43 protein-coding genes, 1 tRNA gene and 1 pseudogene (2 of these 45 only partly in view) are annotated in these 57671 nt (G+C 71.0%); 16 read left to right on the forward strand and 29 right to left on the reverse strand.

Annotated features, from left to right (window positions below; all coding sequences use genetic code 11):
• From EWH70_RS12185 to EWH70_RS12195, 3 genes are all read right to left on the reverse strand, one after another.
• Positions 1-862 carry the 5' portion of an alpha/beta fold hydrolase gene (locus tag EWH70_RS12185; RefSeq protein ID WP_130475425.1) on the reverse strand. Its footprint begins 14 nt before the window's first position, so 862 of the gene's 876 nt are visible here — the first part of the coding sequence; its start codon is at positions 860-862; its stop codon lies beyond the left edge, outside the window.
• Complete coding sequence (locus EWH70_RS12190; RefSeq protein WP_130475426.1) at positions 859-1911, reverse strand: tartrate dehydrogenase; 1053 nt, start codon at positions 1909-1911, stop codon at positions 859-861. The genes EWH70_RS12185 and EWH70_RS12190 overlap by 4 nt, the downstream gene beginning before the upstream one ends.
• Positions 1912-1982: 71 nt before the next feature.
• Positions 1983-2855 carry a LysR family transcriptional regulator gene (locus tag EWH70_RS12195; RefSeq protein WP_130475427.1) on the reverse strand — a complete coding sequence of 291 codons (873 nt, stop codon included), beginning with the start codon at positions 2853-2855 and terminating at the stop codon, positions 1983-1985.
• Positions 2856-2992: 137 nt separating this feature from the next.
• Between EWH70_RS12195 and EWH70_RS36600 the strand changes: the two are divergent.
• A pseudogene (locus EWH70_RS36600) lies at positions 2993-3598 on the forward strand (aldo/keto reductase); the annotation flags it as partial.
• Complete coding sequence (locus EWH70_RS36605) at positions 3501-3935, forward strand: aldo/keto reductase (protein WP_338078571.1); 435 nt, start codon at positions 3501-3503, stop codon at positions 3933-3935. The pseudogene EWH70_RS36600 and the gene EWH70_RS36605, both read left to right, overlap by 98 nt.
• A gap of 22 nt (positions 3936-3957) precedes the next feature.
• Here EWH70_RS36605 and EWH70_RS12205 read toward each other — a convergent pair.
• From EWH70_RS12205 to EWH70_RS12215, 3 genes are all read right to left on the reverse strand, one after another.
• Positions 3958-4031 (reverse strand) — tRNA-Pro (locus EWH70_RS12205).
• Between the two features lie 183 nt (positions 4032-4214).
• Complete coding sequence (locus tag EWH70_RS12210) at positions 4215-4859, reverse strand: DUF7019 family protein (RefSeq protein ID WP_130475428.1); 645 nt, start codon at positions 4857-4859, stop codon at positions 4215-4217.
• Between the two features lie 156 nt (positions 4860-5015).
• A complete protein-coding gene (locus EWH70_RS12215; protein WP_165436246.1) occupies positions 5016-6248 on the reverse strand; it encodes a lipase family protein in 1233 nt (410 codons plus the stop codon).
• Between the two features lie 334 nt (positions 6249-6582).
• On the opposite strand from EWH70_RS12215, the gene EWH70_RS12220 reads away from it, so the two are divergent.
• Together EWH70_RS12220 and EWH70_RS12225 are read left to right on the forward strand one after the other, a co-directional pair.
• A complete protein-coding gene (locus EWH70_RS12220; RefSeq protein WP_130475430.1) occupies positions 6583-7509 on the forward strand; it encodes an acyl-CoA dehydrogenase family protein in 927 nt (308 codons plus the stop codon).
• An 80-nt stretch (positions 7510-7589) separates the two neighbouring features.
• A complete protein-coding gene (locus EWH70_RS12225; RefSeq protein WP_130475431.1) occupies positions 7590-9356 on the forward strand; it encodes an AMP-dependent synthetase/ligase in 1767 nt (588 codons plus the stop codon).
• 41 nt (positions 9357-9397) lie between these two features.
• On the opposite strand, the gene EWH70_RS12230 is transcribed toward EWH70_RS12225, so the two are convergent.
• Together EWH70_RS12230 and EWH70_RS12235 are read right to left on the reverse strand one after the other, a co-directional pair.
• Positions 9398-10366, reverse strand: coding sequence for an NADPH:quinone oxidoreductase family protein (locus EWH70_RS12230; RefSeq protein ID WP_130475432.1), 969 nt, complete (start codon positions 10364-10366; stop codon positions 9398-9400).
• Between the two features lie 163 nt (positions 10367-10529).
• Entirely contained in the window at positions 10530-11525 is a 996-nt protein-coding gene (locus EWH70_RS12235) for an AraC family transcriptional regulator (protein WP_130475433.1), read from the reverse strand.
• A 90-nt stretch (positions 11526-11615) separates the two neighbouring features.
• Between EWH70_RS12235 and EWH70_RS12240 the strand changes: the two genes are divergently transcribed.
• The 4 genes from EWH70_RS12240 to EWH70_RS12255 are packed head-to-tail and all read left to right on the forward strand — an operon-like array spanning position 11616 to position 15751.
• A complete protein-coding gene (locus EWH70_RS12240; RefSeq protein WP_130475434.1) occupies positions 11616-12827 on the forward strand; it encodes an acetyl-CoA C-acetyltransferase in 1212 nt (403 codons plus the stop codon).
• Positions 12828-12829: 2 nt separating this feature from the next.
• Positions 12830-14989 (forward strand): 3-hydroxyacyl-CoA dehydrogenase NAD-binding domain-containing protein, encoded by a 2160-nt coding sequence (locus EWH70_RS12245; RefSeq protein WP_276320557.1) that lies wholly within the window; start codon positions 12830-12832, stop codon positions 14987-14989.
• Positions 14990-15040: 51 nt separating this feature from the next.
• Positions 15041-15442, forward strand: a complete 402-nt coding sequence (locus EWH70_RS12250; protein WP_130475435.1) for a hypothetical protein — start codon at positions 15041-15043, stop codon at positions 15440-15442.
• Between the two features lie 39 nt (positions 15443-15481).
• Positions 15482-15751, forward strand: a complete 270-nt coding sequence (locus EWH70_RS12255) for a hypothetical protein (RefSeq protein WP_130475436.1) — start codon at positions 15482-15484, stop codon at positions 15749-15751.
• Here EWH70_RS12255 and EWH70_RS12260 read toward each other — a convergent pair.
• The 4 genes from EWH70_RS12260 to EWH70_RS12275 form a co-directional block, all read right to left on the reverse strand.
• Positions 15744-17609, reverse strand: coding sequence for a heavy metal translocating P-type ATPase (locus EWH70_RS12260; RefSeq protein WP_130475437.1), 1866 nt, complete (start codon positions 17607-17609; stop codon positions 15744-15746). The genes EWH70_RS12255 and EWH70_RS12260 overlap by 8 nt on opposite strands.
• A complete protein-coding gene (locus tag EWH70_RS12265) occupies positions 17602-17964 on the reverse strand; it encodes an ArsR/SmtB family transcription factor (protein ID WP_205669099.1) in 363 nt (120 codons plus the stop codon). Before EWH70_RS12265 ends, EWH70_RS12260 begins: the two co-directional genes overlap by 8 nt.
• A 16-nt stretch (positions 17965-17980) precedes the next feature.
• Positions 17981-18952, reverse strand: a complete 972-nt coding sequence (locus EWH70_RS12270) for an alpha/beta hydrolase (protein WP_130475439.1) — start codon at positions 18950-18952, stop codon at positions 17981-17983.
• 71 nt (positions 18953-19023) lie between these two features.
• Positions 19024-19677, reverse strand: coding sequence for a response regulator (locus tag EWH70_RS12275; RefSeq protein WP_130475440.1), 654 nt, complete (start codon positions 19675-19677; stop codon positions 19024-19026).
• 100 nt (positions 19678-19777) lie between these two features.
• Here EWH70_RS12275 and EWH70_RS12280 point away from each other — a divergent pair, with 100 nt between their 5' ends.
• The 3 genes from EWH70_RS12280 to EWH70_RS12290 are packed head-to-tail and all read left to right on the forward strand — an operon-like array spanning position 19778 to position 25163.
• Positions 19778-20644, forward strand: a complete 867-nt coding sequence (locus EWH70_RS12280) for an endonuclease/exonuclease/phosphatase family protein (protein WP_130475441.1) — start codon at positions 19778-19780, stop codon at positions 20642-20644.
• Positions 20641-22425 (forward strand): glycoside hydrolase family 76 protein, encoded by a 1785-nt coding sequence (locus tag EWH70_RS12285; RefSeq protein WP_130475442.1) that lies wholly within the window; start codon positions 20641-20643, stop codon positions 22423-22425. The genes EWH70_RS12280 and EWH70_RS12285 overlap by 4 nt, the downstream gene beginning before the upstream one ends.
• An 11-nt stretch (positions 22426-22436) precedes the next feature.
• Complete coding sequence (locus EWH70_RS12290; RefSeq protein WP_130475443.1) at positions 22437-25163, forward strand: AbfB domain-containing protein; 2727 nt, start codon at positions 22437-22439, stop codon at positions 25161-25163.
• Between the two features lie 43 nt (positions 25164-25206).
• On the opposite strand, the gene EWH70_RS12295 is transcribed toward EWH70_RS12290, so the two are convergent.
• The 3 genes from EWH70_RS12295 to EWH70_RS12305 are packed head-to-tail and all read right to left on the reverse strand — an operon-like array spanning position 25207 to position 31515.
• Positions 25207-28347, reverse strand: coding sequence for a S8 family peptidase (locus tag EWH70_RS12295; RefSeq protein WP_130475444.1), 3141 nt, complete (start codon positions 28345-28347; stop codon positions 25207-25209).
• Between the two features lie 54 nt (positions 28348-28401).
• On the reverse strand, positions 28402-29208 hold the full coding sequence (locus EWH70_RS12300) for a glycoside hydrolase family protein (RefSeq protein WP_130475445.1): 807 nt from the start codon (positions 29206-29208) through the stop codon (positions 28402-28404).
• A gap of 15 nt (positions 29209-29223) precedes the next feature.
• On the reverse strand, positions 29224-31515 hold the full coding sequence (locus EWH70_RS12305; protein ID WP_130475446.1) for a helix-turn-helix domain-containing protein: 2292 nt from the start codon (positions 31513-31515) through the stop codon (positions 29224-29226).
• A gap of 290 nt (positions 31516-31805) precedes the next feature.
• Here EWH70_RS12305 and EWH70_RS12310 point away from each other — a divergent pair, with 290 nt between their 5' ends.
• The gene (locus tag EWH70_RS12310) at positions 31806-32558 is read left to right on the forward strand and encodes a thaumatin family protein (RefSeq protein WP_130475447.1); all 753 of its coding nucleotides are present in this window, start codon (positions 31806-31808) and stop codon (positions 32556-32558) included.
• A gap of 20 nt (positions 32559-32578) precedes the next feature.
• Here EWH70_RS12310 and EWH70_RS12315 read toward each other — a convergent pair whose 3' ends face one another.
• The 3 genes from EWH70_RS12315 to EWH70_RS12325 are packed head-to-tail and all read right to left on the reverse strand — an operon-like array spanning position 32579 to position 35199.
• Positions 32579-33325 (reverse strand): phosphotransferase family protein, encoded by a 747-nt coding sequence (locus tag EWH70_RS12315; RefSeq protein WP_130475448.1) that lies wholly within the window; start codon positions 33323-33325, stop codon positions 32579-32581.
• A 21-nt stretch (positions 33326-33346) separates the two neighbouring features.
• A complete protein-coding gene (locus EWH70_RS12320; protein WP_240686947.1) occupies positions 33347-34705 on the reverse strand; it encodes a GntT/GntP/DsdX family permease in 1359 nt (452 codons plus the stop codon).
• A complete protein-coding gene (locus tag EWH70_RS12325; RefSeq protein WP_130475450.1) occupies positions 34702-35199 on the reverse strand; it encodes a gluconokinase in 498 nt (165 codons plus the stop codon). Before EWH70_RS12325 ends, EWH70_RS12320 begins: the two co-directional genes overlap by 4 nt.
• A gap of 120 nt (positions 35200-35319) precedes the next feature.
• Here EWH70_RS12325 and EWH70_RS12330 point away from each other — a divergent pair, with 120 nt between their 5' ends.
• Both EWH70_RS12330 and EWH70_RS12335 read left to right on the forward strand, forming a co-directional pair.
• Positions 35320-35988: a FadR/GntR family transcriptional regulator gene (locus tag EWH70_RS12330; protein WP_165436253.1), complete on the forward strand. Its 669-nt coding sequence runs from the start codon at positions 35320-35322 to the stop codon at positions 35986-35988.
• A gap of 71 nt (positions 35989-36059) precedes the next feature.
• The gene (locus tag EWH70_RS12335) at positions 36060-37949 is read left to right on the forward strand and encodes an acyl-CoA dehydrogenase family protein (protein WP_240686948.1); all 1890 of its coding nucleotides are present in this window, start codon (positions 36060-36062) and stop codon (positions 37947-37949) included.
• Positions 37950-37998: 49 nt separating this feature from the next.
• Here EWH70_RS12335 and EWH70_RS35445 read toward each other — a convergent pair whose 3' ends face one another.
• Both EWH70_RS35445 and EWH70_RS12340 read right to left on the reverse strand, forming a co-directional pair.
• Positions 37999-38175, reverse strand: a complete 177-nt coding sequence (locus EWH70_RS35445; protein WP_165436247.1) for a hypothetical protein — start codon at positions 38173-38175, stop codon at positions 37999-38001.
• Positions 38176-38914: 739 nt separating this feature from the next.
• Positions 38915-40873, reverse strand: a complete 1959-nt coding sequence (locus tag EWH70_RS12340; RefSeq protein WP_130475452.1) for an SDR family oxidoreductase — start codon at positions 40871-40873, stop codon at positions 38915-38917.
• A 227-nt stretch (positions 40874-41100) separates the two neighbouring features.
• Between EWH70_RS12340 and EWH70_RS12345 the strand changes: the two genes are divergently transcribed.
• Positions 41101-41355, forward strand: a complete 255-nt coding sequence (locus EWH70_RS12345) for a hypothetical protein (protein ID WP_130475453.1) — start codon at positions 41101-41103, stop codon at positions 41353-41355.
• A 7-nt stretch (positions 41356-41362) separates the two neighbouring features.
• Here EWH70_RS12345 and EWH70_RS12350 read toward each other — a convergent pair whose 3' ends face one another.
• From EWH70_RS12350 to EWH70_RS12360, 3 genes are all read right to left on the reverse strand, one after another.
• Entirely contained in the window at positions 41363-43993 is a 2631-nt protein-coding gene (locus tag EWH70_RS12350; RefSeq protein WP_205669100.1) for a glycosyl hydrolase 2 galactose-binding domain-containing protein, read from the reverse strand.
• Positions 43994-44118: 125 nt separating this feature from the next.
• Positions 44119-45333, reverse strand: a complete 1215-nt coding sequence (locus EWH70_RS12355) for a metal-dependent hydrolase family protein (protein ID WP_130475455.1) — start codon at positions 45331-45333, stop codon at positions 44119-44121.
• 94 nt (positions 45334-45427) lie between these two features.
• Positions 45428-46093 (reverse strand): class I SAM-dependent methyltransferase, encoded by a 666-nt coding sequence (locus EWH70_RS12360; RefSeq protein WP_130475456.1) that lies wholly within the window; start codon positions 46091-46093, stop codon positions 45428-45430.
• Between the two features lie 120 nt (positions 46094-46213).
• Here EWH70_RS12360 and EWH70_RS12365 point away from each other — a divergent pair, with 120 nt between their 5' ends.
• The gene (locus tag EWH70_RS12365) at positions 46214-47488 is read left to right on the forward strand and encodes an FAD-dependent oxidoreductase (protein WP_165436248.1); all 1275 of its coding nucleotides are present in this window, start codon (positions 46214-46216) and stop codon (positions 47486-47488) included.
• Positions 47489-47493: 5 nt separating this feature from the next.
• On the opposite strand, the gene EWH70_RS12370 is transcribed toward EWH70_RS12365, so the two are convergent.
• The 6 genes in view from EWH70_RS12370 to EWH70_RS12395 are tightly spaced (at most 19 nt apart) and all read right to left on the reverse strand, a layout consistent with a single transcriptional unit that may run on beyond the window.
• On the reverse strand, positions 47494-49041 hold the full coding sequence (locus EWH70_RS12370; RefSeq protein WP_130475458.1) for a SagB family peptide dehydrogenase: 1548 nt from the start codon (positions 49039-49041) through the stop codon (positions 47494-47496).
• Positions 49038-50015, reverse strand: coding sequence for a thiopeptide-type bacteriocin biosynthesis protein (locus tag EWH70_RS12375; RefSeq protein WP_130475459.1), 978 nt, complete (start codon positions 50013-50015; stop codon positions 49038-49040). Before EWH70_RS12375 ends, EWH70_RS12370 begins: the two co-directional genes overlap by 4 nt.
• A complete protein-coding gene (locus EWH70_RS12380; RefSeq protein ID WP_165436249.1) occupies positions 50012-52603 on the reverse strand; it encodes a lantibiotic dehydratase in 2592 nt (863 codons plus the stop codon). The genes EWH70_RS12375 and EWH70_RS12380 overlap by 4 nt, the downstream gene beginning before the upstream one ends.
• Before the next feature lie 10 nt (positions 52604-52613).
• Positions 52614-54203 (reverse strand): SagB family peptide dehydrogenase, encoded by a 1590-nt coding sequence (locus tag EWH70_RS12385; protein WP_130475461.1) that lies wholly within the window; start codon positions 54201-54203, stop codon positions 52614-52616.
• 19 nt (positions 54204-54222) lie between these two features.
• Positions 54223-56211, reverse strand: a complete 1989-nt coding sequence (locus tag EWH70_RS12390; protein WP_130475462.1) for a TOMM precursor leader peptide-binding protein — start codon at positions 56209-56211, stop codon at positions 54223-54225.
• A gap of 1 nt (position 56212) precedes the next feature.
• Positions 56213-57671 carry the 3' portion of a TOMM precursor leader peptide-binding protein gene (locus EWH70_RS12395; protein ID WP_130475463.1) on the reverse strand. It continues 524 nt past the right edge of the window, so the window shows 1459 of its 1983 coding nt (coding positions 525-1983); the start codon falls outside the window, past its right edge — the gene reads right to left on this strand; the stop codon is at positions 56213-56215.

Raw genomic sequence — 57671 nt, forward strand, 5'->3', positions numbered from 1 at the left:
CCCGCAGCCGTGCCGTGACGTCCTCCGGTGCCTCCTCGGGCAGGTAGTGGTCCGCCGGCACGGCGGCCCCGCGCAGGTCCGGCGCGTAGTCCCGCCACGCGGCGAGCACGTCGTAGTGCCTGCAGACGAAACTGTGCTCGCCCCACAGCGCCAGCACCGGGCAGTCCACCGTGTTCCCCGCGGCGGCGTCGGCGTCGTCGTGCAGCAGGTCGACCGAGGCCGCCGCCCGGTAGTCCGCGCAGGACGCGGCGATCGCCGCGGGGTCGGAGAAGCAGCGGACGTACTCGGCGACCGCGTCCTCGTCGAACGGCGTGCCTCCGTGGTGGCGGTTCATCCTGGCCCGCACCCAGAACTCGGGGTCGGCACCGATCAGGCGTTCCGGGACACCGGCCGGGCCGGCGAGGAAGAACCAGTGGTAGTAGCCGAGGCCGAACGCGGCGTCGGCGTGGGCGAAGGCGTGGCGGGTGGGCACGATGTCGAGTACCGCCAGTGCGCGGACCGCCTCGCGGTGGTCCAGTGCCATGCGGTGCGCCACCCGGCCGCCGCGGTCGTGCCCGGCGACCGCGAACCGGGGAAAACCCAGCTCCCGCATGAGGGTCACCTGGTCGATCGCCATCAGCCGTTTCGAGTAGGTCAGGTGCTCGGGGTCCGGTTCGGGCTTGTCGCTGTCGCCGTAGCCGCGCAGGTCGGCGACGACGACCGTGAACTCGCCCGCCAGCGCGGGCGCGACGTGATGCCAGATCCGGTGGGTCTGCGGGTAGCCGTGCAGCAGCAGGACCGGCGGGCCCTCGCCCGCCACGGCGCAGTTGATGCGGACGCCGTCGGCGTCGACACGGCGGTAGGTGAACGAGGACAGCGTCACGACACCAGCTCCAGCAGCGCACGGGTGAACGACACGGTGGTGCCGGTGCCGCCGAGGTCGGGCGTGCGCGGCCCGCCGGCAGCCAGCAGCGTGGCGATCGCGCCCTCCACCTCCGCGGCGGCTTCCGGGTGCCCCAGGTGGTCCAGCATCATCGCCGCGCACCAGATGGCGCCGATCGGGTTGGCCACGCCCTTGCCCGCGATGTCCGGGGCGGAACCGTGCACGGGCTCGAACATCGAAGGGAACTCCCGCTCCGGGTTGAGGTTCGCGGCCGGGGCGATGCCGATCCCGCCTGCCACGGCCGCGGCCAGGTCGCTGAGGATGTCACCGAACAGGTTGGAGCCGACGATCACGTCGAACCGCCCCGGCTCGAGCACCATTTTCGCGCACAGGGCGTCGATGTGCTCGGAGTCCCAGCCGACGTCGGGATACCGGGCGGCCCACTCGGTCACCAGCTCGTCCCAGAACGGCAGCGTGTGCACGATGCCGTTGGACTTGGTGGCCGATGTCAGCCGCCCGCGCCTGCGTGCGGCGAGTTCGAAGGCGTAGTCGAGCACCCTGGTGACGCCGGCGCGGGTGAAGACGGCTTCCTGCACGGCCATTTCCGTCGGGAACCCGCGGTTGAGCCGCCCGCCGATCTCGCTGTACTCGCCCTCGACGTTCTCCCTGACCACGACCAGGTCGACCGTGCCGGCGCCGCGCAGCGGGCTGTCGAGCCCCTCGAACACCCGGATCGGCCGCAGGTTCACGTACTGGGCGAAGCCGCGGCGCAGCGGGATCAGCAGGCCCCACAGCGACACGTGGTCGGGTACCCCCGGTTCGCCGACCGCGCCGAGCAGGATCGCGTCGTGCCCGCGGACGCGGTCGAGCCCGTCGGCGGGCATCATGGCGCCCTGGTCCAGGTAGCGCGCACAGGACCAGTCGAACTCGTCGTAACCGAACCGGACGCCGTGCCGGGCGCCGACGGCGTCCAGCACGGCACGGGCGGCGGGCAGCACCTCCCTGCCGATGCCGTCGCCGGGGATGAGCGCGATGCGATGGGTCGTCATGGCTGTCGATGCCACCAGCCGCTCGCGGGCGGTGTCCAAGACCAATACCCTGCCGGACCGATAGGCGACGGCTATAGGTCGCGTGCGGCGGCCAGGAAGGCGGCGGCAGCCGGGGTCGGTTCGGTGAGGCGGCTGGCCAGCGCCAGATGCAGGTGAGCGGGCGGTTCCAGGTCCAGCACCCGCGCACCCGCGCGCCGGGCCAGCGGCGCCCACGAGTCGGCGAGGATCGCCACCCCGACGCCGCCGAGGACCAGCGGCAGGATGGCCTCCCGGTGCTCGGACTCGACGACGTCGAACAGCTCCACCCCGTCGGCCCGCAGCCGGTCGACGACCCGGCGCATCCCGGTGCCCGGCTGGCCCGCGATGACCCGCTGCCCGGCGAGGTCGGCGGGCCCTGCCGCGGGCCCGGCGACCGGCCAGTCCGGCGGCGCCACGACGACGAACCGCTGGGTGCCGATCGGCTCCAGCAGCAGGCCGGCCTGCTTCACCGGCTCGCTGCTCGCCAGCAGCCCGACCTCGGTCACGCCCGTGCGGACCAGCTCCACCACGGTCTCCGCCGTCGCCGCCGCGCGGATGCCGACCGACAGCCCGGGATGGCGGGTGGTGAAACGGCGCACCATCGCCCCCAGCGGCTCGACGGCCTGCGAGGGCATGGCGGCGACTTCCACCCGTCCCCGCTCGAGCCCCGCGGCGGACTCCACGCTGGCCCGCGCCGCCGCCATCCCGCGCACCACCTGCCGCGCCGGTTCGACCAGCGCCTGACCGGCCTGCGTCAGCACCACCCGCCGGCCCGCCCGGTGGAACAGCTCGCTGCCGAGGTCGCGTTCGAGCACCCGGATGGCCTGCGACAGCGACGGCTGGGCGATGTAGAGCGCCTGTGCGGCACGGTTCATGCCGCCGTGGTCGACTACGGCGAGGAAGTACTCAAGCTGCCTGGCGTCCATGCGCGGGCACTGTAGCCGCCTTTTGCCTGCTCAGCGGACCGGTGGCGCGAGTCCCACCGTCGCGCACGCGGGCAGGCAGAGAACGCCGATCTCCAGGGTTGCGCTCAAGTCAGCTTGAGCATCCAGGGTATGGGCGCATGACCCACCAGCGGACATCGTCTTCCCCCGTACCGCGACGTGAGCGACCACCCGCGCACCTTGCTGGGACCGTTGATCTCGGCGATCTGCGTGTGCATCGGCTCGGGTACGGAGCCATCCGGTTGACCGGGCCGGGAACGTGGGGCAACCCCACCGACCGCGAGGCCGCGATCGCGGTGCTGCGGCGCGCGGTGGACCTCGGCGTGGACTTCATCGACACCGCCGAGGCGTACGGACCACACACCAACGAGGAGTTGATCAAGCAGGCACTGCACCCGTATGAGGGAATCGTGATCGCCACCAAGGGCGGAGGCGTCCGGCCTGGGCCCGGAGAGTGGGAGGCCCTGGGCCGCCCGGGGTTCATCCGCCAGGGCGTCGAGACCAGCCTGCGCCGGCTTGGCGTCGACTGCCTAGACCTGTACCAGTTGCACCGCATCGATCCGCAGGTGCCGCTGGCCGACACGCTGGGCGCGGTCAACGAGTTGCAGGAGGCGGGGAAGATTCGCCATGTCGGTCTGTCCGAGGTCGATATCGGCGACATCGAGGCGGCGCGCGAGATCGTCGAGATCGTGTCCGTGCAGAACCAGTACTACCTCTCGGCACGCCAGTGGGAGCACGTGCTGGACTACTGCGAGCGTGAGGGCGTCGCCTTCATCCCCCTGGGGGCCACTCGCCCATGGCGACCTCGACGCCCTCGGCTCCTTCGCACACATCGACGGGCTCGCCGGCCTCCCTGCGGCGCAGATCGCCCTCGCGTGGCTGCTGCGCCGCTCCCCGGTGATGCCTCGCCTCCCCGGCACCGCGACACACCGCCTCGAGGAGAACGTCCACGCGGCGGCTGCCGGGTTGACCGACGAGCAGTACCAGCGGATCACCGTGGCGGCCGGCCCGCCACCGCGGACCACACCGAGAACAGCAAAAAGCGGGTTTCCACAGCTCTGAGCTGCGAAAACCCGCTTGCCGGTCGGGCTGACAGGATTTGAACCTGCGACCCCTTGACCCCCAGTCAAGTGCGCTACCAAACTGCGCCACAGCCCGGCCGTTGCCACTCGCTCGCAACGACGGATAGCTTAGCGTGCCCGTCCCGGGGCCTTGGCAGCAGGGCTCACAAGCCTGCTGACCAGGCGAAAGACTGAGAAGCCGACGGAACAGCGCTGGGTCGGCGACTACGGGGCGCTCGCGTGCACGAGGGTGGGACTCGCGCGACCGGGGCCCCTCTTCTCAGTCGGCCAAGGCCACGTAGATCGGCGTGGCCACAATAACGTCGGACTTGCTGTACAGAGTCCTGGCCAGAAACTCTACCCGAGAAGTCACTGGAGGCAGCGCTCGCAGAGCGATGTCCACTGCCTCAGAATAAGAACAATAAGGAGGACCACCGGACACATTGCCGTCGAACTGAGCGAGGCCATTCAGAAATTTCAGAGTGTAGTAGTAGGGAGCATGGTTGGCCTCACTACTGGAAACGCTACCAACCAGGCTGCTCGATGCACCGATCAGTCCAAGCTTCACCCCGTTGACGTAGCCTCCAAAGAAGGCGATATCCGACGCATACTCCGCAACGACGCCGTACTGGAGTGACGCTACGTCCTTGATATATCTATCCGGCAGCGCAATCGACCCGATCCGTTCTTCCCTTTCCAGATATGCGCTCAGCAGTCCGACTTTTTTGGAAATTTCTGCTTGCTCACCGGCCGGTTTCTCCCTGACCGTAGCTGACAACATTCCGGCATTGACCTTGATCTCGGTCTCGAAGGACTTGACGAACTTTGCCGGTATCTGCGGCAGGAGGTTGTCGACTTTCGTCGACGAGATGTACAAGTAGTACTTCGGCAGATGATGTTTCCCGCGCCCGCTCTGCTTCGCCACCCGATCTCCCACACTGTGTTGTGACTATGGTCACTTTCCGAACCAGTGTCGCACCCCAACCAGCACGGACAGGGTCAAGGGGTCGCAGGTTCACATCCGGTCAACCCGACCGGCAACCGGTGGCGAGCCGTCGTGGTTGACGACTCGCCGAGCCGGTCAGAAGCTGCCGCAGTTGTTGGGGGCTGGGCGTCCGGCGACGCGGTCGTCGAGCCAGGGCAGCATCCGGCCGAAGGACTCGAAGAACCCGCCGCCGTGGCCGGGCGCGGCGAGCGGCTGGAAGTTCACGGTGGCTCCGAGGTCACACCAGTCGCGGGCCAGCTGCCGGGTCCGTTCGAACGGGATCCCTTCGTCAGTGACGGAGTTGGTCACCATGACCGGAGCCGCCGGGCGGTGGCGGCCGACGGTTTGCTCCGCCACCCGCGCCGCGATACGGCCCTCTCTGGCGTGGTCGCCGAGTGACCTGCCGTCCACGGTGAGGTCGGCGGTGCGGGTGAAGGCGTGCAGGGCGATCGTTTCGGCCGCGCATTCGTTCTGAACCTGTGCCAGCAGGCGGCGGCCGCGGTCGTTCAGGAACGCGGGGATGTCCAGCTCCGGGTAGGCGGCGGCAAGGCCGGCGGCGGCATAGACGACGAAACCGACGGTGTAGCTACCCTCCATCCGGTCCGCGACCACGGCCAGGTCGGCTGGCGGTGCTCCGGCATACCCGCCGACGACGTCGAGGTCGGGCGCGTAGTCCGGGGCCAGCTCGGTCGCGGCCCCCGCGGCGCCGCCCCCTTGGGAGTAGCCGACGATGGCGACCGGACCGTCGTCGGGCAGGTTCGCGACAGGGAGCCGCTGCGCGGCCCGCACGACGTCGAGCACGGCATGGGCCTCCGCGAGCCGGTTGACGTAGGTGTGCGTGCCAGGGGTGCCGAGGCCCTGGTAGTCAGTCAGTGCGACGGCGTACCCCAGGGTGAGCAGCTTGGTCATGAACGCTGCCTCGAACTCGGTGCCCGTGCTCAGGTTGCGGCTCGGTGCGCAGCGGTCTGCCAAACCGTGGGTGCCGATCGCGTAGCTGACGATCGGCCGTTCCCCGGGGCCGGGCCACGGCGTGTTCGGTGTCAGCACCGCGCCGGTGACGGCGATCCGACGGCCGAGAGCATCCCGGCTGAGGTACATGATGCGCTGTGCGGACGCGGGTAGCGGGATGAGCGGGGCTGAGTAGAAGCGCGCCGGCTCGCTTCTGATGACGTCGCCGTCCTGGCCGTCAGGCAACGGTGACGGCGGCTGGTAGAACGACCAGTCGTCGGCCGGCGCCGCCGACGCCGCCGCCGGCGCGGTGAGCGCGCCCACGGTGACGACCACGGCGGCGAGGAAGACCGCCGACCGGCGAGGAACGAATTGGGACATGGTGCTCCTTATGGTGAGTAGGCGTGATCTCCGGGCGTCGTCGGCCGGGATTCCGAGGTCGCCGTCGCCCTCCCCGTGCAGCGTGGTCCCGTCTCGGTTCACCACCGAGCTGCCCACCGTTGCTCCGTTCACGTCACTGTGACTGAAGCAACTCAGCATCGTCCGGAACGCGGATGAAGGGCCATGACAGCTGCGCGCGTGGCATGTGACCGTGCCGCGCATAGGGGTCGGCCGCGCGTCTCGGTCACGGAGCCGGCGCGCGGCGGTCATGGTTCGCCGCCGCGGGAGTTCGCACCCTTGAGGCGACGAGCGAGAAGTACGAACGGAGCCCGACATGTCCCGCTGGATGACCGACGAGCACAGGGCGTTGGCCGGGCTCGCGTACGAGTTCTTCAGCAAGGAGTGCGAGCCCAACGAGAAGCGCTGGGGTCAGCAGCAGCACGTCGACCGCGAGGTGTGGCGCAAGGCGGGATCGCTCGGCCTGCTGTGCGCGTCGATTCCCGAGGAGTACGGCGGCGGTGGCGGCGACTTCGGCCACGAGGCGGTCATCTTCGACGCGCAGATGAAGGCGCTGGCGCCGAGTTTCGGCGGCTCCGTCCACTCGGCGATCATCGCTCACTACATCAATGCCTACGGCACCCACGACCCCGCGCAGGGCGGGGCCGGCGTTTCGCTGATCGTCGTGGAGACCACCCGTGACGGCTTCTCGCGTGGTCGCAATCTGCAGAAGGTCGGCCAGCATGGCCAGGACACCTGCGAGCTGTTCTTCGACAACGTCCGGGTGCCCGCGAGCAACCTGCTCGGCGAGGAAGGCAAGGGATTCCAGTACCTGATGGAGCAGCTGCCGCAGGAACGGCTGGCGCTCTCGGTGCCCGCGGTCGCCTCGGTCGAATGCGCCGTCGACCTCACGGTCGCCTACACCAAGGAGCGCGAGGCGTTCGGCAAGCCGATTCTGGCGTTCCAGAACACCCGGTTCGAGCTGGCCGAATGTTCAACGATAGCCAGTGTCGCGCGCAGCTTCCTCGACGACTGCATCGTGAAGCACCTCGCGGGCGACCTGACCGTCGCCGACGCCGCCAAGGCCAAATGGTGGCTCACCGAGCAGCAGAACGTCGTCGCGGACCGGTGCCTGCAGCTGTTCGGCGGCTACGGCTACGTGGTCGAGTACCCGATCGCTCGCATCTGGGCCGACTCGCGCATCCAGAAGATCTACGGCGGCACCAACGAGATCATGAAAGAGATCATCGGCCGCTTCCTGTGACGTTGTGCGAGGCCGGCGATCTGCTCGTCCTGCCGGGCGCCCGACAACGGACTGGTCAACCGCCTGACGAAGGAGTTGCCATGCACACGCTGACCGATCCCGCACGTGCGCGTGCCGCTCGCAGCATGTGTCAGCTGTTCCAGGACAGCGTCACGGCTGTGCCCGAACGGGTCGCGCTGCGCTCATCGGACGGCGCGGTGTCGATCACCTGGCGCGAGTACGGCGACCGGGTGCGCCACATCGCCTCCGGCCTCGCCGCTGTGGGGGTCGGGCACGGCGACACGGTCGGCATCATGCTGACCAACCGACCGGAATTCCACCTGGTCGACACAGCGGCGTTCCACCTCGGCGCCACGCCGTTCTCGATCTACAACACCAGCGCACCCGGGCAGATCGAGTACCTGCTGGGCAACGCCGGCTGCCGGGTGTTCATCACCGAGCAGCAGTTCCTCGACAAGGTCCGCGAGGCAAGCGCGGGCAGCGCTGTCGAACGCGTCGTCGTGGTCGAGGACGACGTCGACGGCACCATGTCGCTGACGGACCTCGAAACACGCGGAAACCCGGACTTCGACTTCGACGCCGCCTGGCGCGCCGTCCAGCCCGACGACATCCTGACGCTGATCTACACCTCGGGCACCACCGGGCCACCGAAAGGGGTGGAGATGACGCACGGCGGAATGGTCTTCGCCGTCGCCAACTCCGCCGAACAGTTCGCCGGGCGCCCGGTGGAGCGCCTGGTCTCGTACCTGCCCGACGCCCATGCGGCCAACCGGGGCTACGCGCACTACGCGTCGATGCTGAGCGGCGCGACGATCACCACGGTGACCGACGCCAAACAGCTGGTCGCTGTGCTGCCCCGGGTGCGGCCGTCGCTGTTCCTCGGCGTTCCGACGCTGTGGTACAAGCTCAAGGCCGCGATCGAGAGCGCCATCGACGCCCAAGCCGGACCGAGGAAGAAACTCGCCACCTGGGCCATCGACCAAGGCAAACGCCGGGTCCGGACCGGCAGCGCGGGGTGGCGGCACGCCCTCGCCGACCGCCTCGTGCTGAGCGAGCTGCGCAAGAGGATCGGTATGGACGACCTCGTCCTCGCCTTCACGGCCGCCGCGCCGATCACCGAGGACGCACTGGAGTTCGTACTCGCACTGGGCATCCCGTGCAGCGAGATGTGGGGCATGACCGAGATCACCATCGCCACCGCCAACCCGATCGACGACCTGCGTGTCGGCACCGTCGGCAAGGCACTGCCCGGAGTCGAGCTCAAGCTCGCCGACGACGGTGAAATCCTGGTCCGCACACCCGGTGTGATGCGCGGCTACCGCGGCGAGCCGGACAAGACCGCCGAGACAATCGACCCGGACGGCTGGGTACACACCGGCGACATCGCCACCATCGACGACGACGGCTGGGTTCGCATCGTCGACCGCAAGAAAGAGCTCATCATCAACGCGGCGGGCAAGAACATGTCCCCGAGCAACATCGAGGGAGCGGTGAAGGCCGCCAGCCCGCTCATCGGCAACGTCGCCGCGATCGGTGACCGCAGGCCGTACGTCGTCGCGTTGATCACCCTGGAGCCGGACGCCGCCGCGGCGTTCGCCGGCAAGCACGGCCTTGCCGCCGACCCAGCCGTGCTGGCCAGGGATTCGCGCGTGAACGAGGAGATCAAGCACGCGGTGCTGACTGCCAACGCGAAGTTGTCCCGAGCCGAGCAGATCAAGGACTTCACCGTTCTGCCCACCTACTGGGAGCCGGGCAGTGAGGTCCTCACACCCACGATGAAGCTACGTCGCAAGCCGATCACCGAGGCCTACGCCGCCGAGATCGACGCGCTCTACCGGGGGCGATGACGCCTGGCGCCGGGCGGTACCTCCCTCCCGGCCGGCAGGTGTCAGGACACCCGCAAGACGATCTTGCCGATGGCGCGGCGCTCGTCGACATCTCGCAGCGCCCGGGATGCGTCGGAAAGTGGGTACGTCTGCCCGACGAGCGTACTCAGACGTCCGGATTCAAAATGCGGCAGCAAGCGATCCCACTGGACTCCGAGGTAATCCATGTCGAGCCACCACGGCCGACCGAAGGCGACTCCGCGGACGTCGATGTCCCGATTGAGCAAGCGATTCACCTTGACAGTCGGGATCTCGCCGCCGGTGAAACCGAGCACCAGCAACCGCCCTTCGAACTTCAACGACCGAAGCGAATCGGTGAATCGGTCACCGCCAACAGGGTCGAACACCATATCCACGCCCACGTTGTCGGTCAATGTCGCGACGGCCTGACGGAAATCATCAAGAAATATCACCTCGTCGGCGCCCGCAGCCGCCGCGATCTCGGCCTTCTCCGGAGAGGACACGACGGCGAAAACCCGCGCCTTCAACGCTTTCGCAAGCTGGACCGCGGCGGTGCCAAGCCCGCCGGCGCCACCGTGCACCAGCACGGTCTCGCCCGGCCGTAACGCGCCACGACGGACAAGCGCGTAGTCGGCGGTGAGGTAGTTCAGCGGGAGTCCCGCACCGCAGGTGAAGGACACCGAACTCGGCAACGGGAACACCAGCCGATGATTGGTGGCAACCTGTTCGGCATACCCGCCGAAATGAGGGATCGCCGCGACCCGGTCTCCTACCGTGAACCGCGTCCCCTTCGGCGCGGACCGCACGATGCCCGCGACTTCGTATCCCGGGGTGAACGGCAGATCCGGCTTGAACTGATGTTGCCCGCGAGTCACCAGGACATCCGGGAACGTGACACCCGCGGCATGCACGTCGATCAGAACGTCTTCCGGCCCCGGCCGAGGCGGTTCGGCTTCGACGCAGTGGGCGGCGTCGGGTCCGGTGAGTGCGCTGATCCGAACGGCGCGCATCAAACTCCCTTTCATTCGACCATCACCACCAGGCGTCCCATGGCGTCGCCATGACGTCGGCCCATGCGGCACGGCTTCCAGCTTCACCGGTCGGGCCGCAGACCTCCATGACCCGTGCGCTCCGGCCGGATGACCGAGCCGCGCACCTGGTCAACCCTGACGCCTACGCACCGCCCGCGCGGTAGGCGCCGGGCGGGGAGCCAGTCCAGCGGCGGAAGGCCCGGCGGAAGGCCGAGGCTTCGGAAAACCCGAGCCGCGCGGCGAGGTCGTTGACGGATTCCTCGCCGCGCACCAGGCTGGCGATCGCGGCGTCACGCAGGATCTCCTCCTTGATCTCGCTCACCGAGGTCTCCTGGTCCCGCAGCAGCCTGCGCAGGTGCTGCACGCTCACGTTCATCCGGGCGGCGATCTCGGCAGGCGTCGGCCACTGCCCACGCAGGCCGTATTCGACGATCCTGCGCACCTGGTCAGCGGTGGTGGAGCCGTAGTCGCGGGTGGCGTACCAGACCCCAGGCTGGTCCTTGAGGAACGCGGCCAGGTCGCACTCGTCGCGGATCACCGGGGACTCCAGCAGGGCGCTCCCGAAAGCGAAGGCGGCGCGACCCGCGTCGAAGGTGGCCATGCGACCGAAGATCTTGTCGTAGTCGGAGGCATGCCGGGGCGCGGGATACGGCAGTTCCAGCGCCCGCAACGGGATCCGCTTGCCGATGAGCCAGCCCATCAGCCGGTGCGCGAGCGCGAGCAGCAACTCGGTACCCAGGTGCTCGGGGTCGTCGAGTTCGCTGACATCCATCGTCAGCCGGCTGGTGTCCGCCCCGTACTCCACCCGGATCCGCGGCACACCGGTCACCTTCGTCGCGCCGCTGGCGCGGATCCCCACCTCGCGCAGGTCCGGTGCGTGGACGAGCGACAGCGCGACGTACTTCAGGGTGCCCAGCGGCATCGGCGGGCCGAGGCCGAACAGCTCGTCCTGGGTCAGTGTCCACAGTTCCCTGGTCACCTCGGACATCTGCTCCACGGTGACTCGGGTCTTCGGCCGATAGGCGATGTCGGCCGGAATGCCCGCGTCACGCAGGATCGGCAGGACGTCGAAGCCGCGCCGCTCGGCCACTCGCAGCAACCGATGCACGAAGCTGATCGGCACTGTCTGCGCGGACATGCGAGCAACCTATACCGCGCGCGTCGCGGTCACGAACCCCGCGAGGCGCGGTCATACGAATCGGGGTTACCGCTCCGTAACGTCGTGGGCATGAGCGAGGCGTACCTCTACGAGGCCATCCGCACCCCCCGCGGCAAGGGCAAGCAGTCCGGCGCGCTCCACGGCGTCAAGCCGGTCGACCTGGTCGTCGGCCTGATTCAGGAACTGCGTGTGCGCTTCCCCGATCTGGACGAGGACCGCATCTGCGATGTCGTGCTCGGCTGCGTCACCCCGGTCGGCGACCAGGGGATGGACATCGCCCGCACGGCGGTGAACGTGGCAGGCCTGCCCGACACCGTCGGCGGCGTGCAGCTCAACCGATTCTGCGGATCGGGCCTGGAGGCGGTCAACACCGCTGCCAAGGCCGTACGCTCGGGCTTCGACGAGCTGGTCATCGCGGGCGGCGTGGAGTCGATGTCGCGCGTGCGGATGGGCAGCGACGGCGGGGCGATGGCCTTCGACCCGGCGACGGCCTACGACAACTACTTCATCCCGCAGGGCATCGCCTGCGACCTGCTCGCCACCATCGAGGGCTATACCCGCGACGACGTCGACGCCTACGCTGTCCGCTCCCAGCGGCGGGCCGCGGCGGCCTGGTCTGGCGGCTACTTCGCCAAGTCCGTGGTGCCGGTGCGCGACATCAACGGGCTGACCATCCTCGAACAGGACGAGCACGTGCGTCCTGACGTCACCGTTGAGGACCTGGCCAAGCTGCGGCCCGCCTTCGCCGGAATCGGGGAACTCGGCGGCTTCGACGCGGTGGCCAGGCAGAGGTTCCCGTTCGTGGAACGGATCGACCACGTGCACACCGCGGGCAACAGCTCCGGCATCGTCGACGGAGCCGCACTGGTGCTGGTGGGCTCCGAGGAGGCCGGGCGGGCCTCGGGGCTGACCCCGCGCGGGCGGATCGTGGCCGCCTCGACCAGCGGGGCCGACCCCGTGCTGATGTTCAAGGGGCCGATCCCGGCGGTGAACAACGTGCTGGCTCTGGCCGGGCTGACGGCAGACGACATCGACGTGTTCGAGATGAACGAGGCGTTCGCCGCCGTCGCGCTCGACGTGCAGCGGCAGTTCCGCGTCCCGGACGAGAAGTACAACGTCAACGGCGGCGCGATCGCGATGGGACATCCACTGGGTGCGACCGGCGCCATGCTGCTCGGGACCGTGCTGGACGAGCTGGAGCGCACGGGCGGCCGCCACGGCCTGATCACCCTGTGCGTGGCAGGCGGCATGGGCGTCGCGACGATCATCGAAAAGGTCTGAGCATGACCAGTATCCAGTGGAGCCGCGATGCCGACGGCATCGTCACCCTCGTCATGGACGACCCGGCAGGCAGCGCGAACACGTTCACCGAGGCGTTCGTCGCGGAGATGGGTTCGACCATCGACCGGCTGCACGCCGAGGTCGACGACATCACCGGTGTCGTGATCACCTCCGCCAAGAAGACCTTCTTCGCCGGCGCCGACCTGACCCGGATCCGGACGTTCGGGCCGGACAACAAGCAGGATCTGTTCGACGCCTTCACCCGGGTCAAGCACGACCTGCGTCGGCTGGAGACCCTCGGCAGGCCGGTCGTCGCCGCGGTCAACGGCGCCGCCCTCGGCGGCGGTCTCGAACTGGCGCTCGCCTGCCACCACCGCATCGCCGCCGAGGTGCCGGGCAGCCGACTCGGCCTGCCAGAGGTCATGCTCGGCGTGCTTCCCGGCGCGGGCGGCCTCACCCGCACCGTGCGCCTGCTGGGAATCCAGAACGCCCTGATGAAGGTACTGCTCACCGGCGCGCGGATGAAGCCGGCCAAGGCCAAGGATGTCGGCGTCGTCGACGAGCTCGTGCCCACTGTGGACGACCTCGTGCCCGCCGCGAAGGCATGGATCAAGGCCAACCCCGAGGGCGGCGTGCAACCCTGGGACGTCGAGGGTTACCAGATCCCCGGCGGTGCCCCGGATGATCCGGCGTTCCGGGAGTTCCTCCCGGCGTTCCCGGCGAACCTGCGCAAGCAGCTCAACGGCCAGCACAAGATGCACGCTCCGCGCGCGATCCTGGCGGCGGCGGTCGAGGGTGCGCAGGTCGACTTCGACACCGCGTCGACCATCGAGACGCGCTATTTCGTCAGCCTGGTCACCGGGCCGGTCGCGAAGAACATGATCCAGGCCTTCTTCTTCGACCTGCAGGAGGTGCGGCACGGCAGGGCCCGGCCGGAGGGCCCCGGCGTTCCGGCCAAGCGTGACGTGCGCAAGGTCGGCGTTCTCGGCGCGGGCATGATGGGCGCCGGTATCGCCTACGTGACCGCCAGGGCGGGCATCGACGTGGTCCTCAAGGACGTCACACACGAGGCCGCGCGGAAGGGCAAGGCGTACGCCGAGCGCCTCGAGACCAAGGCACTCGCCCGGGGCCGCACCACCGAGAAGAGGTCGCAGGCACTGCTGGACCGCATCCACCCGACAGCCGACGCCGGCGACCTCGCCGGCGTGGACTTTCTCGTCGAGGCCGTCTTCGAGAACGGCGAGCTGAAGCACAAGGTGTTTCAGGAGATCGAGGACATCGTCGAGCCGGACGCGGTGCTCGGCTCGAACACCTCGTCGCTGCCGATCACCGACCTCGCGCGCGGTGTCGGGCGGCCGGAGAACTTCGTCGGCATCCATTTCTTCTCCCCCGCCGAGAAGATGGACCCGGTGGAGATCATCCGCGGCGCGAAGACCTCCGACGCGACGCTGGCCCGCGCGGTCGACTACGTGCTGGCCATCGGGAAATACCCGATCGTCGTCAATGACGGCCGCGGCTTCTACACCACCCGGGTGTTCAGCCAGTTCCTTCTCGAAGGGATCACGATGCTGTCCGAGAGCATCGACCCGGCCATCATCGAGCAGGCGGCGCTGCAGGCCGGGTATCCGGTAGGGCCGCTGCAGCTGGCCGACGAGCTGTCCTTCGGCACCATCCGCAAGATCATGGACGAAACGATCACGGCCGCCGAAACCGGCGGCATCGCACTGCCGGAGTCCGTCACAGCGGCGTCGGCGGTGATCGACGCGATGATCGGGTTCGACCGTACCGGCAAGCAGTCCGGCGCCGGCTTCTACGACTACACCGACGGCAAACGCGACCTGCTCTGGGAGGGCCTGCGCGCGCAGTACAACACGACCCGCGAGCCGCGGACACCGTTCGAGGACCTGCAGGACCGGTTCCTGTTCATCCAGGCGCTGGAGACCCAGCGGTGCTTCGACGAGGGCGTCATCACCGCCGACGCGGACGCCAACATCGGCTCCCTCTTCGGCATCGGGTTCCCGCCATGGACCGGCGGCGTCCGCCAGTTCGTCACCGGCTACCCCGCCGGACGCGCCGCCTTCCTCGCGCGGGCCGGCGAGCTCGCCGCGCGCTACGGCAAGCGCTTCGACGTCCCCCTCGGCCTGCGGGCAGACCTGGGGTAGCGCCATACCGCCGGCCGGTGGCATAACGCCCCCGGCGCTACCATTTTGCCGGTGACCCCGGCCGAAGCCCGCGAAACACTCCTGTTCCACTCGTGTGCGCACCCCGACGTGGACGATCCACGTTGGCAACGGGGTTTCCTCGGGTCGCTGCGGCCCTTCACCGGGTTACGCGAGGAGAACTTCCACGAGGTCATGTCGGCCTTGCGGACCCTCGCCGAGCCACTGGGGGCCGACCTGGTGCCCCGGGAGGTCGTCTCGGCGGTGGTCTCGATCTGCCACTTCGGGCGGGCCTGGGGCGTCGCGCCCGACGGCATGCTCCGCGGGAACGACCTGATCAGCGACGCGGACGCCGCCCGGCTGGAGGAGTGGATCTGGTCCATCTCCCACGCACTGACCATGATCCTGGACGGCGATGTCGCGGAGGCCTTCGACGAGTACGACCGCCACGACTGACGGCGGCGTTCAACGGCCGCCGTCGGTACGGTCGACGACATGGAACTCATGGTCGCGCTGGCCGCGTTTCTCTGCGTGCCCGTCTTCCTGGCGGCGTTCGCCTGGTATGCCGTGCGGGCCCGCCGCAGCGGCGGCGGCCAGTCCCTGATGGCGCCGTTCGAGGAGATCTGGGACCCGATCGCCAACAAGACCAACATCGAGATCCAGGTCGAGTCCCAGCGTCATCCGGACGTGCCCTCCCCCGGCGACCCACCCGGACAGCGGCGCCGTGGCGCCGCGTCCCGGTCAGGAACCGCGGACGTCACGTAGGCCACGCGATGCGGGCGGCCCTGATGGCGTTGAGGATGACGAGGACCTCGGCGAGTTCGTGGACGAACACCACCGCGGCCAGCCCCAGCACCCCGAATCCGGCCAGCGGCACCAGGACGGCGATGATGGCCAGGGACAACCCGACGTTCTGCAGCATGATGCGGCGGGCTCGCCTGGCGTGGACGAGAACCTGGGGAAGGTGCCGCAGATCCTCGCCCATGAGCGCGACATCGGCGGTCTCGATGGCGACGTCGGTGCCCATCGCGCCCATCGCGATGCCGACGTCGGCGGTGGCCAGCGCCGGCGCGTCGTTGACACCGTCGCCGACCATGGCGCTGCGCCCGGTCAGCCCGGTGACCAGCGCGGCCTTGTCCTCGGGCAGCAACCCGGCGTGCACCGTCGTGATCCCGGCACCGGCGGCGAGTGCCGTGGCGGTGCGGGCGTTGTCGCCGGTCAGCATCACCGTGTCGATGTCCAGCTCACGCAGGCGGCCGACGACCTCGGGGGCCTCGTCGCGGAGTTCGTCGCGGACCGCGATCGCGCCGAGCAGCACACCGTCGCGTTCGACGAGGGCGACGGTCGCACCGGCGGCCTGCAGCTTCCCGACCTCGCCTGCCAGCGGGCCGGGCTCGATCCAGCCCGGTTTGCCCAGCCGTAGTGGCCGTCCATCCTGGCTGCCCCGCAGGCCATGGCCGGGCACGGCGGTGACGTCGTCCGCCACCGGTACCTCGTCGGCGGCGTCCAGGATCGCGCGGGCCAGCGGGTGTTCGCTGCGGGCCTCCAGTGCGGCGGCGACGGCCAGCACCTCAGCACTGCCGGCACCGGCGGTGAGCACGTCGACGACCCGCGGGCTGTTGCGGGTCAGCGTGCCGGTCTTGTCCAGTGCGACGACACCGATCCGGCCCAGTTCCTCCAGCGCGGCGCCACCCTTGATCAGCGCGCCGTGCCTGCTGGCCGCGCCGACGGCGGCGACCACGGTCAGCGGGATCGAGATCGCCAGCGCGCACGGCGACGCGGCGACCAGCACGACGAGTGCGCGTTCCAGCCACAGCAGCGGATCGCCGAACAGCGCGCCGAGACCGGCTACCAGTGCGGCGAGCACCATGATCCCCGGCACCAGCGGCCGGGCGATCCGGTCGGCCAGGCGCTGCCCGCTTCCCTTGCGCTCCTGCGCTTCCTCGACGATGTGCACGATGCGGGCGAGCGAGGAATCGGCGGCGAGCGCGGTGACCTCCACCTCGACCGCGCCCCCGCCGTTGATCGCTCCCGCGTGGACGGTCGTGCCCGGCCCGGCCTCGACCGGAACGGATTCACCGGTGATCGCGGACAGATCCAGATTGGTGTGCCCGGTGCGGATCACGCCGTCGGTGGCGGCCCGTTCGCCGGGTCGCAGCACCAGCAGGTCACCGACGACGAGGTCCTCCGGCGCCAGCCGGACCTCGCCGCCGTCCCGGAGGACCGAGGCCACCGGCGGCACCAACCCGAGCAGGGCACGCAGCCCGCGGCGGGCACGCGTGACGGCGTAGTGCTCCAGCCCTTCGGCGACGGAGAACAGCACACCGAGCATCGCCGCCTCGACGAACTGGCCCAGCGCGACGGCGCCGATCGCGGCGATGGTCATCAACGTGCCCACGCCCACCCGGCCGCGCAGCAGCCCGCGTACCGCGCCGGGCACGAACGACGCCGCGCCCGCGACCGCCGAGGCGAGTTCCAGCGCGGTGACCGAGAACAGCAGACCCGCGCCGAGCAGCACCGCGGCCAGCGCCGCCAGCCGCAGCTCGCGGACCTGCCACAACCGCCGCGGTCCGGCCGGCGGTTCCGGGCGGGCCTCGGCGGGCCCGCAGCACTCGTCAGCCACGGTGCGCCGCCAGGCCGAGAACCGCGCCGACCAGGACGCGGCCGGGGTCGGTCAGCCGGTACATCACCATGCGCCCGTCGCGGCGGGCCGCGACCAGGCCGGCGATCTTGAGCTGCCGCAGGTGGTGCGACACCAGGTTCTGCGCCTGCCCCACGACCCAGGCCATGTCGCACACGCACAGCTCGTCGCCGCCCACCAGGGCCGCCGCGATCGTCAGCCGGGTGGGATCCCCCAGCGCCTTGGCGGCGCCCGCCGCGGGTTCCACCTCCGCCAGAGGCGGCAGTCCCGCCCGGATCGCCTCGGCGTGCGGGAGGTCGAGGCACAACAGGTCACAGGCATCAGGCTGGTCGCTCACCAGCCCATACTAACAGTCATTGATTTATTGGAACGCCGATCGACCGCATCAGCATCGGCAGGGACCGGTGCAGCTCGCGTTCCCAGTAGGGCCAGGTGTGCCTGCCCGGCCCGTAGAAGCTCGTGACCACGCGCACGCCCACCTGGTCGAGCCGGTGTGCCAGCGCCACTGCCTGCTCACCGAGCAGCTGCTCCAGCCCGTCGTGCCCGGAACCGGACGGGTCCAGCGGGCCCGGCCGGCCGTCGCCCGTGGACAGGTACACCGGGATCCCGCGCAACCGGCGGGCCAGGTCGAACGGGTTGTGCGCGGCCCAGATCCGGGCGTCGGCCACCGGGTCACCCCACAGCCCGTCCGGATCGGCACCGAAGTTCCGCACGATCTGCCGCAGCGCGTCGGTGGTGCGCGGCCCCTGATAGGTGGTGTGGACAACCCCGCTGTAGGAGGCCGCCGCACGGAACATGCCAGGGTGCCGCGCCGCGTAGGACAGGGCGCCGAAGCCGCCCATCGACAGCCCGGCGACCGCGCGGGCGGGACCGGACCGGTAACGCCGTTCCAGTAGCCGACGCAGCTCGGTCAGGTGGAAGGTCTCCCACGCCGGGCCGTCGAGCCAGTCCGAGTAGAACCCGGCCTGCCCGCCGTCCGGCATGACGATCAGCGCGTCGAGGTCGCGGGTGTGCTCGGCGACGTCGGTCTTCTCGGTCCAGTCGCGGTGTCCCCCGCCCTTCTGCCCGCAGCAGCCGTGCAGCAGGTACAGCGTCGGCCACCGGTGGCCCTGCCGTGCCCGCCAGCCCTGGGGCAGCAGCAGCCGGACGCCGACCTCGGCCCGTAGCGCGTCGCTGCGGACGACCAGTTCGAGCAGCCGGTCGCCGACCATCCGCTCGCTGACGACCGTGGCGCGGTCGCCGGTGGCACTCGCGGGCGCGGCGGCCAGCAACCCCGCCAGCAACGCGAGCACGGTGAGCAGGACAGCCAGAACTCGTGCACGCATGGACGCTCCTCCTGGCCCGGCTGAATGCGCTTTCCCCAGCCCACCGAGGCTGGCACGGCGCCCCCACCCGGTCAAGCGCCGGGCCGGCGCAGCAGCCCGGCACGCTGCGCGATCAACGCGGCCTGCACGCGGTTGCCGACCCCGAGCTTGGCCAGGACCGTGCTGACGTGGTCCTTGATCGTGCCCCGGCTCAGGTGCATCCGGACGCCGATGGCCAGATTCGACAGCCCCTCGGCGAGCAGGACGAGGACCTCCCGCTCGCGCTTGGTCAGCCGCGCCACGCCGGCGGAGGCGGCCGACCGGGCCGCGGTGTCCAGGTAGTCGTCGGCGGCCGAACGGGTGACGTCGCGCGACAGCACCACGCCGCCGCTGGCCAACGTCCGGATGTACTGGGCGAGGTGCTGCGGCTCGGTGTCCTTGAGGAAGAAACCCGCCGCACCGCAACGCAGAGCGGCGGCGACGTTCTCGCCGGAGCCCGCCGTCGTCAGCATCGCGACGGCGGGCGGGCGCGGCATCGCCCGCAGCTGCCGGACAACGGTGAGCGCGTCGACGCCGGGCGTCCGGATGTCGAGCAGCACGACGTCGGGCCCGCGCAGTCCGACCTCCCGCACGGCCAGCGCACCGGTCGTGGTGGCCACGACGTCGATGTCAGCCGTCCCACGGAAGATGAGTTCGAGCCCGAACCGAACCAGCGCCTCGTCGTCCACCACGACCACCCGGATCACACCGGCGAACCGTATGGAGCGCGGGATAAGTATCCGATAAGCGCAACCTTGCGGCAGGACCGTAGAGACAGGGCCCGGGCAGCCGGGGTGCAATCCGGGTATGCGAAGCGCCCGAAGGATGCTGGCTGCCCTCGTGGCGGCCGCGGCCCTGCTGGTCCCGGTCACCTTCGCCGGGACGTCGTCCGCGGCCGCCACCGTGTCCGTGCTGTCCTACAACCTCTGGCACCAGGGATCCCACGGCGGCGGGATCGAGGTGGCCATCGACGCCATCCGCCGGTCCGGCGCCAACGTCGTGGCCCTGCAGGAAAGCGGCAACGGCGCGACGTCCAGGATCGCGAACGCCCTCGGCTGGAGCCACACCGCCGAGGGCTGGGACATCGACGTGATCAGCAAGCTGCCGATCGCCGAGCAGGACTGGACGTCCTGGAGCGACACCGGCGCGCAGGCCATCGCCGCGAAGATCGCCGGGGTGTGGGTGTACTCGATCCACCTCGACCACACGAAGTACGGCCCGTACAACGCGTGCTTCGACCGGGACAGCGTCCAGACGATCCTCGCCGACGAGTCCAACCGCAAGCGCCAGGCCGAGCAGATCGCCGAGTGGACCGGCTCGTCGCCGGGGATCGTCGCCGGTGACCTGAACACGCCGTCGCACCTCGACTGGACCGCGGCCACGAAGGCCACCCACTGCGGGTACGAGATCGCCTGGCCGGCGACCAAGGCGTTCGAGGCCAAGGGATTCCGCGACTCCTTCCGGCAGATCCACCCCGACCCGGCCAGGACGCCGGGCGACACCTGGTCGCCGGTGGAGAAGACCAACAACGGCAGGCCCGAACCGCAGGACCGGATCGACTACGTCCTCTACCGCGGCTCCTCGATCTCGGTCCGGAACTCCGCGACCTACGGCGGCTGGAACGGGTGGAACTCCGACCACCTCGCCGTCCTCACCACGTTCACCGTGTCATGAGACCCGTGCTGCTGGCAGCCGCCCTGGTGGGCGGCCTGCTCGGCGCGCCCGCGCAGGCGCCCGCCGCCGAGGCGGTGTGCTTCCTGTCGTGCGACCGGCTCGACCCATCCCGTGCCGGGCAGGAGACGTTCCCGGTGCCGGAGAAGAACCTCAACGGCCGCAGGCTGGTGCTGCACGTGTCCGACGCCGACGGCATGGCCTGGGGCAGCATCGACGACGGCGTGCGGGGCGACGCGGTGTGGCTGGACCGGTCGTGGGACGGCGGCCGCACCTGGGAAGGCCTGCTCGGCAAGGCCGCCATCCCGGACACGTGGACCGGTACCCGGACGCTCATGTACAACATCTCCGACCCCGGCGGTCACCGGCGCGGCCTGATCAGGGCCTGCGGGGACGCCGCGGGCGTCGGCTGCACCGACTGGGTGTACCCGGTGGTGTGCGACGTCCGCTGCGACCACACCGACGCCGGGCAGGCAATCGGCGACGTGCGGCCGGTGCCGCCGGCCACGCTGGCGGGCCGGAGCATCAGCCTGCACACCGACGCCAACGGCATGGCGTGGGCCGGCATCGAGGCAGGCGGCCCCGGTGACGAGGTCTGGCTGGACCGCTCCTGGAACGAGGGTGCGAGCTGGCCGGACGGGTCGTCGCTGGGCCGGATCACGGTGTCCGGCACGGGCGCCCGCACGGCGATGTTCGCCACCCGCGATCCGCGTGCCCGCCTGTACGGCGGTGCCGTCCGCGCGTGCGGGCGGGCGTCGAGCGGGCAGAACGGCGCCTGCACGGCGTGGGCCCGCCCCTCCCCCACCCGGGCCGGCGCGGCGGCCGACGCGCTGATGTACTCCTACTCCCCGCATCCGGGGTGGTGGCCGAGCAGCTGGTGGAACACCGCGGCCACGCTGACGACGGTGATCGAGCTCGGCGACCGGAGCCACGACTGGGTCATCGGGCGGACGTTTGAGCAGAACAAGGGCGTCTTCCCGGCCGGGGGCCGCAGCAGTGACCCGATCGAGGGCAACTTCGTCAGCCGCGCGATCGACGACTCGGCCTGGTGGGGCCTGGCCTGGGTGGCGGCCTACGACCGCACCGGCGAGTCCCGCTATCTCACGATGGCCACCACGATCGCGGACTACGTGCACGGGTACTGGGACACCGGAACCTGCGGCGGTGGTGTGTGGTGGGACCGGGAGCGCACCTACAAGAACGCCGTCACCGCGGGTCTCTACCTGCGGCTCGCCGCGGCCGTCCACAACCGGACCCCGGGCGACACCGTGTGGCGCGGCCGCGCCCGAACCGCGGCGGACTGGTACCTGCGCAGCGGGCTGATCAACGGCGCGAGCCTGGTCAACGACGGACTGACCAGGGACTGCCGCAACAACGGCCAGACCGTCTGGACCTACAACCAGGGGCTGGCCATCGGCGGTTTCCTCGAGGCGTGGCGGGCCACCGGCGACGGCGCGTTGCTGGACACCGCCCGCCGCCTCGCCGACGCGGCCGTCACCGGGCTCACCCGCGACGGGGTGCTGACCGAGTCGTGTGACGTCGGCACCCGCACCTGCGATGACAACCAGAAGCAGTTCAAGGGAATCTTCAGCCGGTACCTCGCCGACCTGGCCCGGGTCACCGGCGGGTACGCCGGCTTCGCCGCCCGGCAGGCCGAGTCGATCTGGTCCCGCGACCGGGACCCGCTCAACCGGATCGGACAACGCTGGGCGGGCGGCAGCCCGAACCAGCTCGACTGGCGCACCCAGGCCAGCGGCCTCGGCGCCCTCATCGCGGCACGGTGACAGGAGCAGTCATGAGACGTTTCCTCGGCGTGGCAACGGCATTCCTCATCGCGGCCGGCTCCGTGGCCGCCGTGGCACCCGCGGCCGCCGCGGCCTGGGAGCCGAAGGTCCCGCCGCTGACGACCCCGTGGACCGGCCAGGTGTCGCCGGACAACGCCCTGCCCGAGTACCCGCGTCCGCAGCTGGTCCGCTCGGAGTGGCAGAACCTGAACGGAGTCTGGGAGTTCACCGGCGCGCCGAACATCAATACGCCGCCGACCGGGCAGCGGCTCCCGGAGTCCGTGCTGGTGCCCTACCCGATCGAGTCGGCGTTGTCGGGCATCATGCGGCACGAGGACAGCATGTTCTACCGCCGGACCTTCACCGTCCCGGACGGCTGGGCAGGCAGGCGGATCATGCTGAACTTCGGCGCCGTCACCTGGGAGACCCGGGTGTGGGTGAACGGCACCCAGGTCGGCAGGCACACCGGCGGCTTCGACGCGTTCTCCTTCGACATCACCGGCGCGCTGCGCGACGGCGACAACGAGATCATCGTCGGCGCGTACTCGCCGGTCGACGGCAACCGGTTCCCGATCGGCAAGCAGCGCCGTAATCCGGACGGCATCTGGTACACGGCGGCGTCGGGCATCTGGCAGACCGTGTGGCTGGAACCGGTCGCCGCCCAGCACGTCACACGCCTGGACACCACCCCGGACGTCGCGGCGGGCATGCTGGACCTGGTGGTGCAGGGCAGTCCGGGCCAGCAGGTGAGGGCCGAAGTGCTGACCGGGGGAACCGTGGTGGGCACGGCCACCGGGACGTCGGGAAGCCGCCTGCGGGTGCCGGTGCCGAACGCGCGGCTGTGGTCGCCGGGCGACCCATTCCTCTACGACCTGCGCGTCACCATGGGCTCCGACGTGGTCACCGGTTACTTCGGCATGCGCTCGCTGGGCAAGGCGATGGTCGGCGGGGTGATGCGGCCGCTGCTGAACGGCCGGTTCGTGTTCCAGCTCGGCACCCTGGACCAGGGTTACTGGCCGGACGGCATCTATACGGCACCGACCGACGAGGCGCTGCGGTTCGACCTGGAACGGCAGAAGGCGCTGGGCTTCAACATGGTCCGCAAGCACATCAAGGTGGAGCCGGCCCGCTGGTTCTACTGGGCGGACCGGCTCGGGCTGCTGGTGTGGCAGGACATGCCGTCGCTGGACGCCGTCGACGACACCTCGGCGGAGAGCCGGGTGAACTTCGAGGCGGAACTGCGCCGGATCGTCGACCAGCTCAAGGGCATCACGTCGATCGTGCAGTGGGTGCCGTTCAACGAGGGCTGGGGCGAGTACGACAACTCGCGCATCGTCGACGTGGTGCGGTCCCACGACCCGACCCGGCTGATCAACCACAACTCGGGTTCCAACTGCTGCGTGTCCGATCCGATGGCGGGCAACGGGGACGTCATCGACGACCATGCGTACCAGATGTCCGGCGGCACCCGCACGCCCGACGCCACCCGGATCGCGGTGCTCGGCGAGTACGGCGGTCTGGGCAGGCGGGTGCCGGGGCACGAGTGGGAGCCGGGTGCCGGGTTCGCCTACGGTGCGCTGTATCCCGACGAGAACTCGCTGGCCACCCGCTACGAGACGATCACCGCCGAGGTGGCACGGTTCGTGCAGACCCGGGGGCTGTCCGGTTCGGTGTACACCGAGCCGTACGACCTGGAGAACGAGGTCAACGGCTTCTACACCTACGACCGGCGGGTGCTCAAGATGTCCGAGGCGCGGGTGCGGGCGGTCAACCAGCGTGTCCTGGACGCCGCGAACGGGACGTCGGTGAACCAGGGCGAGCTGGTGTCGCTGCGGGTCACCACCCCCGGCTACACCAACCGGTACCTGCGGCACCGCGACGCGCTGGCGCGCACCGACACCGACGACGGCAGCGACGTCCTCAAGCAGGACGCGACCTACTGGGCGCGGCCCGGGCTGGCGTCGGCGGCGTGCGTGTCGTTCGAGTCGCGTAACTTCCCCGGCCGCTACCTGCGGCACGCGAACTCGCGGCTGCGCAACGACCCGGGCGACGGGACGGCCGGCTTCGCCGGTGACGCCACGTTCTGTCCCCGGCAGGGCTCCGGCGCGACGGCGCTGGAGTCGTTCAACCAGCCGGGCGCGTTCGTCCGGCACTACGCCGAATCGGTCTACCTGGCCCGGTCCGGCGGCCCGAACCCGTGGGACACCCCGGCGAGCTTCGCGGCGGACACCACGTGGGCCGCGGTGATCCCGCTCTGGCGCAGCGGTGCCGACCTGACGAGGGACGCCGCCCGGTCGTTCCGGGTGACCACCCCCGGGTTCACCGACCGCTACCTGCGCCACCGCGACGGCCTGGCCCGCACCGACGTCGTGACGGCGGCGAGCCCCGGCCTGCTCAAGGCCGACGCGACGTTCGTGGTCCGCCGCGGCCTGGCCGACCCGTCGTGTTTCTCGCTGGAGTCCCGCAACTTCCCGGGCTCCTGGCTGCGGCACGCGAACTTCCGGGTCCGCCTGTCCGGCAACGAGGGGACCGACCTGTTCCGGCGGGACGCGACGTTCTGCGCCCAGCCCGGCACCGGCGGCGTGCGCCTTGCCTCGCTCAACGAGCTGGGCACCCACGTCCGCCACTACGCCGAGGAGGTCTGGGTGGCGGCCAACGGCGGGGCGCAGGCCTACGACAACCCGGCCTCCTACGCCCAGGACGTGACCTGGTCCGTCACCGCCCCCTGGACCCCGTAGGCACGCGCCACCCACCGCACGTGAAGGCCACCTTCACGTGGTTTCACCTCAGCTTGTAGGCACGGACGATGGTGTGCGCGACGCTGCCGTGCTCGCTCGTGGCCGCCGCGCGCAGGGACACCGAGGTGGCCGCGGCGGGATGGTGGACGTAGGCGACGCTGTTGTCCCGCACCCGGGCCGGCTGCCACGACCGGCCCTCGTCGTAGGACACGTCGACGGTCAGGGTGTCCGGCCGCGCGGCACCGCCGTCACCGCAGCCCAGCGAGATCGGGATACGCAGCGGCCGCCCGGCTGGTGCGCTGTTGGCGTCGTCCAGCTCCGGTGCGAACCGGATGGCGCACAACGGAACCGCCCGCGGCTCACCGGGCACATGGCCGGACCGGAACGTCCACTCCGCACTGACCTGAGTGGACAGTCCGAGCGCGGGCGGGCGGGTCAGCGTGGTGGTCAGCCGGTACTGGCTTTCCTGCGCCGGCAGCCGGAAGAAGCCGTAGCCCAGCTCCGCCGACTCGCCGACCAGCTCGGTGCCGCGGTACAGCTTCGTGTTGCCCTCGCCGACCCGCGGGAGCCCGCCGTTGCCCGCCGCGTCACCGAGGAGTGGCAGGAACACCTCCAGGGAGTCGCCGCGCCGGTCCACCCACGGGTTGGGACCCTGCGGCGGGAACGCCGGGCCGAACATGCCGTCGTTGAACCGCTCCGAGTACTCCTGCCCGGCACGATAGACCCGCCGGGGACCGAACAGTTCGGTCTCCAGCTCGGTGCTGCTTCGTTGCTGCAGCAGGCCGCTCCAGCTCACCCCGTCGGTGGTGACGTACTCGGTCACCGCACCGGGCAAGGGCACCTCCCGCGACATGCCCGGGGTGAGGAACGTGCCGTCCGGCAGGTGCGGGATCGCCGCCCGGCGGCCCGTCCGGTCCGGCACCGGCGCGCCGAAGCTCGCGCGCACCGTGGCCAGGTCCGCCATGGTCACCGTCCTGCTGAACCCGGCGGGCACCACATCGCCGGGGAACCAGGCGAGCCCGTAGAACGGGCCGTCGGCGGCGGTCCACTGGGTGTTCACGATGCCGGTCAGGGTTCCCGGCGGCGACGGCGGTCCGAGGTGACCGAGGGACGCCTGGCTCAGCTTCCCGCCACCCACGACGAGAACCGTCGAGACCAGCCGGCCCCCGGCCATCTTCACCGAGTACCCGAGGTCGCTCATCAGCAACGTCGCAGGGCCCGGAGGAACGATGTCGACGGGCTTGGAGATCCGCGGGTCGACGGTGATCGTGGTGTTCCGGGTCAGGTCCAGGTTCGGGTACGGCAGCATGTGCAGCCGCCCCTGCCCGGCGACGAGGTTGTCCAGTGCGTAACGGCCCTTCGGCAACCGCAGCCGGATGGTGCCGTCCGGCGAGTACGGCTTCAGTACCGAGTCGTCGTCCAGGCCGATCACCCTGGCCTGGTAGCCCCCGGTGGCCTTGCCGTCCTCGCCGAGGTAGCTGACGGTCAGGTCGTAGGACTCCCGCTCCCTGGTGACGGTGAGCGGTACCCGGACCGGCGTTGCGCCGCCGGTGGCGACGACGGCTCCGGTGTACACACCGTCGGCCGTCCCGGCCTTGGTGTCGGCGACGACGGTGACCGTCGCGGATCCACCCGCCGGGACGGTGACCTGCTTCTCCCGCACCGAGAACACGGCGGGCCCGGCGGTCAGGTCCAGCGTGACGGCGGTGGTGCCGGTGTTGTGGAAGGTGAGCGGTTTGGGTATCGGCTTGTCGTCGTCGTGCGGCCAGGGCACGACGCCGTAGCTGAGGCTGGTGGGCTCGGCGAGCACGGAGACCGGCCTGGTGAGGTCGACGCGGCCGGAGCCCTGGGCGAACGGCGACAGCCCCGGGGCGGGTTTCGCGGACCCGGTGAGCGCCGACTTGAGCCACGCGCCGGTCCAGTCCGGATGCCGCTGGGCCAGCAGGGCGGCGGCACCCGCGACGTGCGGGGTGGCCATCGACGTGCCGGACAGCGCGGTGTAGCCGGGCTCGACCGGCTTGCCGATGGTGCCTGCCGAGTGCAGCGCGGCCACGATTCCCACGCCGGGGGCGGTGATGTCCGGCTTGATCGCGCCGTCACCGGTACGGGGTCCCCTGCTGGAGAACGGCGCCAGGCCGTCGGCGCGGTCCACGGCGCCCACGGTCAGCGCGGCGTCCGCGCTGCCGGGCGAATCGATGGACCCGTCGGTGCCGGTGTTGCCCGCCGCGACGACGAACAGCGTGCCGTGCTCGCGGGACAGCCGGTTGACCGCTTCCTCCATCGGGTCGGTTCCCGGTGTGTCCCGGCCGCCCAGGCTCAGGTTCACCACCGTGGCGCCCTGCTCGGCGGCCCACTGCATCCCGGCGATGATCCAGGACTCCTGCCCGAAGCCGTTGTCGCCGAGCACCTTGCCGTCCAGCAGCGACGCCTCGTGCGCGACACCGCGGTACTTCGGCCCGCTCCCGGCGGCGATGGACGCCACGTGCGTGCCGTGGCCGTGCCGGTCGACGCTGTCCGGGGCGTCGGTGAAGTTGCGTTCGGCGACCTCGCGGCCGGCGAGGTCGGGATGTGTCTGGTCGACGCCGCTGTCCAGGACCGCGATCCGGACGCCCTTGCCGGTGTAGCCCGCCTGCCACGCGGCCGGTGCGCCGATCTGGGCCGTGCTGCGGTCCAGCGTGGCCCTGCGGATGCCGTCCAGCCAGATCCGCTCCGCTCCGGCCGCGGTCAGCGTCGCCCACAGCGGCCGGTCCTTGCGGGCGAGCACGGCCGCCCCGCCGACGCCCGGCAGGGCCCGGGTGACCACGCCGCCGAGTGCGGCCGCACCGCCGGGGTGGGTGACGATCAGCGGCAGCGTGTCCCGGTGCGCGTCGTCGTAGCCGTAGTCGAGCAGGGTGGTCACGTCGAACAGCCGGGGATCCACCCGGCCGCCCGCCACCAGCGGCAGCGCGTCGGCGGGCAGGACGCTCAGCCGCCCGTCGTGGCGGGTGGTGGAGAACGCCATCCCGTCGCGGCCCGGTCCCGGCCGCACCGACGGCGCCCCGTGCGGGCCGATCTCCACCCGGTCACCGGTGATCAGCGTGACCGCGCGGGACGGCGCGGGCTCGGCCGCGTGCCCCACCCCGGTGATGCCCGAGGCGAGCAGGCCGGCGACGCCGACGACGACCGGAATCCTTTTCAGCGGCATGGACCGATCCCACCCCGCCCGTGACGCCGCTGTCTCTACGGTCGTGCCGCAAGGTCAGCCCGCGGCCCGATAGGCCTGCCCGCTGGGGTTGACCCGCGTACCGTCGTACAGGCCGGTCGGCGCGGTCGCGGTGGACAGCGTGAACCAGGCGTACCGCTCGACGAACGGCAGGCTCCGCAGCATGGCGGTGGAGTTGTTGATGAACGCCACCTGCTCCTGCTGGCTCGGGTAGCGCGGCTGCGGCTGGGTGAAGTCGGTGAGCGCGTACTCGGTGAGCCAGATCGGCTTGCGGTACCGGTCGTACACGGCCTGCAGGTAACCGCGGAGGTGGCCGACGGCGGCCGGGGAGAAGTCGCTGCCGTACCAGTGCAGCGGGATGAAGTCCACCCGGTACCCGCGGGCGGCCGCGCCGGCCAGGAAGCGGTCCAGCCAGCCGCCGGGCCGGTCACCGCCGAACGCGACGGCCGGTGCGCCAAGGCGCATCCCGGTCCCCTGCAGCTGGGGCCACAGCGACAGCGCCTGCTCCACGGACATGTTCGCCTGCGCGGGCATGTCGGGTTCGTTGAACCCGAGCAGGGTGGTGCCGAGCGACTTCGCCTTGTTCAGCTGTTCGGGGGTGACCGATCCGGGTCCCCAGATCATCGGGACGAACTCGGTCCCCTCGGGCTTGCTGACGCCCTGGAGGTCGGCGGCCCAGTTGTAGAACCACGTGGCACGCACGTCGCGGAGTGCCTCGTTCACCCCGGCGACGGTGTTGACGCTGACCCCTTTCGGCCCGGCCACGGCTTCGGCGGTGGCCGGGGGCGCCTGCGCCAGGACGACGAGCAGCAACGCGATGAGCGTGCGGGCGAGACGGGTCACGGTGCTTCTCCCGGTTCACATCAGCGGGGTTCGCAGGGCGGCGAGGTCGCGGCGCCCGGAGATCCCCAGCTTGCGGTAGACGCTGGACAGATGGAACTCGATGGTTCGCAGGGTCAGGTTCTGCGACTCGGCGATCCGGCGGTTGCTCAGCCCGGCCCGGGCGAGTTCGGCGATCTTCCTTTCCTGTGCGGTCAGGCGGATCCCGGCCTGCTGGCTCAGTCGCCGCAGTGCCGCCACGGCCCGGCTGGACCAGCGCTGGTAGCCGCCTTTCGCGGCGAGTTCGCCGACCGCCCGCAGCACGGTCCGCGCCTCCGGGTAGCGGTGTCCGGAGCTGAGGAACTGGGCGAGGTCGTAGCGTGCGCGCAGCAGCGCGTCGGCCGGGTAGTCGGCGAGGAGGTCGGCTGCCTTGGCGATCTCCTCGGGTGTCCTGGCGACCACCACGGCGTGGGCGTGCGCGGCGACCCCGATCGTGCGCCGGTCGCCCCATCTTCGTGCCAGGGCGAGTTCGCGCTCGGCGAGCACGGCGGCGAGCCTGCGCCGTCCGGACGCGTCCGCGCACAGCGACGCGCGGGACCGCCAGGCCGACACCGCCGGGTTGTGCACGCACGCCGCGGTGAGCAGGTGGCCGCATTCGAGGAAGGCAGCTCTGGCGAGGTCCTGGTGGTCGGTGGCGAGCGCGAGGTCGCCCAGTGCCGCCAGCAATTCCGGCTTGTCGCCCGGCCCGGGCGGGTCCGGATCGCTCAGGTGGTCCAGGGCGAGGCCGTGTGCGTGGTCGAGGTCCCCGAGGTCGACGGCCGCGGCGATGGACCACGCCACCAGCAGTTCGCGCAGCGGCGACCGGCCGTCGTCGAGCAGTCCGCGCAGGAGGTCCGCGGCCGTGCCGGGGTCGCCGCGCAGCCAGGCCAGCCGGGCCCGCAGGGCGGTGACGAACTCGCCGTGCTGCCCGTTCTGGCGTTCGCAGTGGTACGCGGCGAGATCGGTCGCCCCGGCGTGGACCAGTGCCAGCACCGCACACCAGAAGGCGAGCAGGTCGCCGCGGCTGTCCGAGCCGAGCACGAGCGCGGCGTCCTGGACGACGGCGGCACGATCGTGCCCGTGGTTGGCCAGCGCGACGGCCCGCAGCGCACGGACCCGTTCCGGCGACGCCGCACCGGCGGCCTGGGCGACCGCGACGCCGCCGGGAACGTAGGGCACGCCAGGCGGTTTCACCACCGTGCCCGTGTCGAGCATCCCGGTCCACAGCTCGTCGCGGCAGCGGATGCCGAGCTTGCGGTAGACCTGGGACAGGTGGAACTCCACGGTGCGGACGGCGAGGAACAGCTTCGCCGCGATGTCCCGGTTGCTGTAGCCGACCAGCGCCAGGAACGCCACCCTGGTCTCGTTGCGGGTCAGCGCCGGTTCCGGCCGGGTACGCAGCCGCGCCAGCGCGGCCTCGGTGCGCGCGGCCCGGTGGCCGTTGCCCGCGCCCTGGAACCGGGCGATGGCCTGGTTGAACTGCGCCCTGGCGAACGCGAGCCGCCCGTCCCGCCACAGCCTGCTGCCGACCTCGTGCCGGATGTCGCCCGCCTCGACGGCCGCGCCGGCCGCCTCCAGCAGTTCCGCGGACTCGTCGAGCAGGTCGATCTGCTCCCGGGAGCCGCCGGCGACGGCCAGTGTCGCCAGCGCCAGCCCGATCGTCCTCGGTTCGCCCCAGGCCAGCGCCGCCTCGTGTTCCTGCTCGGCGAGGTCGGCCGCCAGCCGGGCCTGCCCGGTCCGGTGGGCACACGACGCGGCGCGGCGGCGCCACGCCGACCTCGCCGGGTTGACCACCCCGCCCAGTCGCAGGGCCCTGCCGCAGGCCAGATGATCGGCCAGTGCCGTGACGAACTCGCCCCCGGCCATGGCCACCGCTCCGCGGGCACACAGCAGTTCGGGGGCCAGCTCCGCCTCCGCGCCGCCGTGCCCGGCCAGTGCCGCCCCGGCACCGGCCGGATCGCCGCGGTCCAGGAGCAGCTCCACCGTCTCGGCGACGACGACCGGGCGGAGCCGCGGATCGGTGACCGTCCGGTGCAGTGGCTCGTACAGGCTCCACGCGGTGTCCAGGTCGCCCTCGAACCGGGCCGCCCTGGCACGGAACAGGATGGGAAGGATGCTGTCCGGCACGGTGAGCCGGTTCGCCGCGTCGGCGGCCGGTTCGCCTGCCAGCGCGAGCGTGGTCAGGGCGTCGTAGAGGCAGCGGGGATCCCGTTCACAGCGGGGATCGGTGAGCGCCCGCTCGGCGAGCCGGACGGCGTCGGGTCGGCGCCTGCCGGCGTCGGTCAACGCCATGGCCCGCGCCGATGGGCACAGGCGCTGCGGCCTGTGGGCTGCGGTGTCGCAGTGCATGCCGGTGCTCCGCGAAGGTTTCGACATCACGATGAACCCTCGTTGAAGCGCTGTTGTGGATCGCTTACTCAGCGTGCTGATGATAAGGCCGGGAACGGGCCCGTCAATGAATTGACCGGAAACTTGTCTCGTCGATGTCGCGTGGCGGGGTCGAAATTTTCTGCGGTCGGACCGTGAAGACCGGGCAGCCACCCACGGCGCAGGATGGTCCGACGCGGCATCCAGGAGGAGACATGCGCAGGATCCGTTGTGCGGTGCTGGCACTGGTGACGGCCGCGACCGCGGTGACCGGGAACGCGGCCGCGGCGCAGGCGGCCGATCACACCGTCACCTTCGTCAACCGGTCCGGCCAGACGATCTGGATCGGCAGCGCGGTCAACGCCGACGGGTCCCGCAATCTCACCGGGCTGCCCATGCTGCACGACACGCAGCAGGCCACCGTCACCATTCCGGAATCGGGCAATCCCCCGCACTGGCGCGGAAAGTTCTTCGCCCGGCAGAACTGCACCGGCACCCCGGGCAGTACGTTCCGCTGCGCGATCGGCGACTGCGGCAACCTCGCCGACCGGTGCACCACCGGCGAGCAGCCGGCGAGCCTGGCGGAGTTCAACTTCGACCGGAACGATCCGATGAAGCTGGCACCCTGGTACAACGTCAGCTACGTCAACGCCGTCTCGCTGTCGATCACCATCGACGCACGCGACGCTCAGGTTCCGCCCGGTTCCAAGGAATGCGAGTCGGTCGGCTGCTCGGACCGGCTGCTCGAATCCTGCCCGCCGGAGAACCTGACGCGGGACCCGGCAGGCAGGCCGGTGCTGTGCGTCAACCCGAACCGGGACGCCAGAACGCCGTACAGCAACGCGATCTCCAGCCGCTGCCCCAAGGCGTACGCGTGGTCCAAGCAGGATGCCGAGCAGGGCAACCAGACCGTGCGGCAGTGCCGCTACTGCACCGGTTTCGTGGTGACCTTCCACCGCGGCAGCTGACGCCACGGTCCGGCACCGCCTCACATCCGGGAGCGCAGCACGTCGACCTCGCAACCCGGCGCGAACGCGTCGAAGCCGTGCTCGACCAGCCAGCGGACCCCCAGCAGGCTTCGCACCGACCACCACGCGCGGAGCACGTCGAGGTCGACATCGGTGCCGTAACCGGCGAGGACGTCACCGAGGTGCCGCTCGTGCCCGAGCGTGAACGTGGCGAGGTCGAACAGGGCATCACCCCGCCCGGCCTCCGACCAGTCGAGGATGCCGGTGACCTCGTCGCCGTCGACGAAGACGTGCGAGATCTGCAGGTCGCCGTGGATGAACGCCGGGGTCCACGGCCGGATCGCGGCCTCGGCGATCTCGCGGTTCCGGGCGACCAGGCCGGCGGGCAGGATGCCGTTCGCCACGAGCAGCTCGCACTCGCCGTCCAGTTCCGCCGCCAGTTCCCCGGGATCCCGGCGGCGCCGGCCGGTCCAGGGCGGCAACGGCGCCTCGTGCAGCCGGCGGATGGCGGCGCCCGCCGCGGCCCACGCCGCCGGGGACGCCGCCGACGGCTCACCGAGGCGGCCGAGTCGCCTGCCCCGCAGCGCTGCGATCGCCAGCACGGACGGCTTGCGCCACAGCACTTCCGGCGTCGGGACCGGCGCCAGGGCCACCGCCTCGGCCTCGACGTCGAGGCGTGCCTGATCGGCGTCCACCTTCAGGAACACGTCGCCGACCCGCAGGGTCACCCGCTCGGAATGGGCGACGACGACCTCGACCTCCTCCATGGACGCCAGTATCCAGCGCCGCTAGAGGACGGCTCCCAGCGGCAGGATCAACGCGATCGCCACCACGGAGATCACCGTCTCCATGATCGACCAGCTCTTCACCGTCTGGCCGACCGACATGCCGAAGTACTCCTTCACCAGCCAGAAGCCCGCGTCGTTGACGTGTGAGAAGAACAGCGACCCGGCGCCGATGGCGAGCACCAGCAGGGCGCTGTGCGTCGGGTCCAGCGTGGCCGCCAGCGGGGCGACGATCCCGGCCGCCGACACCGTGGCGACGGTCGCCGAACCGGTCGCCAGCCGGATCGCCACGGCCACCAGCCAGCCGAGCAGCAGCGGCGAGAAGTTCGCCCCGGTGGCCAGGTTGGTGATGACGTCACCGACCCCCGCGTCCACGAGCGTCTGCTTGAACCCGCCGCCCGCGCCGACGATCAGCAGGATTCCGGCGATCGGGCCGAGCGAGTCGGACAGGGTGGCCGACATCCGGCCGCGGGTGAACCCGGCCGGCCTGCCCAGCGTGATCATGCCGAGCAGGACGGCGGCGAGCAGCGCGACCAGCGGGTCGCCGACGAAGTCCAGCACCCGGCGCAGCTGGTTCTCCTTGTCCAGCAGGATGTCCGCCAGCGCCTTGCCCATCATCAGCACCACCGGCAGCAGCACGGTGGCCACCGTGGCGAGGAAACTCGGCCGCCGCACGGCTTCCTGGTCGCCGGCGGACTCCGGGACGAGGTGCTCGGGCGCGTGCGCGTCGGGCACCAGCCGGGCGGCGAGCCTGCCGAACAGCGGTCCGGCCACGATCACCGTCGGGATGGCGATCAGCACGCCGAGCGCGAGGGTGATGCCCACGTTGGCGTTCAGCGCGCCCGCCGCGGCCAGCGGTCCCGGGTGCGGCGGCACCAGGCCGTGCAGCACGGACAGCCCGGCCAGCGCGGGGATTCCGAGCAGCAGCAACGGCTGGCCAGTGCGCCGGGAGACCAGCAGCACCACCGGGATCAGCATCACCAGGCCGATCTCGAAGAACATCGGCAACCCGATCAACGCGGCGACCAGTGCCATCGCCCACGGCAGCGTCCTGCGGCCGGACCGGGAGATGATCGTGTCGACGATCTGCTCGGCCCCGCCGGAGTCGGCGAGCAGCTTGCCCAGCATCGCGCCGAGTGCGATCAGCACCCCGACCGAGGCGACGGTGGAACCGACACCCCCGCTGAAGCTCTTGATCAGCTTGTCCACCGGCATCCCCGCGACCAGGCCGAGCACGCCCGAACTGAGGATCAGCGCCAGGAACGGGTGCAGCTTCAGCTTGGTGATCAGGACGACGATCAGGGCGATCGCGAGGAGCGTCGCACCGATCAGCCTCCACTCCCCTGCGGCGAGCGTGCTCACGGGTTGTCCTTTCGGTAGGCGGTGAACGCGGCCTCGACGAGGTCGTCCGGCGGCGCGCCGACGTCGGCCGTCCAGCCACATTCACCGGGCCGCAGCGGGTCGAGGTCGGCCAGCTGGGAGTCGAGCAGGGACGGCGGCATGAAGTGCCCGCTGCGACCGCCGATCCTGGCCGCGAGCAGCGGCCGGGTGCCGTGCAGGTGCAGGAACCAGACGTCGCCACCGGCCCGCAGCACGTCGCGGTAGCGGTACTTCAGAGCCGAGCAGGAAACGACACCGCCGGCCTCGTCGTGGGCCGTGATCCAGGAGGCGATCGCGGTCAGCCACGGCGCCCGGTCGGCGTCGTCGAGCGGGACGCCGGAGGTCATCTTGGCGATGTTGGCCGGCGGGTGGAACGCGTCGGCCTCGGCGTAGGCGACGCCCAGCCTGCGGGCGAGCGCGGTACCCACGGTGCTCTTGCCCGCACCGGCGACACCCATCACCACGACGACCGCCATCGAAACCTCCTTGGTCCGCGGGACAGTAGACCCAATAAGTACTACTTAATCAAGCAAAGGTAATACTTAATCGAGTCAGTACGCTACGGTCTCCCCATGGCCGACGGCGTACACGCGACGATGCTCGACCAGCTCGGCGCCGCGATCGTCAGCGGCGAGCTGGCACCGGGATCGGTGCTGCGGGTGGAGGAACTACAGACCCGTTTCGGCGCCTCCCGCACCATCGCCAGGGAGGTGGTGCGCACGCTGGAGACGATGCGGCTGACGTCGAGCAAGCGGCGGGTCGGCGTCACCGTGCGCGAGCAGCCGGAGTGGAACCACTACGACCCGAGGGTCATCCGCTGGCAGCTGGACGGCGCGAGCAGGCCGGCCGCGCTGCGCACGCTCACCGAGCTGCGGGCCGCGGTCGAGCCGAGCGCGGCCCGGTTCGCCGCGCTGCGGGCCACCCCGGAGCAACGCGGGCAGTTGCGGGCGCTGGCCACCCGGCTGGCCGCCACCGCGAAGGCCCGTGACCTCACCGCGTTCCTCGGCCACGACATCGAGTTCCACCATCTGGTGCTGACCGCGTCCGGCAACCCCATGTTCGCCCAGCTCTCCGCCGTGGTCGCCGAGGTGCTCACCGGCCGGACCGGGCACGGCCTGATGCCGGACGAGCCGCAGCCCGAGGCCGTCGCCCTGCACACGGAGGTGGCGCGGGCGATCGACGACGGCGCCCCCGACCGGGCCGAGCGGGCCCTGCGCGAGATCGTCATCCAGGCCCGCGAGGAGATGACCGCGCTGCTCGACTGAGCCGTCGTCGCGGTGTCCCGCCACTCCGCTCGCGCTGCGAGGCGCCCCGGTTTGCGGCAGGCTGGCTACCTGTGAGTAGGAAACCGGGAGACGACGTCGAGGCGGCCGCGCTCACCGCCGTGCTGGACGGCCGCTGGGCGGAGCTCAAGCGCGAGGTACGGGCGCAGATGGCGCAGGAGACCTTCCTCGACCCGACGGAACTGGACATCGAGGCGCACCGCGCCCAGGTCCTGGAACAGCTGCGTGCGCTGGCCCGGACCGACCGGCCGGGCCTGGGTTACGACCCGGCCCACGGCGGTGGCGGTGACGTCGGCGGCTCGCTGACGTCGTTCGAGATGCTCGGGTTCGGCGACCTGTCGCTGATGGTCAAGGCCGGCGTGCAGTGGGGCCTGTTCGGCGGAGCCGTCCAGTTGCTGGGCACCGAGCGGCACCACCGGGAGTACCTGCGCCGGATCACCAGCGGTGAGCTGCTCGGCTGCTTCGCGATGACCGAGCACGGCCACGGCTCGGACGTCCAGCACCTGCGTACCACGGCCACATTCACCGACGGCGGGTTCGTGATCGACACACCGGACGAGTCGGCGGTCAAGGAGTACATCGGCAACGCCGCCCGCGACGGCGAGCTGGCGGTGGTGTTCGCCCAGTTGATCACCGGCGGCGAATCCCGTGGGGTGCACGCGTTCCTGGTCCCGATCCGGGTCGGCGGCGAGCCCGCGCCGGGGGTGACCATCACCGACTGCGGCCGCAAGGCCGGGCTGAACGGCGTCGACAACGGGCGGCTGGCCTTCGACGGCGTACGGGTCGGCAGGGCGGCGCTGCTGAACCGCTTCGCCGACGTCGCCGAGGACGGGACCTACTCCAGTCCGATCGAGAGCGACAACCGGCGGTTCTTCACCATGCTGGGCACGCTCATCCGGGGCCGCATCAGCGTCGCGGGCAGCGCCGTCAACGCCACCAAGCGGGCGCTGGCCGTCGCCGTGCGCTACGGCGAGCGGCGGCGGCAGTTCTTCACCCCGGACGGCGACGAGGTCGTCCTGCTGGACTACCGCGCACACCAGCGCAAGCTGCTGCCCGCGATCGCGAAGACCTACGCGCTGCACTTCGCCCAGGAGCGGCTGGTGTCCACTGTGCACGATCTCGGCACCGAGCCAGCCGAGCACGACCAGCGGGAGCTGGAGTCGCGGGCCGCCGGGATCAAGGCGGTCGCCACCTGGCACGCCACGCGGACGATCCAGACGGCACGCGAGGCCTGTGGCGGCGCGGGTTACCTCGCCGAGAACCTGCTGCCCGCGCTGAAGGCGGACACCGACGTCTTCACCACGTTCGAGGGCGACAACACGGTGCTGCTGCAGCTGGTAGCCAAGGGTCTGCTGACCGGCTACCGCGACTACTTCGCCGACCTGAGCACGCTGGCGACCGTGCGTTTCGCGGCGGAACAGCTGGTGGAGACGTTGCTGGAGCGGACGTCCGCGCGCAAGGTACTCGACCGGCTCGCCGGTGCCGCCGACGACGAGGTGCTCTTCGACCGGGAGTGGCACCTGCGCCTGTTCGAGGACCGTGAGGAACACGTCCTCGACGGTGTGGCCCGCCGCCTGCGCAAGGCCGCCGAGTCGGGGGACGCGTTCGCGGCGTTCAACGACGCCCAGGACCACGTCCTGCGGACCGGCCGCGTCCACGTCGACCGGCTCGTGCTGGAGGCGTTCGCGGCCGCCGTGGACCGCTGCGAGGACTCCGCGGCCGCGGCGTTGCTGGGCCGGTTGTGCGACCTCTACGCCCTGTCCGACATCGAGGCGGACCGCGCGTGGTTCCTGGAGCACGGCCGCCTGACCTCCGGCCGGGCGAAGGCCGTGACGGCCGCGGTCAACACGCTGTGTGCCGAACTGCGTCCGTACGCACGGGTGCTGGTGGACGGATTCGCGGTGCCGGAACAGTTCCTGCGCGCCCCGATGCTCGAATCCTGACGCCCGGACGGGTGGTGCGGCGCAGCGCTCCGCCGCACCACCCGGGCCACTACGGAAGCTGGGGCAGCTGAGGCAGCTCCACCTGGAGGTCGCCCTGCACCGGCAGCTCGATCACCGGCTCCAGGCCGATCGAACCGCCGATGAGGGCATTGGCACTACCCGCACCGACGAACAGCGCCGTGCCGACCACAATCGCCGAAACGCCGACCTTCGCGAACTTACGCATGATTTCTCCTCGGGTCGATACAGAAGGAATCGGGAACCCGCCGCGGTCGGATTTCCCTTGGTGTGCCGCACTCCTATCGGGAGCGACAAACCAACAATAAACGCGGACACCAGGGCGGAAAATAGCCCAAACGGTTTATGTCCGGCAATTAATGAAAGGACTCTAACAGCGAATAGCCGCTGCATTTCACCTGCGCAGGATAGGCATGTGCTTATTCTGAATGGATCTTCACTGCGGCCTTATCGGTGTTTCATGGAACCCTGACACCGCGCCCTGCCGCGCCGTGTGTGCGGCGTGGCGCCATGCGCCCCCAATGTGGCATTGGGGTACTTGAAGTTCCCCAATGCCACATTGGGGGAGGTTGCTGGGTCTCTTTCGTGGTGGCGGCTGGGTCTGCTGAGCCGGGTGTGACTGGTGGGGCTGGTGTGGTCGCCGCGAGGCCGGCTGCCTGGTGGGGCGGGCTGGACGGCAGAAGTCCGAGGTGGACCCCGGTGTCGTCTGCTCGCAGCCTCAGCGATCACTGCAGACCCAGCACGCCCGTTAGCCCCACCAGCCACCACGAACGAGACAACATCGGGTCAACGCCACTGCCACGAACGGCACCTTGCTAGCGCAACACGCAACCACAGTGCCCTTGGTAGCACGGCCGGAAGCCCGGCCGCCCAGACTTTGCCGGGGTCCTGGCACCAGGGCGCGTGCGGGTCCCCTTCACGGCCGGGTGCCCGCGTGCGCGGCCAGGCTAGCGGGGCCGCCAGACCAGCCGGGTGACGGCCGCGGCCACGGACGCCACCGGGTGCCTGCGCCTGCCGCCGCGGGCCTCGGGCGCGGACTCCGGAACCGCGCTGTAGACCAGGTGCGCCGCCAGCCGGGTCACCCGCGGCATCACCCGCGTCGCCAGCTCCACCGCCGTCCCCTCCGGCCGGTTCACCACCTCCGGCCGCTTCTCCAGCGCCGCGACCACCAGCGCGGCCGCCTTCTCCGGGCTGGCCGCGGGCAGCGAACGGTAGAGCCCGGTCGGCGCGATCATGTCGGTCCGCACCAGCGGCATCCGCACCGAGGTGAACGTGACGCCGTCGGACAGCGTCTCGCGGCCTGCCGCCAGGCCGAACTCCTCCAGCGCCGCCTTCGACGCCAGGTACGCGGCGAACCGCGGCGTGTCGGTCTGCAGCCCGGCGGTGGTCACGTTGACCACGTGCCCGAACCCGCGCTCGGTCATCGACGGCAGCAGCCGCAGGATCAGCCGCACCGGGCCGAAGTAGTTGATCGCCATCGTGCGCTCGAAGTCGTGGAACCGGTCCGTCGACAGCCGCACCGACCGGCGGATCGACCGCCCGGCGTTGTTCACCAGCATGTCGACCGCGCCGTGTTCGGCGAGCACCTCCTTGACCAGTGCGTCCACCGCGTCGCCGTCGGTCAGGTCGCACGGGTGACAGGCCGCTTTGCCGCCCTGGGCGACGATCTCGTCGCGCACCCTGGCCAGTTCCTCGGCACGGCGGGCGACCAGCACCACCGTCGCCCCGCGCCGGGCCACGGCCAGCGCCGACGCCCGGCCGATACCCGACGACGCACCGGTGATCAGCACCGTCCGGCCCCGCAGGCGCTCGCCACGCCGGGCCCGGTCCGGGTCGAGATGCTCACGCCAGTAGTCGTAGAGCGGTTTCGCGTAGTCCCGCAGCTCGGGCAGGGTGATCCCGCTGCCGTCCAGCGCCTCGGTCGTCGCCGCCGTGTCGAAGCGCACCGCCATGCTCAGGTGCGGTAGCACCTCAGGCGGCACACCCAGTTCCTCCAGCACGGCGTGGCGCACCGAGCGGCCGCCGGGCACGCGGTCCACACCCGCCGCGGCGAACCGGGCGGCCCGCCGCAGCGCCTTCGCGCCGGGCACGTGTGCCGCGACACGCGGGCCACCCGCCGCCCTGGCGAACGCGTTGTACACCTCGGTCAGCGACTGCGGCCGCGGCGACGCGAGGTGGAAGGTGCTGCCCGAGGGCAGTTCCGCGTGCATCAGGTAGTCCATCGCGGCGACCACGTAGTCGACGGGCACCAGGTTGGTCGCACCCATGGCAGGCGCGGCCAGCGGCAGCCGGGCGGGCAGCGCGGCGAGCCGGGAGATGGCCGGCAGGAAGTAGTACGGCCCGTCGATCTTGTCCATCTCGCCGGTATGCGAGTCGCCGACGACAGCCGACGGCCGGTAGACCACATGCGGCAGCCCGCTGTCGCGGACCAGCCGCTCGGCCTCGAACTTGGTGGCGTGGTACGGCGAGGCGAAGCGCTGGCCGAGGTCGAAGTCGGCCTCGGTGAACCGGCCCGCGTAGGTGCCCGCGACGGCGATCGACGACACGTGGTGCAGCCGCGCTCCGGTGGCCCTGACCAGGTCGAGCGTGTTGCGGGTGCCCTCGACGTTGGCGGCCTGGTTGGCCTCGTCGGACGCGGTGAAGTCGTAGACGGCGGCCAGGTGCACCACGTGGTCCACCCTGCCCAGCGCCGCGGCGTCCACCCCGAGCCCCGGCTCGGTCAGGTCCCCGGTCACCGGGACCAGCCGCGACGGCTCCGGCCAGCCCTGTGCCAGCGCCGCCAGCCGGGCCTTCGACGTCTGCCTGACCAGGGCGTACACGGTCCGCGTCTCGGGCCGGGCGAGCAGCCGGGCGACCAGGCGCCTGCCGAGGAAGCCGGTGGCGCCGGTGACGAAGTAGACAGCCATTCCCGAAGCTTACCTACTCACAAGTAGGTAAGCCAGCGGTTCTGGCAGCCGTGAACGCTGTGTTAGCCTGTCGCCGTGCAGCGCCGTATGACGTCCCAGCGACTCGTAGCCCGGCGCGCCGGCTGAACCCAGGTCGCCGGCGCGCAGTTCCGGCGACCGCGGACGAGCGGCATCTCCTCGGGGCCTGGCCCGGTTTCCAGCCAGTTCACTTCCCCTGGAGTCCTGCCATGCCCGTCCTGACAACCTCCCTGGTCCGGCGCCGGATCGCCACCTACTTCACCGGCGGCGTCGACCAGGTGCCCGGCCTCGTCGGCACCCTCGCCCAGCACGGCCTCAAGGTGCACGAGCTGTCGGTCGACATCCGCGACGGTGTCCGGGAGAGCAGCATGATGTGTGCCGTCCTGCTACCCGGCGAGGAGGTCGAGCCGCTGCTCGCCCGCGTCCGCGACCTCCCCGCCGTGGTGTCCGCCGAACTGGCGTGAGCCGGCGTCAGCCCGCCGGGAGCACCCGTTTGTCCACGTTGTACCCGCCGGCCTCCACCACCGGCGCGGCACCGCCGAGGTCGGCCGTGCGGTAGGTGGCGGTCAGCGTCAGCGTCTCCCCCGGCCACAGCGTCACGTAGTTGTCGGACCAGTCGGTCGGCAGCACCTCCGCGCCGCCCTGTCCCTTGCGCACGGTGGCCCTGACGAAGAACGCCACCTGCCCGCCGCCCGCGTCGTTGGTGAGCGTCACCGTGGTCCTGGTGTTCTCACCCTCCACTGTGGACTTCGCGGTGCCGGTCACACTGCCCTTCGGCAGGCTGCCCAGCCCCTTGAGGTCGGCGTATCCGGACTGCGGCGTGTGGTACCAGGTCGATTTCCCGTAGTCGAGCGTGTCGGCCTTGGTCGAGAGCCAGTACACGTTGCGGTCGAGCACCTTCCCCGCGGCGTCGGTGAGCTGCAGCCGGGCGAAGTAGGTGCTCGACAGCCCCGGCGGCTGCGGCAGCGTTCCCACCCGGACCGAGCCGTTCGCCCTGGCCGTCACCGGCCGGGTCTCGCGAGCCTTCTCGGTTCCGTCGGCGTTGAACAGGGTCACCACGACGTTGAGGCCGCCGACCTGCTCCAGCCCGGTGTTCACCACGGCCAGTGATCGGTCGTCGTAGGAGTACTGGACGTGCAGCGGGCGCAGCGCTGTCTTGGCGCCGAAGTAGGACCCGGCGGTCGCCAGGTAGTAGTCGTAGAGGTGCCAGTACATGGTCGGCCAGGCGTTGTTGAGCATCCAGTAGATGACGCCGGTCGCCGGCTTGTTCGCGTCCGACCAGTCCCTGCCGAACGCCTCGAACTGCGCGCGGTTGGTCTCGTAGTTCGCCAGCTGCGCCTTGCGTACCAGGTCCTCCGGCCCTGCCGGCCTGCCGTATCGGTCGTCCAGCGCGGTTCCCCAGAACGACAGCTTGTTGAACGTGCCGGTGGGTGCCAGGTGGTACTGCGTGGCGTTGTAGTCGGTCAGCTTGGCGATGTCGCCGGGCGTCAGGAACTTCCGCAGTTCCTCCATCTCCGGGATCGTCGGGCCGGGGCCGATCTCCGAGGCGAAGCCGAAGGCGCCGCCGAGCCGCTCGTTGTACCAGTAGACCGGCGGCTCCCACCAGTACGGGCCTTCCATCTTCATCCCGGGACTGCCCAGCTGCGGCGAGCTGAGGGCCTTGGCGGACGAGACCACCGGCAGGTTCCACTCCGCGCGCCGCAGGGCGTCGAGGTAGATCTTCTCCAGCCCGCCCGGTGGTGCGGCGTCGCTGCCGATCAGGAACCCGAGCATGCTCGGGTGGTTGCGTACGCGCCGCGCCTCGGACTCGGCGGACTGCCCGGCCACCCGGTTGTCCTCGGCGTCGAACGAGCTGTACTTCTCCCACTTCGAGCAGCACTCCCAGCCGGTGAGCAGCATGATGCCCATCCGGTCGGCGAGGTCGTAGAACTCGTCGTTCTCCGGCTTGCCCTCCAGGCGGATGGTGTTCATCCCCATGCCGCGAACGAGCTTCAGCTGGTCCTCGATGCGGCGCAGGTCGGTGCGCAGGAACAGGTCCGAAGCCCAGCCGCCGCCCCGCACCAGGAACGGCTTGCCGTTGACGGAGAACTCCCTGCCGCCCTTGTTCAGCCGGGAGGTGACCTCGCGGATGCCGAAGCTGGTGTGGGCGGTGTCGGACACGGCGGCGCCGACCGTGGCACGCAGCCGCGCCTCGTACATCGGCTGGGCACCCATGCTGAACGGCCACCACACACGGGGCCGGTCGATGCGCAGCGCCGGGGTGTTCGCCGGGCTGAAGGTCACCGTCCTGGTCTCCCGCGCTGCCAGCGAGACGGTCCGCGTCAACGCGATCCCGTCGACGGTGCCGGTGACCTCGGCGGTCACCGGCTGGGCGGTGTTGTTGCGGGCGTCGACCTTCACCGTCACGTCGGCCCGGTCCAGGCTGGGCAGCGGCAGGTCACCGTCGGCGCGCAGGCGGCGCAGTGACACCGCGCCGCTGCCGGCCAGCTGGACGTCGCGGAACAGGCCCTGGTTGCGGTCCGGGGGCAGCTGGGACCAGTCGATGAAGTGGATGGCGAGGTCGTTCTGCGGGTCGGCGGGCATCGCCTTGATCGCGATGGCGTTGTTTCCCTTGCGCAGCAACGCTGTCACGTCGAACTCGTGGGTCGGGTAGGCGCCGACGACGTCGTCGGTTCCGGCGACCCTGGTGCCGTTGAGCCACACCTCGCCGCGGGAGATGACGCCACCGTTCAGCTTCAGGAACGTGTGCGTCCCCGCGGCCGGGTCGGCGGTGAACTCCTTGCGGTACCACCAGGGCACGGTGAACTCGTCGCGGGTGGCCCGCTTGAGGTTCTCGCCGTGGTTGACATCGCCGTACCTGCCGTTCGCGACGAGCCCGGCCATGACCGTGGACCGTGCGGCAACCTGGTACCAGCCGCCGTCGCCGAACCCCGGCACGGACACCGTGTCCCCGCCGGCGGGCACCTGGCGGCTGCTTTGCATGCGCCAGTCCGGGATCGTGCTGACCTGGCCCGGCGCGGGCGCGGCGGCGGGCGCTCCGGACGGCGGCGCCGCCGCGGTGGGGACGGTGACGAGGGCGGAGCCGAGGACGGCCGCGACCACAGCGAGGACCCTCGTCGATCGACGTCGGCACATGGCTGGACGCTCCTGGCGGACCGTGGCGGCGGCCGTACAGTTGTCCGGACCACTGTGAACCGGTTACCGATTTTCGCGCAACCCCGCCGGGGTCACCTGAGCTTGCGGCCGTCCTGGTAGACGGCCCGGATGGCATCCTTGAGCGTGCCGTCCAGCACGTGCTGCTCGGCGTCGCCCTCGACGAGCACCAGGTCCGCCCGCTTGCCGGCCTCGATCGTGCCGAGTTCCTCCCGCAGGCCCATCAGCTCGGCCGCCGACCGGGTCGCCGCGTGCAACGCCTGTGCCGGTTTCATGCCGTTCTGGGTCATCAGCGTCAGTTCGGTGAGATTGTCACCATGCGGGCCGACCCCGGAGTCGGTGCCCATCGCGATCCGCACGCCTGCGTCCACGGCCGCCCGGAACGACGCCGCGTGCTCGGCCACCACCGTCCTGGCCTTGGCGAGGACGACGTCGGACACCGGGACGCCCGCGTCGGCCTGGCCGAGCACCATGCGCGGGGCCAGCAGTGTCGGCACCAGCCAGGTACCGCGGCTGCACATCTCCTCGATCGCCTCCACGGTCAGGAAGACACCGTGCTCGATCGAGCGCACGCCGTTGCGTACCGCGGCGAGGATCCCGTCGCCGCTCATCGCGTGCGACATCACCGCGATGCCCGCCGCCTCCGCCTCGCGGACGACCATGGCCAGTTCCTCGTCACGCAGGTGCGCGTGCCGCGGGTTCGACCTCGGCGACATCACCCCGCCGCTGGACGCGATCTTGATGACGTCCGCGCCTGCCCGGATCATGCTCCGCACGACCTTGCGGAGTTCCTCCGGCCCGTCCGCGACACCGCCGGGCATCCCCGGGTACGGCGGCAGCAGCTGCGGTATCTCCGCGCCGCAGGCCATCCAGCTGTCGTTGTGTCCGCCGGTCTGCGAGATCATGTTGACCGCGATCTGCATGCGGGGACCCTCGACGAGCCCCTGCCGCACCGCCTCGGCCACCCCCAGGTCCGCGCCTGCCGCGTCCCGCACGGTGGTGATGCCGCAGTCGAGTGTGGCCCGCATGTTGCCGATGGCCTGGTAGAACGGCAGCGAGAACGGCGTGTTGAGCGAGCGCACCAGGTCGGCGCTGTCGAACAGCAGGTGCACGTGGCAGTCGAACAGGCCGGGCAGCACCGTGTGACCGGTCGCGTCGACCCGTACGTCGCCGTCGAGCCCGGTGCCGACGTCGACGATCTGCCCGCCCTCGACCAGCACGTCCGCGGCTTCGGCAGGCGTCCCGGTGCCGTCGAAGACCTGCCCCCCGGCGATCACGATTCGCGTCATCCGCCGACCCTACTGCGAGACGCCAGGCGGATCGTCGTACCCCGCTGATGTACGCGGTGGGCCGCAACGGCGCCCTCTCGCCGACTGATCCCCGCTACGGCTTCGCCGCCGTCAGCACCAGCAGGACCGGCCGCCCCACCAGCCAGGACGCCCACGGCACCTCGGCCACCATCTGGTCGTCGCCGCTGAACTCGTGCCGCTCCGGCGTGCTGAAGCCCGCCGCGGTGATCCAGCCCGCGTAGTCGTCCACCGTGTAGGGGTGCGCGACCAGTTTGTACGCCTCGCCGTCGCTCTCGAACTGGGCCGACATCCCGGTCGCCGCCAGTACCGGATGGAAGACGGAGAACACCAGCCTGCCACCCGGCTTCAGTACCCGGAAGAACTCGGCCACGGCCCGGCCGGGGTGGTCGAGGTGCTCACCGAGCAGCGAGCAGTAGACGGCGTCGAACTCGGCGCCGGCGAACGGAAGCGGGCCTTCGAGGTCCGCTTCGGACAGTGGCACGTCCGGGTGCGCCCGGCGGGCAACCGCCAGCATGCCCGGCGAGAAGTCGACACCGTGCGGCAGCGCCCCGGCGGCGAGCATCGGCTTCAGGTTGCGGCCGGTTCCGCAACCGGCGTCCAGGATGCGCTCACCCGCGCGGGGTGCCAGCAGCCCGATGCTGTGCCGTGCGTCGACGGCGACGACCGGGTTGGGCGTCTGTTCGTACGAACTGGCCCACAGGTCGTAGCCCGCCTTCGTCTGAATGTCTTTCAACTGCATCCTGGACCATCCAAGGGGTAGTATGAAACAGTCTGCGGGGAGCTGCGGAACTGGGGAGCAACAGCTTAACTATTGCCTCGCCCGGTCATCAACCGACAATACATGGGAGGCCAGCGGAGAATGCCCGATTCATCGTTCAGGGTACTTGTCGTCGGCGGTGGCATCGGAGGTCTTTGCCTGGCTCAGGGGCTGAAACGCGCCGGGGTCGACGTCGCGGTGTACGAACGCGACCGTACCAGGACCGATCGCCTGGAAGGGTACCGGATTCACATCGATCCGGACGGCGCGAAGGCACTGAACGCGTGCCTCCCGGAAAAGGTCTGGGACACGTTCGTCGAGAGCACGGTCGATCTCGGGAGTTTCCGATTTATGACCGAGCAACTACAGCAGCTCATGGTAATGGAACCGGAAGCCCACGAATCGCCCGACTCCGGTCCGACGGAACGGTCGCACGCCATCGACCGTGTCACGTTGCGTGAAGTTCTCCTCACCGATCTCGACGACGTGCTGCATTTCGACAAGAAGTTCGAACGGTACGAACGCGCGGCCGACGGCACGATCACCGCTCACTTCGCCGACGGCACCACCGCCACGGGCGACGTCCTGGTCGGCGCGGACGGCGTCAACTCGCCGGTTCGCCGCCAGTACCTGCCGCAGGTCGAACGCGTGGACACCAACGCGTACGGCATCGGCCTCAAGCTCCCGCTCACCGACGAGGTGCGTTCCTGGCTGGAACCCCCACTGTCCACGGGCCGCAGCATGATCATGGCTCCCGCTCCGTTCTTCCTCTCGATCTCGGTGTTCGACCGCACCTCCGGCGCCGCGGACCGCCCGGCCGGCCCCGACGACGCCTACGTCGGCACCGCGTTCGTGGTGCGGCGCGACGCCTGCCCGGCGAATATCGAGTCACTCGACGGCTCCCAGCTCAAGTCGTTCATCGAACGCCTCATCGGCACCTGGCATCCGCAGCTGCGCAGGCTCGTCGCCGAGTCCGACCCGGAGAGCACGCTTCTGGTGCCCTACAAGACGTCCGTCCCGATCGAGCCGTGGGAGACCACCAACGTCACGCTGCTCGGCGACGCCGTGCACAGCATGTCGCCGGTGGGCGGGCTCGGCGGAAACACCGCCCTGCGCGACGCCGACCTGCTGTGCCGGCAGCTCGTGTCGGTCCGGGACGGCGCGGCGAAGGCACCCGACGCCATCCGGGTCTACGAGGCCGCCATGCTGGAGTACGGGTTCGCCGCCGTCCGCAAGGCACTGCGCTACCAGAAGCAGGGCCTGCAGAGCAACCGGATCGCGGTCGCACTGTCCCAGGTGTTCTTCCGCTTCCTCAACGGGATGATGCAGCGTCGCCAGGCAGCAGGCCGGGCGGGGAACGGGCGCACACGCGGCTGACCACCTCAGCGCCAGGCGGCTTCGTAGAAGTCGCCTGGCGCCTTGCCCGCTCCGATCATGACCTGGATCAGCGCGGTCAGCCGGGTTCCACCGAGGCCGAGCAGCCGGTTGGTCGCCAGCACGTCGTAGCCGAGGCTGGCGTGGCAACGCAGTCCCAGCGCGGCCGCGGCCAGGTAGAGCCGCTGGGTGACGATCCCGGCCTCGATGTTCTGCATGCGGTACCACCGGTCACCGTGCACCTCGAAGCCGGACTCGTAGTCGCCTGCCGGGTAGACACACAGGTTCGTGTGGGTCAGGTTGAACAGCTTGAACAGCAGGGCTTCCTGGAACTCGTCGCCGAGGTCGGCCGCGGTGACCAGCTCCAGGCGCGGCGCGGCGGCCGCCGGATCGAACCGGTAGACGCCCGGCTCGACGCCGCTGACCCGGTTGATCGCGCAGAACAGCGAGGTGTGCCGCACTCGCGGCTGCTCACCGTCGAGGTCGCTGGTGTAGCCACCCGTGGCCGCCGTCAGCAGCGCCGACAGGGTGTCCGCGCTCATGTCGGCAGGCACGAAGTAACCCATCGACGACCGCCGGCGTGCCAGGCCCGCCAGCAGGTCCACCCGCCGTCGCGGCAGTTCCGCCGTTCCGTCCTTCGGCACCCCGCCCACGTCGATCTCGGGCAGGGCACCACGCGCCCGGAAGTAGTCCACATCGGACAGCCGGGATGCCAGGTGGGTGTGTTCCTGTGCCGGGCGGTCGCGCAGCGTCCACTCCCGCTCGGCCCGGGAACCGGTCCCGGTCCGGGAGGGCAGCACCCCGGCCTCGTCCCGGGACAGCCGCGCCGCCGACGCGGGCACGCTCTCCCGGTCGTCCAGCGTGACCGCCGCGTAGACGCTCTCCCGCAGCGGATCCAGCCGCAGCAGGCGGTCGAGCTGGTCGTCGACGAACTGGTACCGCACCGCCGCGGGCAGGCCGTGCCCGTCGGCGAGCGCGAGCAGTTGCCCGATGACGACGCCCAGGTCCATCCCGCACAGCCGGTAGGTGAGTTCGCCGTACTTGAAGGCGTTCTTCCAGAAGAACACGCTGGTCAGCAACGTCAGACCGGGACTGGCGGCCGGCTGCCCGAGCGCGGCGGCCAGCTCCGGTGTCCAGTCGCCCTCCCGCAGGGTCACCAGTGCGTGGTGGGCGGCGTCGTAGTGGTAGACCCCCGCCGGCCACGGGCCGTCCGGTCCGGCGACGACGTAGAGTTCCGCGGGGAAGCGTGATCCGCCCGACGGCACCGGGCGCAGCGTGTTCCTGGCCAGTTTCGCGCCGCCGGGTGGCTCGGCGCCCCGGGTCCCGATGACCCTGCGCAGTGCGTCGGCCGCGGTCCAGCGGTAGCGGGTCAGCCCGTAGCCGTCGGCGAGCAGCCGTGCGGCGGGTTCGTCGTCCAGCTGGATCCGGGGCAGTCCCCGGTACAGCTTGAACTGGCCGGGCGCGTCGTCCCAGTCGACCTCCTCGGGGATGGGCAGGCCCTCGGCGATCTCGACGTACCGCCGCGCGGCGGTACCGGGGGCCACCAGGCCGGTCATCCGGGCACCCCCGCGGCTTCGGTGGTGGCACGCAGGAGCAGGTACATCAGGTAGGCCTCTTCCGGCAGCGAGATTCCCAGGCGGTTGTTGTGCATGTGTGAGCAGAACAGCAGGACGCTGCCCAGTTCGGCGTCCGCACCGTCCACACGCGACATGAGAACCTCGGCCGGCGTGAACAGCCCCCGCTCCCGCAACGCGGCCAGCTCCGCCCGCAGCGTCCGCACCGAGGACAGCCACCGGGTCACGGCCGACGGCGGACCGGCTTCGGGTTCGCCCGCGAGGCGGGTGATCTCCTCGACCAGGGCGATCAGCCGTGGTCGCTGACGCTGGTACTTCTCCTCGAACCGCCGCTCACCGGCGTCGGCGTCACCGAACAGCAGCCGCCGCCCCCAGTCCCGCTGACCGGTGGCGAGATAGCCGGGCAGCGCGTCGGCGCTCCCCGCGGCCGTCAGCGCGCACACGAGCATCATCGCCAGCGCCTGCCCGGTGCGCCGTCCGGGGTCGGCGGAGGCGGCGAGCACCTCCGCGACAAGCGCGCTGGACTCGGTGAAGTTGCGTTCCACCGCCCGCATCGCCTCGGGTGTCCCGCCGTAGCGGGCGTACTCCGGCTGGTAGGCGACGTGGTGGACGGAGTTGTTCGGCCGCAACGGCTCGACCTCGTCCTGGCCGCGTTCGATGGACACGAGCGGGCCGGCGACGCGCAGGTAGTCCTCCTCGCTGATCACCGTCCGCGACGGGCTGGCGGCGAGGAAACCGCCGATGTGCTGTTCGACCGGCCCGGTGACGTCGGCCGGCGTCCGCAGCCGCAGCCGCAGGTGCGGCCCGCCCTGCCAGTGGCGGACGAAGAAGTACCCGTCGAGGTGTCCCCGTCCGGTCAGGTCGGCGGCCAGCGGGCGCACCGCGCCGGTGATCAGCTCGTCGAGCGAATCGTGGTAGTGGATGTGGACGCTGGTCCAGTCCGGTGTCACGGTCACGGCTTCCCACCCAACTCGATCACGAACTCCGCCGCACGCAGTTCACCGTCCTGCTCGACGACGGCCTCCCCCCGGCCGGGGAGCATCTCCTCGAACACCAGCAGCTGATCGGTGCCGGTGACCACCTCGTCGAGCACGTCCAGCAGCAGCGGGCTGCCGAAGTCGACGTACACCGGCTTGCGTGTCTTGTCGAACAGACCGTCCACACGCGACCGCTGGGACGGCGTGCCCCGCCCGGCCATCGCCCGGACGAAGCACCGCCGCGGCAGGCCGTGCCGCCTGCGCCACCGGTTGACCTCCAGCAGGTACTCCACCGCGGACAGCGTGCCCCGCCGGGGCAGCACCGCGGCCGGGGCGGCCCAGGTGGCCCGGTTGACCACCAGCGAGCCCAGCACCAGCCGCGGATGGCGGCGGACACCGTCGTGCTCGGCCGTCGGTGACGCGGTGGCCAGGTGCTTGACGAACTCGAACCGCGGCACGGCCTGACCGAACATCTGGATGAGAAAGCGGTAGGCCGGAGGCAGCAGGAACTCCACCATGACACCGGTGTGCACCGGCGTGACGGTGGTCCCGTGGTCCTTCGACACCAGGCGCAGCTCGCCGGCCGCCGGGTCGTGGACGACCTGCAGATCGGCCAGCGCGAGCCGGTTCTCCTCCGGCCGCCCGCTGGTGCTGAGCGGGTAGCTGATCTCGTCGCGGCTGACCGGGTGGGTCAGGTTGAGGTTGGAGCCCACGGTGCCGGTGATCTCGGCGACGTGCCCAGGCCGCCGCGCCGGATCGGGCAGGTCGAAGGTGCCGAGGCCCGCCATGCGGTCCAGCCGCAGTAGCCTGGCCCGGCTGCGCCCGTGGCCGGTCATCAGCTCGTTCAGTACCGCGGTGACACCACCGTCAGGGGCGGCCATCGGCTGCACGTAGCACGCCATCGACTCGATGGGACGCACGAAGGCGGGCAGGCGGGCGGCGAAGTCCCGCAGCCACGCGCCGTCGAGGTGACGCACGCCGGCGTCGTCGGCGGGCAGCGCGGCGACCGCGCCGGCCAGTTCCGCCTGCAGTCCGGCCAGGGTGTCCAGGCGGGCCGGCCCGACGCGCGGCACCGGGAACGCGCGTTCGTAGCAGGTGGCGAGGTCCGCACCGGCCGGTGTGCCCAGCTCGCGGCAGAACGCGCGGTAGAAGTCCAGGAACGGCACCTGCTCGCCGGGGCCGTGGTGCCGGGTGAAGAACGCCTCGGCGGCGATCCGGCCGGGCAGGAACCGGTCGTAGAGACCGGCCAGGTGCCGCACCAGGTCCAGCTCGCCGAGCAGTTCCCGCCACGGCCGCACCGGCACGTCGGAGCCGGGTCCGGCCACGAGCACGTCCTCGTAGAACACGTTCTTCGGGAAGTTGTCGCCGGTGGCGTCCCAGCCGAGCTGGCCGTAGAGATCGGTGAGCCGCCGGGTGATGCCCGCGGACCTGTCCAGCCGCCCGCCCTCGCCGCTCGCGTAGCCCGCCAGGTCGTCGCGCAGCGCGGCGACGGTGGACCGGACCCGCTCCACCCGCTCCCCGGTGAAGTCCTCCAGCGCGCGGACGAGTGCACCCAGCTGGTCGGTCTCGTCGTCCGCGATGCCGAACCCGATCTCGACCAGGCCGACGTCGACGAGCTTGTCGAGAAAGCCGGCGATCTCCTCGCTGCGGTCGGCACGTTCCAGCCCGGCCAGCGCGCGCACCACACCGCCGTGGGTCCGGTCGGCACCGTGCCGGATCTGGTGCAGGAAACGGCGCAGTGTCGGCGTGCGGGCCAGCTCGATGACGGCTTCGCCGTCCCGGCGGCCCAGGAACCGGATCGCCCGCTCGTCCTCGACGACACTGCTGTTGACCGACAACGTCAGGTGCGGCCGGATCTCCGGCCAGCCGGACAGCGTGCGCGGGATCTGCTGCTGGGTGAAGGCGTTCAGCTCGACGACGCTTACCCGCTGCGCGCCGACGACGTACCGCGGCCGGTCCGCCACGGTGCCGGTGTCCACCCAGCGGCCCTGGGTGGTGCTGGTGAACGTGCTGTACGGGCTGGTCTTTCCGGCCAGCCTGGACACGTACTTGGCGAGCTTGCGCTCCAGCTTGCGGTCGGCGCGGCCGGGGTCGGCACGGTCGAGGCTGAACAGCAGGTCCCTGCTCGCCAGGACCAGGCCGTCCCGTAACGCGGGCGCGGCGGCGAGTTCGTGCAGGGCCCGGCGGCGGCGCGACGCGTCCCGCGGCAGGCCTGCCTCGACGGTACGCAGCAGCTCCGCCCGCCGCCGGAACCGCTCGTGCCACCGCTTCAGGTCCCCGGCCAGCCCGCCGGGCAGCTCCTCGTACGGGATGTCCTTCGGCTCGCGTGCCTGGAAGACCGCCCGGCGCAGTGCGATCAGCCGGCGGCGCAACGCGGTGTCGCCGGTCTGCCCGATGACCTCGTGCAGGCCGTCCGACAGCACGGCTCCCTGCCGCACCAGCCACTGTTCGAGGTCGAGTGCCTCCTCCACCAGCTCGGCGGCGTGCCCGCCGTCCAGCCGGTCGAGCGCCGCCAGCGGGAGGCCGGCGATCCGGACGACGAACGTGGGGTCGACAGTTGGACTCACCGCGAACCCCCTAGAACAGCAGCGGGAGCCCGACCTGGACACCCGCCCGGTTGTGTGCCACGGCGATCTGGAAGAACGGCGTGAGCTTCTCCTCGTCCAGCCGCAGGACCGACTCCACCCCGGCGGCGTCGTAACCGTTGTGCACGCGGGCCGACAGGCCGAACGCGGCGCTGAGCACGCTGAGCCGCTGCGCGACGATCCCGGCCTCGATGTTGATCACCCGGTAGGCCCGGTTGCCGAACCTCGCGCTGGCCGCGGCGTAGTCGGCGGCCAGGTAGCAGACGAAGTTCGACGCGCACAGGTTCAGGTTGGGCACCGGCAGCGCGCCCTGCAGCGGCATGGCGAAGTCGCCCTCGGCCACCGGGTGCAGGCCGCCGTGCCCACGGCAGAACCGGTAGACGCCGCGTGGCAGCCCGGCGACGTCGAAGGCGACGACGGTCAGGCTCAGCCCCGGCTCCCCCGTTCCTTCCCGCAGGTCGCTGGCGTACGGGCTGGTCGCGTACCGGACGATTTCCCAGAAGTCCCCGAGCGGCAGGGTCTTCGCCACCGGGTTGAACAGGACGTTGCCGGAGTTGCGGGTCCGCAGCGCGGAGCCGAGCCCGATCGGCTCCTCCCGAGGGGGCGGCATCGCGACGACTGCGGCGTCGCGGGTGCATCGGGGCCGGGCGGCGGGCGCCTCGGGCACCTCGACGGCGAACTCGCCCTCCCCCTCCAGCCACGAGTTGCCCGCGATGGAGGTGAACAGGTCGTCGTGCGGATGCTCCGGCCCCTCGGCGCGGACGTGCGTGTGCCGCTCCGTCCGGACGGGCGCCGGACCGGGCCGCACCCGCCGTACGACACCGTCCTCGTGGGAGGCCGGGTACAACGGCAGGACGGCGAAGACGTGTTCCTCGGACGGCTCCAGTCCGAGCAGCGCGCCCGCGTCCCGGTCGAGGAACTGGTAGTGCGCGTGACCGCGCAGGCCCAGCGCACCGGCGACGAGCAGTGCGTTGCCCGCCACCATTCCGGCCTCCTGCGAGCACAGCCGGTAGGAGTAGCCGCGGTACTTGTGCGCGTTCTTCCAGAACAGCGACGACAGCAGCAGGACGGTGTGCGCACCGTCGAGATCGGTGGCCAGTACGCGTTCCAGTTCCGCCCGGTGGTCGCCCTCGCGCACGGACTCCAGCGCGTGGTGCAGGTTGTCGTAGTGGTACAGGCCGGCGGGGAGCTGCCCCGCCCCCGCCGTCCACAGGTACAGCTCGGTCGGGAAGTAACAACGCGCGGACGCGACGGTACGGTGGTAGGGCCAGACCGCACCCGGCCCCTGGTCCCACCGGGAGAAGCCGTAGCCGTGGTAGAGCAGCGCCGACAGCAGGTGCTCGTCCGGAGCCGCCGACCGGACGGCAGGCGGGGGCCCGCCGTCCAGCGTCACCCTGGCGTCGCCGATCTCCAGCGGCACGCTCTCCGGCAGGGCGTACCGCCGCACGCCGCGGTACACCTTGAACGGCAGCGGGTCCGGGCCGATCGGGTCCTCGCTGAGCACCTGCGCGAACAGTTCCTCCGCCTCGTGGACGGTCCGGCGCAGGTAGTGGTCGCCGAGGTCGGCGTCCCAGTTGCCCATCACACCTCCTCGTCGCGGGTCACGGGAAGGGATGCGGGTGCGGGTTGATGTCGGCGTCGGTCAGTGGCCGGTCGTAGTAGCCCAGCTCGTGCGGGATCCGGTGGAGCCGCTCGAAGCCGCGGTCGCGCCGGCGCTGGTGCCCGAACGTCATCGGCAGGGCACCGGGGATCATCACCTTGACGCAGCTGAAGTCGCCCGCGCGGTGTTCGGGGGTGGTCTGGTCGACCACCACCACGTCCAGGCCGCTGCGCAGGTACTGGTCCAGCGTCTCGGACAGGTCGTCGCGCAGGTCGGTGTTCCTCGGCTTCTGGTAGTAGTCCTTGAACGCCTCGCCGAAGGTCTGGCGCCCGGTGGAGTTCAGCAGGAAGTCGAAGCGGTCGAAGACCTCCGGCGCGCCGTTGAGCGCGGCGTGGTCCTCCATGGACACCACGGCGTACGGATCGGCGAGCATCCGCTCCACGCGCGGACGGTTCTGCCGGTGGAACTCCGGCGGCCTGCTGACCAGCGGCCCGAGCTCCATCAAGGCGTTGGCGAGTGCCTTCTCCGGGTTCAGGTTGGAGCCGGACGCACACAGCACCTTCGGCATGTCCGGCATGCCCTTGCGGTCGACCGCCATCACCCAGAAGGCCGGGATACCCTGCTCCATGGTGATGTTGAAGACCTCGATCGAGTAACCGGAGAAGTTCTCGATGGTCTCGATGATCAGCGAGACGTCCGGGTTGGGCGCCGACCGCGGGTCGATGCGTGGTACGCCGAGCCGGGCGTACCAGGTCATCAGGAACGCGTCGCGCTCGGCGACCTCCAGGATGCCGTAGAGGATGGCTTCCTCCAGGCAGCCGCCCAGCGCGCAGCCGTTGGAGATCTCGTAGACGAACGGGTGATCACGGGTGTTGCGGTAGACGGTGCCGTAGTACGCGTAGTTCTCCGGCACCAGGATCGGCCGCTGCCTGGCGAAGGAGTACCCCCACACCCAGTTGAACTCCAGGTCGTGGTGGTACCGCGGGTACGGAAAGTTCGGCAGGTCGTACAGCTCGTCGGAGTGCAGGCCCAGGGTCGTCGGGTCCAGCGCGTCGTCGCCGAGCTTGTTGTAGGTCGACCGCACCACCGTGCGTTTCCCGCCCGGCTCGATGCCGCCGTAACGCTCGATGCCCTCGGCGACGGCGGTGAGCTGGCTGGCCGCGAAGTTCAGCTGATGCCCGTAACCGACCTCGGTGCGGGTGGTGGCCCGCAGCCCCATCGGCGAGCTGGAGCTGGGGAAGACACTGCGCCCTTCCTTGTAGACGGCACGCAGCAGCCCGGCCTCGTCGTCGACGTAGATGCGGTGCAGCTTGTCCCGCTCACCGGCGAGCGAGCGCACCCGGTAGGTGTCGGGCGCGACCTTCGGCCTGGACCGCAGGGTGATCTCGGCACGCTCCCTGGTGTCGTCGGGCAGCGTGCCGCACCGCTCGCACAGCGGATCCGGCAGCCACCGGTGCGTGCTGGTACGCAGGTCGTCCAGCCGGACCCGCAGCAGTGTCCCGTCGAACGCGACGACGTCCGCGCCGCCGGCGATCCAGCCGACCTCGTGTGCGAGCACGGTGGCGATCAGCTCGACGGCGACCGACGTCAGCCACATCCGGCCGGCACCGGCGATCGTCGCCGGGCCCGCCTCGAGTGCCTTGCCGTAGTCGCCGTGGTCGTTGCGCGCGCGCAGCCTGCGTTCCTCGACGCAGATCACACAGCCCTGCCGCGCCGGGGTGAAGTGCGGGCCGGCGATGGCCGCGCCGGGCGTGACGTAGACGGGCAGCAGCGGCACCCCGGCGGTGAGCGCCCAGTCGTTCCAGTCGTGCTGGCGCCGCCGGTCCCAGGTGTCCTCGACCAGCAGCACGATGTCCACATCGGACACCGAGTCGCGGTTGCCGCCGTCCAGCGTCACCACGTCGTGGTTTCCGGCCAGCCGGGCCCGCGCCGCCTCGTGGATCCTGCCCTCGCCGGCCATGCCGATCCGGAGCGTGTTGGCCTCGTTCACGTTAGTTCTCTTCCACGAGTACGACGTTGACGACGTAGGGCAGCACACCGGTGAGAACCGGGTCGTGGTCGAGCGGGACCGCCACCGGCCGGTGACCCGCCTCGCCCAGGCGCCGGACCAGCTCGGTCTTCGCCTCGTCCCAGTCCCCTGGGCCCGCCTCGCCGGGCGCGGCGGTGTCGTCACCCCGCAGCCGCTCGGGGAACTCCGGCACCGCGGGCCCCACCGCGTAGGCCGGCCAGTTCTGCTGACGTGCCTGGTGGTGCCGCAGTGCCCGTTCGAGCACCGTCTCGAACACCACCGCCGGGTCGAAGCCCGTCGCGGCACCGGCGGGCCGACCGTCCACACAGGACACGAAGGTGGGTACGCCCAGCGTGCCGGTGACGTCGTGGACGGTCACCTCCACGCCGAGTGCGTCAAGCATCGTCAGGTACCGGGTGGCCAGCTCGGTGTGCCGCACCGCTCCGGAATCCACGCGCGGGCGGGGTCCGGTGGCGGTGGCCAGCTCGGCGAGGGTGACCCGTTCGGTGTGCGCCAGCAGCGCCCTGCCCAGGGCCTCGGCCCAGGTCGCCCCGGAGGACAGGCCCGGCGCGTTGGCCGCGGACGGGGCGACGTCGCGCAGGACCGGGAACACCTCGGCCGCGTCTATCTCCCTGGCCTCGCCGGTGGTCAGGTCCAGTCCCCACACCCGGCCATCGGCCAGCCTGCGCCGGTCGGCGGCACTGGCGGCGTAGAGCTCGCAGGCACGCCTGGTCGCCCGCTCCCGCGCCTCGGTGAAGTCGGTGGCCACCTCGACGGCCGCCGCCTGTTCCCGGTCGAACCCGGGCAGCAGCGCGACGTTGCCGTACTCGGCACGCGACACCTTCAGCGGCAGCTGACCGAAGTCGCCCTCGTCCAGGCTGGCGAGCAGGCCGGTCTCCTCGTCGAAGCACGCGGCCGCGGCCGTCGAGAACTCGTCGGAGGTCAGCTCGGGACCGCCGGCGAGCGCGGTCACGGCGTCGAGGAACTCCCGCTCGGTGCGGGGCGCCGGTGTCTCATGGGCGGTACACAGTGGATGGCGGGTGACCGGGTGGTTGGCGCTCTGCAGCGTCTCCAGGTCGAAGCGGACCAGCGCGCCCGCGGTCTCGACCGGGCCGGCCTCGGTGCGGTGCTTGAACACCTCGAACATCAGCTGGCTGGCGACGATCGCGGCGGTCGGCCCGGCGAGGAACTCGCTGGGGGTCACCTCGGGACGGTCGGCCAGCTCGGCGGCGGCACCGTCGCGGCCCAGCACCCGCAGCCAGGCGCATTCCCAGCAGGCGCCGTCGCCACCGGTGACCAGCGGGCCGGCCCAGGCGTTCCGGCCGTCCACGACGGCCTGCACCAGCAACGTGCCCTGCCCGGCGCAGACCCGGTTGAACAGGCGCGCGCGATCGAGCATCGGCTTGTCGGACACGTGGATGACGACGTCGTAACCGGCGATC

The organism is Amycolatopsis suaedae (assembly GCF_004214935.1).
In the GTDB taxonomy this organism is placed as follows: domain Bacteria; phylum Actinomycetota; class Actinomycetes; order Mycobacteriales; family Pseudonocardiaceae; genus Amycolatopsis; species Amycolatopsis suaedae.

Excerpts from the sequence above, each read along its gene's own strand:
- EWH70_RS12285 (WP_130475442.1), top strand. The coding sequence starts at position 20,641 with ATGAGACCCGTGCTGCTGGCAGCCGCCCTGGTGGGCGGCCTGCTCGGC.
- EWH70_RS12325 (WP_130475450.1), bottom strand. The coding sequence starts at position 35,199 with ATGGCGGTCGTCGTGGTGATGGGTGTCGCCGGTGCGGGCAAGAGCACC.
- EWH70_RS12305 (WP_130475446.1), bottom strand. The coding sequence starts at position 31,515 with ATGGCGTTGACCGACGCCGGCAGGCGCCGACCCGACGCCGTCCGGCTC.
- EWH70_RS12295 (WP_130475444.1), bottom strand. The coding sequence starts at position 28,347 with ATGCCGCTGAAAAGGATTCCGGTCGTCGTCGGCGTCGCCGGCCTGCTC.
- EWH70_RS12230 (WP_130475432.1), bottom strand. The coding sequence starts at position 10,366 with ATGCGCGCCGTTCGGATCAGCGCACTCACCGGACCCGACGCCGCCCAC.
- EWH70_RS12345 (WP_130475453.1), top strand. The coding sequence starts at position 41,101 with ATGCCCGTCCTGACAACCTCCCTGGTCCGGCGCCGGATCGCCACCTAC.
- EWH70_RS36605 (WP_338078571.1), top strand. The coding sequence starts at position 3,501 with ATGTCGGTCTGTCCGAGGTCGATATCGGCGACATCGAGGCGGCGCGCG.
- EWH70_RS12310 (WP_130475447.1), top strand. The coding sequence starts at position 31,806 with ATGCGCAGGATCCGTTGTGCGGTGCTGGCACTGGTGACGGCCGCGACC.
- EWH70_RS12215 (WP_165436246.1), bottom strand. The coding sequence starts at position 6,248 with ATGTCCCAATTCGTTCCTCGCCGGTCGGCGGTCTTCCTCGCCGCCGTG.
- EWH70_RS12190 (WP_130475426.1), bottom strand. The coding sequence starts at position 1,911 with ATGACGACCCATCGCATCGCGCTCATCCCCGGCGACGGCATCGGCAGG.
- EWH70_RS12340 (WP_130475452.1), bottom strand. The coding sequence starts at position 40,873 with ATGGCTGTCTACTTCGTCACCGGCGCCACCGGCTTCCTCGGCAGGCGC.
- EWH70_RS12360 (WP_130475456.1), bottom strand. The coding sequence starts at position 46,093 with ATGCAGTTGAAAGACATTCAGACGAAGGCGGGCTACGACCTGTGGGCC.
- EWH70_RS35445 (WP_165436247.1), bottom strand. The coding sequence starts at position 38,175 with ATGCGTAAGTTCGCGAAGGTCGGCGTTTCGGCGATTGTGGTCGGCACG.
- EWH70_RS12255 (WP_130475436.1), top strand. The coding sequence starts at position 15,482 with ATGGAACTCATGGTCGCGCTGGCCGCGTTTCTCTGCGTGCCCGTCTTC.
- EWH70_RS12235 (WP_130475433.1), bottom strand. The coding sequence starts at position 11,525 with ATGTCCGCGCAGACAGTGCCGATCAGCTTCGTGCATCGGTTGCTGCGA.
- EWH70_RS12270 (WP_130475439.1), bottom strand. The coding sequence starts at position 18,952 with ATGCGTGCACGAGTTCTGGCTGTCCTGCTCACCGTGCTCGCGTTGCTG.
- EWH70_RS12220 (WP_130475430.1), top strand. The coding sequence starts at position 6,583 with ATGTCCCGCTGGATGACCGACGAGCACAGGGCGTTGGCCGGGCTCGCG.
- EWH70_RS12315 (WP_130475448.1), bottom strand. The coding sequence starts at position 33,325 with ATGGAGGAGGTCGAGGTCGTCGTCGCCCATTCCGAGCGGGTGACCCTG.
- EWH70_RS12330 (WP_165436253.1), top strand. The coding sequence starts at position 35,320 with ATGCTCGACCAGCTCGGCGCCGCGATCGTCAGCGGCGAGCTGGCACCG.
- EWH70_RS12245 (WP_276320557.1), top strand. The coding sequence starts at position 12,830 with ATGACCAGTATCCAGTGGAGCCGCGATGCCGACGGCATCGTCACCCTC.
- EWH70_RS12370 (WP_130475458.1), bottom strand. The coding sequence starts at position 49,041 with ATGACCGGCCTGGTGGCCCCCGGTACCGCCGCGCGGCGGTACGTCGAG.
- EWH70_RS12365 (WP_165436248.1), top strand. The coding sequence starts at position 46,214 with ATGCCCGATTCATCGTTCAGGGTACTTGTCGTCGGCGGTGGCATCGGA.
- EWH70_RS12355 (WP_130475455.1), bottom strand. The coding sequence starts at position 45,333 with ATGACGCGAATCGTGATCGCCGGGGGGCAGGTCTTCGACGGCACCGGG.
- EWH70_RS12385 (WP_130475461.1), bottom strand. The coding sequence starts at position 54,203 with ATGGGCAACTGGGACGCCGACCTCGGCGACCACTACCTGCGCCGGACC.
- EWH70_RS12225 (WP_130475431.1), top strand. The coding sequence starts at position 7,590 with ATGCACACGCTGACCGATCCCGCACGTGCGCGTGCCGCTCGCAGCATG.
- EWH70_RS12195 (WP_130475427.1), bottom strand. The coding sequence starts at position 2,855 with ATGGACGCCAGGCAGCTTGAGTACTTCCTCGCCGTAGTCGACCACGGC.
- EWH70_RS12240 (WP_130475434.1), top strand. The coding sequence starts at position 11,616 with ATGAGCGAGGCGTACCTCTACGAGGCCATCCGCACCCCCCGCGGCAAG.
- EWH70_RS12290 (WP_130475443.1), top strand. The coding sequence starts at position 22,437 with ATGAGACGTTTCCTCGGCGTGGCAACGGCATTCCTCATCGCGGCCGGC.
- EWH70_RS12280 (WP_130475441.1), top strand. The coding sequence starts at position 19,778 with ATGCGAAGCGCCCGAAGGATGCTGGCTGCCCTCGTGGCGGCCGCGGCC.